This is a genomic window from Pseudomonas sp. 478 (genome assembly GCF_003254125.1).
Classification (GTDB): Bacteria; Pseudomonadota; Gammaproteobacteria; order Pseudomonadales; family Pseudomonadaceae; genus Aquipseudomonas.
Window position 1 is genome coordinate 57672 of sequence record NZ_QKZG01000013.1, and the last position, 54520, is coordinate 112191.

56 protein-coding genes, 4 tRNA genes and 1 pseudogene (2 of these 61 only partly in view) are annotated in these 54520 nt (G+C 59.6%); 42 read left to right on the plus strand and 19 right to left on the minus strand.

What is annotated here, in order from left to right:
• The 3 genes in view from DFS28_RS23890 to DFS28_RS23900 are tightly spaced (at most 1 nt apart) and all read right to left on the minus strand, a layout consistent with a single transcriptional unit that may run on beyond the window.
• Positions 1-456, minus strand: partial view of an ATP-binding protein gene (locus tag DFS28_RS23890; RefSeq protein ID WP_111451718.1) — the start only. The gene continues 1446 nt to the left of window position 1, outside the view; only the first 456 of its 1902 coding nucleotides appear in the window; its start codon is at positions 454-456; its stop codon lies beyond the left edge, outside the window.
• A complete protein-coding gene (locus DFS28_RS23895; RefSeq protein WP_111451719.1) occupies positions 453-1385 on the minus strand; it encodes an ABC transporter substrate-binding protein in 933 nt (310 codons plus the stop codon). Before DFS28_RS23895 ends, DFS28_RS23890 begins: the two co-directional genes overlap by 4 nt.
• 1 nt (position 1386) lies before the next feature.
• Complete coding sequence (locus DFS28_RS23900; RefSeq protein WP_111451720.1) at positions 1387-3510, minus strand: TonB-dependent siderophore receptor; 2124 nt, start codon at positions 3508-3510, stop codon at positions 1387-1389.
• A gap of 196 nt (positions 3511-3706) precedes the next feature.
• On the opposite strand from DFS28_RS23900, the gene DFS28_RS23905 reads away from it, so the two are divergent.
• From DFS28_RS23905 to DFS28_RS23955, 10 genes are all read left to right on the plus strand, one after another.
• Entirely contained in the window at positions 3707-4732 is a 1026-nt protein-coding gene (locus tag DFS28_RS23905) for an NAD(P)H-dependent glycerol-3-phosphate dehydrogenase (protein WP_111451721.1), read from the plus strand.
• 19 nt (positions 4733-4751) lie between these two features.
• A complete protein-coding gene (locus tag DFS28_RS23910) occupies positions 4752-5099 on the plus strand; it encodes a DUF4389 domain-containing protein (RefSeq protein ID WP_008148033.1) in 348 nt (115 codons plus the stop codon).
• A complete protein-coding gene (sixA, locus tag DFS28_RS23915) occupies positions 5096-5548 on the plus strand; it encodes a phosphohistidine phosphatase SixA (protein WP_111451722.1) in 453 nt (150 codons plus the stop codon). Before DFS28_RS23910 ends, sixA begins: the two co-directional genes overlap by 4 nt.
• Before the next feature lie 245 nt (positions 5549-5793).
• Positions 5794-7461, plus strand: a complete 1668-nt coding sequence (locus DFS28_RS23925; protein ID WP_111451723.1) for an AMP-binding protein — start codon at positions 5794-5796, stop codon at positions 7459-7461.
• 32 nt (positions 7462-7493) lie between these two features.
• Complete coding sequence (locus DFS28_RS23930; protein ID WP_056743253.1) at positions 7494-7937, plus strand: hotdog fold thioesterase; 444 nt, start codon at positions 7494-7496, stop codon at positions 7935-7937.
• 334 nt (positions 7938-8271) lie between these two features.
• Positions 8272-9078 carry an alpha/beta fold hydrolase gene (locus DFS28_RS23935; RefSeq protein WP_111451724.1) on the plus strand — a complete coding sequence of 269 codons (807 nt, stop codon included), beginning with the start codon at positions 8272-8274 and terminating at the stop codon, positions 9076-9078.
• On the plus strand, positions 9075-9929 hold the full coding sequence (locus DFS28_RS23940) for an alpha/beta hydrolase (RefSeq protein WP_111451725.1): 855 nt from the start codon (positions 9075-9077) through the stop codon (positions 9927-9929). The genes DFS28_RS23935 and DFS28_RS23940 overlap by 4 nt, the downstream gene beginning before the upstream one ends.
• 50 nt (positions 9930-9979) lie before the next feature.
• Positions 9980-10639, plus strand: a complete 660-nt coding sequence (locus tag DFS28_RS23945) for a glutathione S-transferase family protein (RefSeq protein WP_111451726.1) — start codon at positions 9980-9982, stop codon at positions 10637-10639.
• An 8-nt stretch (positions 10640-10647) separates the two neighbouring features.
• Positions 10648-11454, plus strand: coding sequence for a DUF4892 domain-containing protein (locus DFS28_RS23950; protein ID WP_111451727.1), 807 nt, complete (start codon positions 10648-10650; stop codon positions 11452-11454).
• 68 nt (positions 11455-11522) lie between these two features.
• Complete coding sequence (locus tag DFS28_RS23955; RefSeq protein ID WP_111451728.1) at positions 11523-12578, plus strand: AI-2E family transporter; 1056 nt, start codon at positions 11523-11525, stop codon at positions 12576-12578.
• A 152-nt stretch (positions 12579-12730) separates the two neighbouring features.
• On the opposite strand, the gene xopAW is transcribed toward DFS28_RS23955, so the two are convergent.
• The 3 genes from xopAW to DFS28_RS23970 all read right to left on the minus strand — a co-directional run bounded on the left by xopAW (position 12731) and on the right by DFS28_RS23970 (position 15286).
• A complete protein-coding gene (gene xopAW / locus DFS28_RS23960) occupies positions 12731-13357 on the minus strand; it encodes a XopAW family type III secretion system calcium-binding effector (protein WP_111451729.1) in 627 nt (208 codons plus the stop codon).
• A 118-nt stretch (positions 13358-13475) separates the two neighbouring features.
• Complete coding sequence (locus tag DFS28_RS23965) at positions 13476-14528, minus strand: HAMP domain-containing sensor histidine kinase (protein WP_111451730.1); 1053 nt, start codon at positions 14526-14528, stop codon at positions 13476-13478.
• On the minus strand, positions 14528-15286 hold the full coding sequence (locus DFS28_RS23970; protein WP_033053235.1) for a response regulator: 759 nt from the start codon (positions 15284-15286) through the stop codon (positions 14528-14530). The genes DFS28_RS23965 and DFS28_RS23970 overlap by 1 nt, the downstream gene beginning before the upstream one ends.
• Before the next feature lie 292 nt (positions 15287-15578).
• Between DFS28_RS23970 and pyrF the strand changes: the two genes are divergently transcribed.
• Positions 15579-16277, plus strand: coding sequence for an orotidine-5'-phosphate decarboxylase (pyrF, locus tag DFS28_RS23975; protein WP_161990885.1), 699 nt, complete (start codon positions 15579-15581; stop codon positions 16275-16277).
• A 99-nt stretch (positions 16278-16376) separates the two neighbouring features.
• Here pyrF and DFS28_RS23980 read toward each other — a convergent pair whose 3' ends face one another.
• Both DFS28_RS23980 and DFS28_RS30550 read right to left on the minus strand, forming a co-directional pair.
• Positions 16377-17384: an NADP-dependent oxidoreductase gene (locus tag DFS28_RS23980; RefSeq protein WP_111451732.1), complete on the minus strand. Its 1008-nt coding sequence runs from the start codon at positions 17382-17384 to the stop codon at positions 16377-16379.
• The gene (locus DFS28_RS30550) at positions 17381-17518 is read right to left on the minus strand and encodes a hypothetical protein (protein WP_158539696.1); all 138 of its coding nucleotides are present in this window, start codon (positions 17516-17518) and stop codon (positions 17381-17383) included. The genes DFS28_RS23980 and DFS28_RS30550 overlap by 4 nt, the downstream gene beginning before the upstream one ends.
• 101 nt (positions 17519-17619) lie before the next feature.
• Between DFS28_RS30550 and DFS28_RS23985 the strand changes: the two genes are divergently transcribed.
• From DFS28_RS23985 to DFS28_RS31270, 4 genes and pseudogenes are all read left to right on the plus strand, one after another.
• A complete protein-coding gene (locus DFS28_RS23985; RefSeq protein ID WP_111451733.1) occupies positions 17620-18381 on the plus strand; it encodes an SDR family oxidoreductase in 762 nt (253 codons plus the stop codon).
• Between the two features lie 184 nt (positions 18382-18565).
• On the plus strand, positions 18566-19957 hold the full coding sequence (locus DFS28_RS23990; RefSeq protein WP_111451734.1) for a PLP-dependent aminotransferase family protein: 1392 nt from the start codon (positions 18566-18568) through the stop codon (positions 19955-19957).
• 987 nt (positions 19958-20944) lie between these two features.
• Positions 20945-21169 (plus strand): annotated as a pseudogene (locus tag DFS28_RS31265) (HAMP domain-containing protein); the annotation flags it as partial.
• Positions 21167-22030 carry a methyl-accepting chemotaxis protein gene (locus DFS28_RS31270; RefSeq protein WP_371922182.1) on the plus strand — a complete coding sequence of 288 codons (864 nt, stop codon included), beginning with the start codon at positions 21167-21169 and terminating at the stop codon, positions 22028-22030. The pseudogene DFS28_RS31265 and the gene DFS28_RS31270, both read left to right, overlap by 3 nt.
• Positions 22031-22239: 209 nt before the next feature.
• Here DFS28_RS31270 and DFS28_RS24000 read toward each other — a convergent pair whose 3' ends face one another.
• Positions 22240-22998, minus strand: coding sequence for a hypothetical protein (locus DFS28_RS24000; protein WP_178082228.1), 759 nt, complete (start codon positions 22996-22998; stop codon positions 22240-22242).
• Positions 22999-23391: 393 nt separating this feature from the next.
• On the opposite strand from DFS28_RS24000, the gene DFS28_RS24005 reads away from it, so the two are divergent.
• The 4 genes from DFS28_RS24005 (at position 23392) to DFS28_RS24020 (ending at position 23806) form a co-directional block, all read left to right on the plus strand.
• Positions 23392-23467: transfer RNA gene (locus tag DFS28_RS24005), tRNA-Glu, on the plus strand.
• A 3-nt stretch (positions 23468-23470) separates the two neighbouring features.
• Positions 23471-23546, plus strand: a tRNA-Gly gene (locus tag DFS28_RS24010).
• Positions 23547-23651: 105 nt separating this feature from the next.
• Positions 23652-23727: transfer RNA gene (locus DFS28_RS24015), tRNA-Glu, on the plus strand.
• 3 nt (positions 23728-23730) lie between these two features.
• Positions 23731-23806, plus strand: a tRNA-Gly gene (locus tag DFS28_RS24020).
• A gap of 58 nt (positions 23807-23864) precedes the next feature.
• Here DFS28_RS24020 and DFS28_RS24025 read toward each other — a convergent pair.
• Positions 23865-24734, minus strand: a complete 870-nt coding sequence (locus DFS28_RS24025; RefSeq protein ID WP_111451737.1) for a response regulator transcription factor — start codon at positions 24732-24734, stop codon at positions 23865-23867.
• 410 nt (positions 24735-25144) lie between these two features.
• Here DFS28_RS24025 and DFS28_RS24030 point away from each other — a divergent pair, with 410 nt between their 5' ends.
• The 12 genes from DFS28_RS24030 to DFS28_RS24085 all read left to right on the plus strand — a co-directional run bounded on the left by DFS28_RS24030 (position 25145) and on the right by DFS28_RS24085 (position 35424).
• Complete coding sequence (locus DFS28_RS24030; protein WP_111451738.1) at positions 25145-25339, plus strand: Flp family type IVb pilin; 195 nt, start codon at positions 25145-25147, stop codon at positions 25337-25339.
• A 141-nt stretch (positions 25340-25480) separates the two neighbouring features.
• Positions 25481-25678, plus strand: coding sequence for a Flp family type IVb pilin (locus tag DFS28_RS24035; protein WP_111451739.1), 198 nt, complete (start codon positions 25481-25483; stop codon positions 25676-25678).
• Between the two features lie 27 nt (positions 25679-25705).
• Positions 25706-26236, plus strand: coding sequence for a prepilin peptidase (locus tag DFS28_RS24040; RefSeq protein ID WP_111451740.1), 531 nt, complete (start codon positions 25706-25708; stop codon positions 26234-26236).
• Between the two features lie 2 nt (positions 26237-26238).
• Positions 26239-27567 (plus strand): AAA family ATPase, encoded by a 1329-nt coding sequence (locus DFS28_RS24045; protein WP_111451741.1) that lies wholly within the window; start codon positions 26239-26241, stop codon positions 27565-27567.
• A gap of 15 nt (positions 27568-27582) precedes the next feature.
• Positions 27583-28398 (plus strand): Flp pilus assembly protein CpaB, encoded by an 816-nt coding sequence (gene cpaB / locus DFS28_RS24050; RefSeq protein WP_111451742.1) that lies wholly within the window; start codon positions 27583-27585, stop codon positions 28396-28398.
• A gap of 77 nt (positions 28399-28475) precedes the next feature.
• Positions 28476-29816, plus strand: a complete 1341-nt coding sequence (locus DFS28_RS24055) for a TadE/TadG family type IV pilus assembly protein (RefSeq protein ID WP_111451743.1) — start codon at positions 28476-28478, stop codon at positions 29814-29816.
• Positions 29817-29824: 8 nt separating this feature from the next.
• Complete coding sequence (locus tag DFS28_RS24060; RefSeq protein ID WP_111451744.1) at positions 29825-30304, plus strand: TadE/TadG family type IV pilus assembly protein; 480 nt, start codon at positions 29825-29827, stop codon at positions 30302-30304.
• Complete coding sequence (locus DFS28_RS24065) at positions 30304-30798, plus strand: TadE/TadG family type IV pilus assembly protein (protein ID WP_111451745.1); 495 nt, start codon at positions 30304-30306, stop codon at positions 30796-30798. Before DFS28_RS24060 ends, DFS28_RS24065 begins: the two co-directional genes overlap by 1 nt.
• Entirely contained in the window at positions 30792-32012 is a 1221-nt protein-coding gene (locus DFS28_RS24070) for an AAA family ATPase (RefSeq protein WP_111451746.1), read from the plus strand. The genes DFS28_RS24065 and DFS28_RS24070 overlap by 7 nt, the downstream gene beginning before the upstream one ends.
• Positions 32013-32015: 3 nt before the next feature.
• Positions 32016-33449, plus strand: a complete 1434-nt coding sequence (locus DFS28_RS24075; RefSeq protein WP_111451747.1) for a CpaF family protein — start codon at positions 32016-32018, stop codon at positions 33447-33449.
• Complete coding sequence (locus DFS28_RS24080) at positions 33446-34432, plus strand: type II secretion system F family protein (RefSeq protein WP_111451748.1); 987 nt, start codon at positions 33446-33448, stop codon at positions 34430-34432. The genes DFS28_RS24075 and DFS28_RS24080 overlap by 4 nt, the downstream gene beginning before the upstream one ends.
• A 29-nt stretch (positions 34433-34461) precedes the next feature.
• Positions 34462-35424: a type II secretion system F family protein gene (locus DFS28_RS24085; RefSeq protein WP_111451749.1), complete on the plus strand. Its 963-nt coding sequence runs from the start codon at positions 34462-34464 to the stop codon at positions 35422-35424.
• Between the two features lie 301 nt (positions 35425-35725).
• Here the strand turns inward: DFS28_RS24085 and DFS28_RS24090 are convergent, their stop codons facing one another.
• The 6 genes from DFS28_RS24090 to DFS28_RS24120 all read right to left on the minus strand — a co-directional run bounded on the left by DFS28_RS24090 (position 35726) and on the right by DFS28_RS24120 (position 40840).
• The gene (locus tag DFS28_RS24090; protein ID WP_111451750.1) at positions 35726-35995 is read right to left on the minus strand and encodes a DUF3613 domain-containing protein; all 270 of its coding nucleotides are present in this window, start codon (positions 35993-35995) and stop codon (positions 35726-35728) included.
• 18 nt (positions 35996-36013) lie between these two features.
• Entirely contained in the window at positions 36014-36724 is a 711-nt protein-coding gene (locus DFS28_RS24095; RefSeq protein ID WP_111451751.1) for a tetratricopeptide repeat protein, read from the minus strand.
• 113 nt (positions 36725-36837) lie between these two features.
• The gene (locus tag DFS28_RS24100; RefSeq protein WP_111451752.1) at positions 36838-38070 is read right to left on the minus strand and encodes a type II and III secretion system protein family protein; all 1233 of its coding nucleotides are present in this window, start codon (positions 38068-38070) and stop codon (positions 36838-36840) included.
• 637 nt (positions 38071-38707) lie between these two features.
• Positions 38708-39349 carry a LysE family translocator gene (locus DFS28_RS24110; RefSeq protein ID WP_111451754.1) on the minus strand — a complete coding sequence of 214 codons (642 nt, stop codon included), beginning with the start codon at positions 39347-39349 and terminating at the stop codon, positions 38708-38710.
• Between the two features lies 1 nt (position 39350).
• Positions 39351-40121 (minus strand): 2OG-Fe(II) oxygenase, encoded by a 771-nt coding sequence (locus DFS28_RS24115; RefSeq protein ID WP_111451755.1) that lies wholly within the window; start codon positions 40119-40121, stop codon positions 39351-39353.
• 92 nt (positions 40122-40213) lie between these two features.
• Positions 40214-40840, minus strand: a complete 627-nt coding sequence (locus DFS28_RS24120; protein ID WP_111451756.1) for an alanyl-tRNA editing protein — start codon at positions 40838-40840, stop codon at positions 40214-40216.
• Positions 40841-40930: 90 nt separating this feature from the next.
• Here DFS28_RS24120 and DFS28_RS24125 point away from each other — a divergent pair, with 90 nt between their 5' ends.
• Positions 40931-41929, plus strand: coding sequence for a LysR family transcriptional regulator (locus DFS28_RS24125; RefSeq protein WP_111451757.1), 999 nt, complete (start codon positions 40931-40933; stop codon positions 41927-41929).
• A gap of 223 nt (positions 41930-42152) precedes the next feature.
• On the opposite strand, the gene DFS28_RS24130 is transcribed toward DFS28_RS24125, so the two are convergent.
• Both DFS28_RS24130 and DFS28_RS24135 read right to left on the minus strand, forming a co-directional pair.
• Positions 42153-42560, minus strand: a complete 408-nt coding sequence (locus DFS28_RS24130; protein ID WP_008152400.1) for a PA2817 family protein — start codon at positions 42558-42560, stop codon at positions 42153-42155.
• 74 nt (positions 42561-42634) lie between these two features.
• The gene (locus DFS28_RS24135; protein ID WP_111451758.1) at positions 42635-45082 is read right to left on the minus strand and encodes an acyl-CoA dehydrogenase; all 2448 of its coding nucleotides are present in this window, start codon (positions 45080-45082) and stop codon (positions 42635-42637) included.
• 249 nt (positions 45083-45331) lie between these two features.
• Here DFS28_RS24135 and DFS28_RS24140 point away from each other — a divergent pair, with 249 nt between their 5' ends.
• From DFS28_RS24140 to DFS28_RS24155, 4 genes are all read left to right on the plus strand, one after another.
• The gene (locus DFS28_RS24140) at positions 45332-45991 is read left to right on the plus strand and encodes a transglutaminase family protein (protein ID WP_111451759.1); all 660 of its coding nucleotides are present in this window, start codon (positions 45332-45334) and stop codon (positions 45989-45991) included.
• Positions 45992-46034: 43 nt separating this feature from the next.
• A complete protein-coding gene (locus DFS28_RS24145; RefSeq protein ID WP_111451760.1) occupies positions 46035-46658 on the plus strand; it encodes a glutathione S-transferase family protein in 624 nt (207 codons plus the stop codon).
• A 133-nt stretch (positions 46659-46791) separates the two neighbouring features.
• A complete protein-coding gene (locus tag DFS28_RS24150) occupies positions 46792-47724 on the plus strand; it encodes an ABC transporter ATP-binding protein (protein ID WP_111451761.1) in 933 nt (310 codons plus the stop codon).
• Positions 47721-48500: an ABC transporter permease gene (locus tag DFS28_RS24155; protein ID WP_008152390.1), complete on the plus strand. Its 780-nt coding sequence runs from the start codon at positions 47721-47723 to the stop codon at positions 48498-48500. The genes DFS28_RS24150 and DFS28_RS24155 overlap by 4 nt, the downstream gene beginning before the upstream one ends.
• 152 nt (positions 48501-48652) lie before the next feature.
• Here DFS28_RS24155 and DFS28_RS24160 read toward each other — a convergent pair whose 3' ends face one another.
• Positions 48653-49171, minus strand: a complete 519-nt coding sequence (locus tag DFS28_RS24160; RefSeq protein ID WP_111451762.1) for a DUF2062 domain-containing protein — start codon at positions 49169-49171, stop codon at positions 48653-48655.
• 135 nt (positions 49172-49306) lie between these two features.
• On the opposite strand from DFS28_RS24160, the gene DFS28_RS24165 reads away from it, so the two are divergent.
• From DFS28_RS24165 to kdsB, 6 genes are all read left to right on the plus strand, one after another.
• Positions 49307-51529 carry a DNA internalization-related competence protein ComEC/Rec2 gene (locus DFS28_RS24165; protein WP_111451763.1) on the plus strand — a complete coding sequence of 741 codons (2223 nt, stop codon included), beginning with the start codon at positions 49307-49309 and terminating at the stop codon, positions 51527-51529.
• A 98-nt stretch (positions 51530-51627) separates the two neighbouring features.
• On the plus strand, positions 51628-52263 hold the full coding sequence (locus tag DFS28_RS24170; protein WP_165934036.1) for a MotA/TolQ/ExbB proton channel family protein: 636 nt from the start codon (positions 51628-51630) through the stop codon (positions 52261-52263).
• Positions 52260-52691, plus strand: a complete 432-nt coding sequence (locus DFS28_RS24175; protein ID WP_111451765.1) for a biopolymer transporter ExbD — start codon at positions 52260-52262, stop codon at positions 52689-52691. The genes DFS28_RS24170 and DFS28_RS24175 overlap by 4 nt, the downstream gene beginning before the upstream one ends.
• Positions 52691-53701 carry a tetraacyldisaccharide 4'-kinase gene (lpxK, locus tag DFS28_RS24180; RefSeq protein WP_111451766.1) on the plus strand — a complete coding sequence of 337 codons (1011 nt, stop codon included), beginning with the start codon at positions 52691-52693 and terminating at the stop codon, positions 53699-53701. Before DFS28_RS24175 ends, lpxK begins: the two co-directional genes overlap by 1 nt.
• Positions 53702-53724: 23 nt before the next feature.
• Positions 53725-53910 carry a Trm112 family protein gene (locus DFS28_RS24185; protein WP_007945752.1) on the plus strand — a complete coding sequence of 62 codons (186 nt, stop codon included), beginning with the start codon at positions 53725-53727 and terminating at the stop codon, positions 53908-53910.
• On the plus strand, positions 53907-54520 hold the 5' portion of the coding sequence (gene kdsB / locus DFS28_RS24190) for a 3-deoxy-manno-octulosonate cytidylyltransferase (protein WP_008152377.1). The gene runs 151 nt beyond the window's last position; 614 of the gene's 765 nt are visible here — the first part of the coding sequence; it begins with the start codon at positions 53907-53909; its stop codon lies off the right edge, out of view. The genes DFS28_RS24185 and kdsB overlap by 4 nt, the downstream gene beginning before the upstream one ends.

Consider the following 54520-nt stretch of genomic DNA (forward strand, 5'->3'; position numbering starts at 1 on the left):
GACGATCACCCGACCCAGATAATCCTCGCTGGGCGTCGTGTTGGCGACGCGGCTACCCTGCAGGAAATCATTGTGCAGCTGAATGCGTTGCAGCCGCACCGGGGCCTGGAACACTTCGACCTGGTGCGAGCGGTTGTGGGTTTCCGACGGTTGCTCGACGTACACCAGAATCCGGTTGGCGCTGTCCTGGACTTCCAGAAAGCGCACATTGGGCGTGGCCAGGGTAGCCTTGAGCAAACTGTCGAGCACCTCGTTGTTGCCCGAGATCACCCCGTATTCGGTGGCAGGAGCCAGTTGGTTGGCGATCAGTTGCCCGGTGTGATTGAGCTCCTGACGCAGGTCCTGGATCCGCACGAAGGTGAAGAAACTGATCAACAGCAACGTCAGCAACAGGGCAGGGCCGAGGCTGATGATTTGTGTGCGGGTGTTGATGTCCCAACGGCGACGGAAGGTCATGGGTGGCGTTCTCCTGCGGCCAGCTGTGTTGCGACAAACGCATCAGGCATCTGTTCAATACCTAATGAACGAGCCACCTGCGGGTTACTCAAGACTTTGAAATGTTGCGGGTAATGCGCGCGTGGCCATGTCGTTGGTGGTCGGTCGAGCAGCTCATTGAGAATCTCCAGCCAATCACTCTGATCGCTGTAGGTGCTGGCCAGGCTGCCAGCCTTGACGAATCCGGGATTGGGACCGATCAGCGCCATTTGCCGCGCGTAGCTGCTAAGCAGCAGGTTCTTCGCGGTTTTCGGGTTGTACAAATCGGGGTCGTCGAGGCCCAGCAACACGTCGCTGTTTTTCAGCAGAGTCTGCAATGGTCGGCTGTCATTGGTGTTGTCCCAACGCTGGGTAACCACCTCAAGGCCCAGGGAGTGGGCGGCCTGATGCAATTCTTCCAACAGGAATTCGCTGTGGCTGTCGAAGAGCACACCCACGCGTTTGGCATGGGGCAGGAGGAGCCGGGTCAGGCGTAATTGCCGGTCCAGAGGCTGATCGCTCCAAAGCAGGCTGAGGTGTGAGGGCAGGGTGGTCCCCAGACGCTGGCGGGCTTGCAGGCGGCTGATGCGCAGGACCAACGTCGCCGGGCCTTGGGAGTCTTGCAGGCGCCAGTCGAGGCTTGGCAGGTCGAGCAGAATCAGACGGGTACCGGCGGGCAGTTTGCCTGGCTCCGGCAGACTGGCCAGTGTCTGGAAACGCACGCTGTCGTCAGGGCGCATCTCGTGCAGGGCCTGGACGAAGGATTGCGCGCCGGGGCTGTCCTCGGCGCCGGTCAGCAAAATGTCCGCGGCGCTGGCCGCCAGGCTGCTCAGCAGTCCGGCAAACACCAGGCACAGCCCGGCCAGCAGGCGGCCAAGGATTGGCGTCTTGCGTGACGGGCTATACCGCATCTTAGAACGCCAGCTCTGCGCTGAAGTAAAGCACCCGGCGCTCGTCGTAGTTGTTGTCGACGAAGGTTGTGGGCTGGCTGTCGAGGCGTTGCTGGAGTACGCCGGCCAGTTCCAGGCTGGCCTTGCCCAGGCCGATGCGTTTGGCGATGCGCGTGTCGACCCGTTCGAAGCGGTAGCCGTTCAGGGCATCGTCACCATAGTAGAAGAGCGCACTGTTCCAGCCGTGGCCCCAGTTGTGCAGCCACCCGGCGGAACCGCTGTTTCGGGCGGTCTGTTGGGCATCCTGCGGGTTGCTCGCCTCGGCATCGACGTAGGCATACGTCAGGCGCAGGCGATCGGCGCTGCTGATTCTCCAGTCGAGCTGGGTTTCTGCCCCGGAGAAGCGCGCGCTGTTTGAGTTGCTGGCGATGTACTGATTGTTGCGCAGCGGTTCGCTGATCATTCCGGTGATTTCGTCGTAGAACAGTTTCACATCGACCGCCAGCCCCACTTCGGCAAAGTAGCCGTTATAGCCCAGCTCCCGGGAGCGCATGTATTCCTGTTCAAGGTTGCCGGGGCCACGGGTCTTGACGAAATAACGGGCACTGGACTGGCCATAGGCGCTGGGTCGCAGGTTCTTTACCTGATAGCTCCAGTTGACGTTGTTCTCGAACATGTCCGGCGAGCGGATGGCTTCCGAATACACCGCTCGCAGGCCATGGCGCGGGTTGATCAGGTAGTTGACCGCCACCCGCGGGGTGAGCGAACTGCCGATCAATTGCGTGTCTTCGAACATCGCACCGCCCTGCAGCAACCAATGCTCGGTGGCGCGCCACTCGAGCTGGCCGAACGCCCGCCAGGTGGTGTCGTCGAGGGTGCCATTGAAGTAGGTCTCGGAATCTGCCCGGTCGTAACGATAGTTCATGCCGCTGACCAGCCGCAGACTGTCGGACAGGCTGAGGGTGTCCTGTAATTCAAGGTCGTAGCGCGATTCCCGGGTGCTCTGGTCAATATCGCCACAGAGGGTTTGCCGGGCGCCGTTTCGCCATTGGTCGAGCACTTGATTGGCCAGTGCGCGCTGGGTCGGGTCACCTGCGGGCGCGCCGGGGCCGGTGTAGCGCTCCATGTTGCGTGCCAGGCGTTCGGTGTAATTTGGGTTGAGCTGCCAGAGTTCGGTCAACTGCGGGCTGAACGAAACTTCGGCATCGCAGGCACGCCAGGTCTGCTGACGATCCCAGTGCTGCGCCGAGCCCTGGATGTAAAGGCTGTGATCGGGATTGATGTCGAGGTTCCAGCGCAGCGAGCCGGCGTAGTCCTTGGCGACGACGTCGGAATTGTTCCCGGCAGCGGTAATCCCCGAGAAGACCGGGCGGTAGGTATACGGCCGCTGGTTGCTCCCGTCCTTGGCATTCAATTGCCAGTCGATACTCTGGTTTTCAGTGAGCGTCTGGCTGACGGCGAGATTGAAGCGGTTCAAGCGGCGGCTGTCGCGGTAGTCGGCGCCATTGCGGTCCGAGTCGAAGCCGTCGTCTTGCTGGCCGGACAGTGACAGGCGCAGGTCGCCGCCGTCCCAGCCCACGCCCTGGCTGGCGTAAAAGTCGTCGATGCCGCGCTGCCCACGGGTGACTTTCATCCGCGTGCCGTGGCTGTCGGCCGGGTTGCGCGTGATGATGTTGACCACCGCCATCAGCGCATTGGCGCCATAGCTGACGGTATTCGGGCCACGGAAAACTTCGATGCGTTCGATGTCTTCCAGGGCCACCGGAATGTCACTCCAGTCCACGGTGGCCAGGCCTGCGCGGTACACCGAGCGGCCGTCGATCAACACTTGCATGCGTCGCGCTTCGGTCGCATTGGTGCCGTGATAGTTCACCGCCGCCTGGTTGCCGTTGATGTTGCCGACCATCATTCCCGGCACCAGTCGCAGCAACTCACTGATGTCCCGGGCGCCACTGGCGGTGATCAGTTCGCTGTCGATCACTGTCATGCTCCCCGGTACTGCGGCCGGCGACTGCTTGAGTCGCGTAGCGGTCAATACTTGCGGCAGCGGCTCGCTGTCGAGGAACAAGTCGTCGGCAAGCAATGGCGAGCTGAACATCAGCGCCAGTACCAGCGGCGAGCGAGGTGATGGGGAGCCAAACGACACAACACATCCTTGATAGCGAACAATTGGCGCGCATGTTAACCGAGCGCAATGACTTTTCCAGTCACGTTGCGGGCATTTTCCTCGGTTTTCTTGGTCTTCTTCCTACAAGTGTCGGTAATTGATGCGGGGGCTGGCCGCCACTGGGCCGCTCCGTATAATGCCGACATCGCCACTGGTATGGATTAACGGATTGCATATGACTGAACAGCGCCCAATTGCGGTCCTGGGAGGCGGAAGTTTTGGTACCGCCGTGGCTAATCTGCTGGCCGAGAACGGGCATCAGGTCCGGCTGTGGATGCGTGACCCCGAGCAGGCCGAGGCCATTCGGGTCAATCGCGAGAACCCGCGTTACCTTAAAGGCATCAAGATTCTGCCGGCCGTGGAAGCGGTCACCGACCTGCTGGCCACTCTGCAAGCCTGCGACTTGTGCTTCGTCGCACTGCCGTCCAGCGCGCTGCGCTCGGTATTGATGCCGCACGCCGAACATTTGAGCGGTAAATTGTTGGTGAGCCTGACCAAAGGCATCGAAGCCCACACTTTCAAACTGATGAGCGAAATCCTTGAAGAGATCGCCCCGCAAGCGCGCATCGGCGTGCTGTCCGGGCCGAACCTGGCCCGTGAAATCGCCGAGCATGCGCTGACCGCCACGGTGGTCGCCAGCGAAGACGAAGAACTCTGCCAGCGGGTCCAGGAAGCGCTGCACGGCAAGACCTTTCGCGTATACGCCAGCGCCGACCGTTATGGCGTGGAGCTGGGCGGGGCGTTGAAAAACGTCTACGCAATCATTGCCGGCATGGCCGTGGCGATGGGCATGGGCGAAAACACCAAGAGCATGCTGATCACCCGGGCGCTGGCGGAAATGACCCGCTTTGCGGTGAATCAGGGCGCCAACCCGATGACCTTCCTCGGTTTGGCGGGCGTCGGCGATTTGATCGTCACCTGCTCGTCGCCGAAAAGCCGTAACTACCAGGTCGGGTTCGCCCTCGGTCAGGGTTTGAGCCTGGAAGATGCAGTGACGCGCCTGGGCGAAGTCGCTGAAGGGGTCAACACCCTCAAGGTGCTCAAGACCAAGGCTCAGGAGGTGGGCGTGTACATGCCGCTGGTCGCCGGGCTGCATGCCATCCTGTTCGAAGGGCGCACGCTTGAGCAGGTGATCGGTCTATTGATGCGTGCCGAGCCGAAAACCGACGTCGATTTTATTTCCACCAGTGGTTTCAACTAAGCATCAGGGAGAGCGAGACATGAACGATCCGAAAACAGAGGACAAGTACGAATCCATCCTGCTGCGAGTGTTGTGGATGATCGTCTATGTGCTGGTCTGGCAAGTGGCGCAGTTCATCCTTGGCGCCGTGGTGCTGGTGCAGTTGATCTATCGTTTGATATATGGCGCCCCGAGCGCCAGCCTGATGAACTTCGGCGACAGCCTGAGCCAGTTCCTGGCGCAGATCGGTCGATTCGGCAGTTTCCACAGTGACCAGAAACCGTGGCCGTTCGCCGACTGGCCGACGCCGCGTACACCGGAAGGTGAAGCGCCGCACACTGTGGCGCCGGCACCACACCCGGCCCGAGATGAGGAACCCAAGCTATGAAACTCTGGATACTGCGTCATGGGGAAGCCGAGCCACACGGCAAACGTCCTGATTCGGAACGGGCACTGACCGCCCATGGTCGTGAAGAAGTGCTGCGCACTGCCGCCGAGTTGGCCGGCAAGCCGCTGACTGCGATCTACGCCAGTCCTTACCTGCGAGCGCAGGAGACCGCAGAAATTGTGCGTACAGCGCTGAATTTCGCGCCGGAGATTCGCACCGTCGACTGGCTGACCCCCGACAACCGCCCGCAAGCGGTGGCGGAGCAGTTGGTGTCTGTGGATCACGCGTTGCTGGTCAGTCATAACCCGCTGGTGGGCAACCTGTTGGGTTACTTGCAGCACGGCCATGTGCAAGACCCGGAAGCGGTGAAAACCGCCGGCCTTGCAGAACTTGAAGGTGATTTGCCGCTGGCCGGCGGGATGAAACTCAACGGCATCAAGCACCCGTAATCCCGTTTTTACAGGGGAATGGTTTGCCCGAAACTTGAGAGCGCCACCGATCAAATGTGGGAGCGGGCTTGCTCGCGAAAGCGATGTGTCAGGCAACATTGATATCGACTGACACACCCTCTTCGCGAGCAAGCCCGCTCCCACGGGTTCTACTTTGTGCCGGATTTTTATGTTTGAAATAGTCAACCGAGCAACTGCTTGGTTGGCTACGCTTGCTCCAGACCAAAAATAAAGGAGCGAGTCGCATGCCTGCTGCTTTTCGTTTGCCGCTGGACGTCTTCTACGAGCGCGAGGCCCGTCATCCCCGCCAGCGCTTTCTGGTCCAGCCCACGGGCGGCGGACAGGTCGAGACCCTGAGCTGGGCCGACGTCGGTCATCAGGCGCGCTGCGCTGCGCATTGGCTGCGCGCACGCGAACTGCCCCAAGGCAGTCACATCGCCCTGATCTCGAAAAACTGCGCCCACTGGATCATCGCCGACCTGGCGATCTGGATGGCGGGCCACGTGTCGGTGCCGCTCTACCCGAACCTCACCGCCGAGACCGTGGCCCAGGTCCTTGAACACTCCGAAGCGGCCCTGGTGTTCATCGGCAAACTCGATGACTGGCCCGGCATGTCTCGCGGGGTCAGCCCCGATCTGCCGACGATCAGCCTGCCGTTGCATCCGCCTGGTACTTTCGACTACAGCTGGGCCGACCTGCAAAAGAGCTCACCGATCCAGGACGATCCCAAGCCGTCCGCCGACCAGTTGGCGACCATCATTTACACCTCCGGCACCACCGGCATGCCCAAAGGCGTGATGCACAGTTTCGCCAATCTGGGGTTTGCCACCACTCGCGGCACGCAGTTGTTTGGCTTGAATGAGTCGGATCGGTTGTTGTCCTACCTGCCGCTGTGCCATGTCGCCGAGCGGATGTTCGTCGAGCTGGCGTCGATCTACACCGGGCAAACGGTGTTTTTTGCCGAAAGCCTCGACACCTTCCTGACCGATTTGCGCCGTGCACGACCGACCGCGCTGTTCGGTGTGCCGAGGATCTGGACCAAATTCCAGATGGGCGTGTACAGCAAAATCCCGGCAAAGCGCCTCGACTTCCTGCTCTGTCTGCCGATCATCGGCAAGCGGGTCGGCCACAAAGTCCTGGCCGGGCTCGGTCTGGATGCCTTGCGCATCGCCTTGTCCGGCGCCGCGCCAGTGCCGCAGACCTTGCTGCTGTGGTACCGCAAACTGGGGCTGGATGTGCTGGAGGTCTATGGCATGACCGAAAGTTGCGGCTATTCGCACGTTTGCCTGCCGGGCCAGAACAAACCCGGCTGGATCGGCAAGCCCTGCCCGGAGGTCGAGGTGCAGATCGCCGAGTCGGGCGAAGTCATGGTGCGTAGCGGCGCGACCATGCTCGGGTATTTCAAGGAGCCTGAGAAAACCGCCGAAACCATCACTGAGGACGGTTTCCTGCGCACCGGTGACAAGGGCGAGGAGGACGCCGAAGGCAACCTGCGCCTGACCGGGCGACTGAAGGAAATCTTCAAGACCAGCAAAGGCAAATACGTAGCCCCGGCACCGATCGAGAATCGTCTGGCGGAGCATTCGCGCATCGAGCAGGTGTGCGTGGTGGGCGATGGCCTGAGTGCGCCGCTGGGGTTGTGCGTACTCTCGGCGGTCGGTCAGCAGGACGCCAGCGGAACGGCGCGGCCGGGCCTGCATTCAAGCCTGGAAAAACTGTTGGAGGAGGTCAATGGCGTCCTCGACAAACACGAACGCTTGCATCGATTGGTGGTGGTCAAGGACAGCTGGGCGGTGGAAAACGGCTTTCTGACGCCGACCCTGAAGATCAAGCGCAACGTGATCGAGGCCGCCTACGGTGCCCGCTTCGAAGAATGGAGCGAGCGCAGTGAAGCGGTGCTGTGGCAGGATTGAGTCACGAGTAAAACCAACAAAGGATGTCAGCAATGAGCTTGTGGCGTACCCATCCCAACATTGAACAGTTGAACGCAATCCAGAAAAACACCATCGGCGAAGTGCTGGATATTCGCTTCGAAGCCTTCGACGACGAGTCCCTGACCGCGAGCATGGTCATCGACCATCGCACTCACCAGCCTTACGGCTTGCTGCACGGCGGCGCCTCGGTGGTGCTGGCCGAAACGGTCGGCTCGATGGCCAGTTACCTGTGCATCGACGCCAGCAAGTTTTACTGCGTGGGCCTGGAAATCAACGCCAACCATTTGCGCGGCTTGCGCAGCGGGCGGGTCACGGCGGTGGCCAAGCCGATTCACATTGGCCGCACGACGCATGTCTGGGATATCCGTTTGACCAGCGATGAGGGCAAGGCCAGTTGTGTGTCGCGGTTGACCATGGCGGTGGTGCCATTGGGTGAGAATCCGCCGGCGCGTTGAGAGTGTGTTTCTTCAATTAGATCCGCCCCTCACCCTAACCCTCTCCCCACGGGGGCGAGGGGACTGACCGAGTTGTTCTTGGAGCTACTTCGACCTGAAATATTAAGTCGTACTCAAAGTTTGAAAAGCTTGAAGATCTGCTCCCTTTCCCCCTCTCCCCGTGGGGAGAGGGCTGGGGTGAGGGGTGGATCTTGAGGCATGCACCAGACTCAGAACATCCACAATTTCGCATTCCCCATGACCGGACTGTCATCATTCCTGGCACTTACGGTCATTGCTGTAGGACGTCGTCTTACGGACAATCAACCCTTGTTTTCGTTGATGGATCACCGGTATGTCGCAACAGATATTTTTCGCCCACGCCAACGGTTTTCCCTCAGGCACCTACGGCAAGTTGTTCGCGGCGCTGGCGCCCGAGTATCAGGTGACGCATCTGCAGCAGCACGCCCATGACCCGCGTTTTCCGGCGGACGACAACTGGTACAACCTGGTCGATGAGCTGATTCATCACCTCAAGCAGCAACCGGAACCGGTGTGGGGTGTCGGCCATTCCTTCGGTGGCGTGCTGCACCTGCACGCGGCGTTGCGGTGCCCCGAGCTCTATCGCGGCGTGGTGATGCTTGATTCGCCGGTGCTGACCCGCGCTGATCAATGGGTGATCCGCGCCGCCAAACGCTTCGGTTTCATCGATCGCCTGACCCCGGCCGGCCGTACGTTGGGACGCCGGGAAGAGTTCACCGATCTGGACGCGGCCCGACTCTATTTCGCGGGCAAAACCCTGTTTCGCAGTTTCGACCCGGAATGCTTCGACGCTTACCTGCAACACGGCTTGCACAAGGTGGGCGACAGGTTGCGCCTGCGCTTCGACCCGGCCACGGAAATCAGTATCTACCGTGGCGTGCCGCACACCAGTCCCGGCCGCACACGGCAACTGAAAGTGCCGCTGGCGGTGGTGCGCGGGCACAAGAGCCGGGTGGTGATGCGTCATCACGCAAGCCTCGTGGGACGCTTGCCGCTGGGCGAGTCCCTGACCATGCCGGGTGGCCATATGTTTCCCCTCGAACGTCCCCAGGACACGGCCACGCTGCTGAAGAACCTGCTCAGCCGGTGGGACGGTCGCCACCAACAGGATTGCGCATGAGCAACGTCGTTGAAGAAGTTCGCCTGAGCCTGCCGCACATCGAGTTGGCAGCGCACTTGTTCGGCCCCGAAGATGGCCTGCCGGTGATCGCCTTGCATGGCTGGCTGGACAACGCCAACAGCTTCGCCCGGCTGGCGCCGAAGCTCAAAGGCTTGCGCATCATCGCGCTGGACATGGCCGGTCACGGTCATTCCGGGCATCGGCCGACCGGTGCCGGTTACGCGCTGTGGGACTACGCCCATGACGTGCTGCAAGTGGCCGAGCAATTGGGTTGGAAGCGCTTTGGGCTGCTGGGGCATTCCATGGGCGCGATCGTTTCGCTGGTGCTGGCCGGTTCGTTGCCGGAACGCGTGACCCATCTGGCATTGATCGACGGGGTCATTCCTCCTACAGACAAGGGCGAAAACGCTGCCGAACGGATGGGCATGGCCCTGCAAGCGCAGCTGGATTTGCGGGAGAAGCGCAAACCGGTCTACAACACCCTCGACCGGGCCATCGAGGCGCGCATGAAAGGCTTGGTCGCTGTCAGTCGCGAAGCCGCAGAACTGCTGGCCCAGCGTGGATTGATGCCAGTGCCGGGCGGTTATACCTGGCGCACCGATAACCGCCTGACCTTACCGTCGCCGCTGCGTCTGACCTCAGAACAGGCAATGGCCTTCGTCCAGCGAGTCAGTTGTCCTGCAAAACTGGTGGTGGCTGCCGACGGCATGCTCGCCAAACATCCCGAGTTGCTGGAGCGTCTACCCTTTAGCCGTGAACAGCTGCCTGGCGGTCATCATTTGCACCTGAATGACGAACCCGGTGCCGACCTTGTCGCAGACTGTTTCAATCGGTTCTTCGCCGTTCCTTGACTTGCGCCGGGCAACTGTCGAGGCTGGGCGGGTTGAAATGGGAGACAACCATGATAGATCTCTACACCGCTGCGACCCCGAATGGCCACAAGGTCTCTATCGTGCTCGAGGAACTCGGCCTGCCCTACACGGTGCACGCCTTGAGTTTCGACAAAAAGGAACAGAAGTCCGAGGGCTTCCTCAAGATTAATCCCAATGGCCGGATTCCGGCGATTGTCGACCGCGCCAACGGCGATTTCGCTGTGTTTGAATCCGGCGCGATCCTGATTTACCTGGCTGAATTGAGCGGCAAACTGCTGCCAAAAGACCCCAAGGGGCGCTCGGTGGTCCTGCAATGGCTGATGTTCCAGATGGGTGGGATCGGCCCGATGCAAGGCCAGGCCAACGTGTTTTTCCGTTATTTCCCGGAGAAACTCCAGGGCGCCATCGATCGCTATCAACATGAAACCCGCCGCCTCTATGAAGTGCTCGACACGCGCCTGCAAGCCGTGGAGTTTCTGGCCGGTGAATACAGCATTGCCGACATCGCCACTTATCCGTGGGTCCGTGGCCATGAGTGGTCGGGTGTCGCGGTCGACGGTTTGCCGGCCCTGCAGCGCTGGATGGCAACCATGGAGGCGCGTCCGGCGGTACAGCGCGGTTTGCTGGTGCCTGAGCGCATCGATGACGCCAGTATCGTCAAGGGTGCCCAGGCCATGCTGATCCGATGAGTCTATCCATGCGTTCATTCAGTCTGCTGGCGCTGTGTTGTTTCAGTCCGCTGTTATTTGCCGCCGATGTCCCGGGCAGCCATGACCTTCCGATCGTGCCGCGTATGGCCGATGCGCAGATCGTTGACTATCGTCCGGTCGCCGAACTTGAGCGGATCTATCCATTGGGTTCGATCCGCAAAATCAGCGGCCAGTTGCGCTTCGACGGCCAGGTCGCTGCCCGAGGGCAAACCACGTCGGTAACCTACGAGTTGCCACCGGAGCATTCCTCCACCGAGGCCTTCACCGCCGCTCGTGAAGCGTTGCAGAAGCAGGAGGCCCAGTTGCTGTTCTGGTGCCAGGCCCGTGATTGCGGCGAAAGCAGCCTGTGGGCCAATGATGTCTTCGGCAATGCCAAGCTGTATGGCGCAGATGATCAGCAAGCGTTTTTGCTGTTGCGTCTGGCGGCCCCACAGGACAACACGCTGGTGGCGCTTTACAGCATCACGCGCGGCAATCGCAAAGCTTATCTGCACGTCGAACAGTTTGACGCCGCCGCGCCGCTGGGTGATTTGCTGCCGACTTCTGCAACCTTGCTTCGAGAGCTCAAAAGCACCGGTGAACTCGATTTTCCCAAACTGACCGGCGATCCTGACGAGTCCTGGCTACGCCTGATCTCTCGTGGGCTGAATCTGGATACCACGTTGCGGGTCAGTGTTTCCGGGCCGAAGGCCGAAGCCTGGCGTCAGGCACTGATCGGGCAGGGTGTGCGTACCGCCAGGATGGAAGCCGGCAGCATCGACGGCGCTGGCTTGCACATCGAACTGTTGCGGTAAGCTTTATCAGGCGAACGCACACGCTGCGTTCGCCTACTCTTTTGCGGACTGACTTTTTCGAGATTTAGATGATCAATAACGATCGGCTGTTGGTGCAGATCCTGCTCCTGGTGCTGTTTGGCGCGAGCTTCTGGGTGATGGCGCCGTTCTGGTCGGCGCTGTTCTGGGGCGCCGTGCTGGCGTTTGCCAGTTGGCCGCTGATGCGTTTGCTGACACGTTTGCTCAATGGTCGCGAATCTCTGGCGGCCGCAATGCTGACGCTGGGCTGGATGTTGCTGGTGGCGTTGCCGTTGGTCTGGCTGGGGTTCAACCTCGCGGACCATGTGCGCGATGCCACGGCGTTCATCAAGGATGTGCAGGTCGACGGGCTGCCGGAAGCGCCGGCCTGGCTGGGCAGTATTCCCTTGTTGGGCGAGCGGCTGGTGGGGGTCTGGAACAGCATCGATCAGCAGGGCGCGGCAATGATGCTGGCGGTCAAACCTTATCTGGGGCAGGTCGGCAATTGGTTGCTGGCGCGCAGTGCGCAGATTGGCGGCGGGATACTTGAGCTGACGTTGAGTATCGTCTTCGTGTTCTTCTTCTACCGTGACGGGCCGCGTCTGGCGGCGTTTGTTCACGGGTTGCTGGAACGTCTGATTGGTGAGCGTGCCGGGTATTACATTGAGTTGGTGGCGGGCACGGTGCAGCGGGTGGTGAACGGCGTAATCGGGACGGCAGCGGCCCAGGCGGTTCTGGCGTTGATCGGGTTTTTGATTGCCGGGGTACCCGGGGCGCTGGTGCTGGGGATCGTCACGTTTTTGTTGAGCCTGATTCCGATGGGACCGCCGCTGGTGTGGATTCCGGCCACGGCCTGGCTGGCCTGGAAGGGCGAGTACGGGATGGCGGTGTTTCTCGGGATTTGGGGGATGTTCATCATCAGTGGCGTCGACAACGTGCTCAAACCGTACCTGATCAGCCGGGGCGGGAATTTGCCGTTGGTGATTGTCCTGCTCGGGGTGTTTGGCGGGCTGATTGCCTTCGGGTTTATCGGCTTGTTCATCGGCCCGACGTTGTTGGCGGTGGCCTACAGCCTGCTGAACGACTGGAGCAAGAGTCAGGCCCGGGTTGAGGATCGCCGGCCCTGAGATTGATCGTTCCCACGCTCTGCGTGGGAATGCCGCATGGGACGCTCCGCGTTCCGCTTCGGGATGTGACGCAGAGCGTCACGGGATGCATTCCCACGCAGCGTGGGAACGATCAACCTGTAGGAGCAAGGCTTGCCCGCGAAGCTTTTGACTTAAGTGGCCTCGTTCAGGTACTTGCCTACGGTCGCCACGTTGTCGAGCGAGTACTGCTTGCTGAGGTTGGCGATCATTTTGTTCAGGACTTCGGTCACGTTCGACTGATCGGTGGAACTGTCGGTGTTTCGCTCGCGGCCGGCTTGCAACGCCGCGTTCAAGTCGTCGCTGCTGACGCCGCCACTGCTGTCGCTATCCAGCACTTTGAGCAACGCGGCGCTGGTGTCGGTGCTGGTCGATGAGCTGCTGCTGGTCTGCAGCGCGCTGGTCAGCTCGGTGACGCTGACACTGCCGTCGCTGTCCGCATCGAGCTGACTGAACAGTTCTTCGCTGGACATTTGTTGAGGTGGTGGCGGCGGAGGGGCCATCGCGGCCATTTCTTCACTGCTCAGGCTGCCGCTTTCGTCGCTGTCCAGGTCAGCGAAGTTCTTGCTCAGGCTGACCAGCAGACCGTCGTCGGTTTTCTGCGACAGGGCGCTCTTGAGTTCATCCTGATCCACCGCACCGTCGCTGTTGCTGTCGAGTTTGGCGAGCATATCTTTCTGAAATTGCTGACTGCGTGCGGAGCTGGTTGCGGTGCTGCTGGTGCTGGTATAGCTCGTATAACTGCTGACGCTACCGATCATTGCGCTCACTCCTTGGAATGGATAACCGGTGGGTGCACCGGCTTATGCAGCCTCAAGGGGCAAGTTGTCGTGGGTATGTGAAGTTTGTACCGAGCGGTACACAGAGCACACGGATCTGCTAAATGGAACGAGGTAGTCGGATAACGGCGGTCAATCCGCCGCCGGGTGTTTCTTCCAGTCTCAACTGTCCACCCAGGCGTTCGGTCGCCTCGCGGGCGATGGTCATGCCCAGTCCGACGCCACCGGAGTTGCGGTTGCGCGATCCTTCCAGGCGAAAGAATGGCTCGAACACGGCTTCACGTTTATCCGCCGCAATCCCCGGCCCATGGTCGATGACCCGGATCACCAGGGTTTCGCGCGTGTCGTCGAGCGTAATCAGTGCCTGCCCGGCATAACGCAGGGCATTGTCCAGCAGGTTGTTGATGCACGAGCGCAAGGCCATCGGCTGCACTTGCAACGGTGCGCAGTGGCCGCTGGTCAGAACATCGGCGCCCTGGTCCTGGGCGTTTTCACTCAGGGATTCGACCAGCGCCTGCACGTCCATCCATTGCAGGGCCTCACTGGTGCGCTGCTCGTGCAGGTAGGTGAGCGTGGCGTCGAGCATGCCAATCATGTCGTCCAGATCCTGACGCATCTGGCCTTGCAATTTGTTGTCGTCGATCTGCTCCAGCCGCAGCTTGAGCCGCGACAGCGGCGTGCGCAGGTCGTGGGAAACGGCACCAAGCATCCGCGAGCGTTGCTGCACTTGTTCACGAATGCGTTGCTGCATCTTGTTGAAGGTGTGTGCCGCTTGCCGTGCTTCCCGTGGGCCGGACTCATCCAGAGGCGGGCTGTCGAGGTTTTCGCTCAGTCGCTCGGCAGCATCGCTCAGGCGCTGGATCGGCCGGCTCAGCAGTTTGGCACCGTACCAGGCGGCGATGATCAGCGAGACCAGCTGAAAGGTCAGCGGCACCACGGGGCCGCCGAACCACGGCCGCGGTGGCCGACTTGCGAAGCGCGGGTCCATCGGCGGACGCTGTCCGTCGACGTTTTCGGAAAACCCCGGCGGCGGAGGGGGCGGCGGTGGGCCGTAATAGTGAAACCAGAAAAACGCCAACAAATGCGCCAGGATGATCGCCACCAGCAGCATGCCAAACAGGCGGCCGAAGAGCGTATCGAAGCGCGCACGCATCAGCCGATGTCTCTGGCGTCGAACAGATAACCCTCACCGCGAACGGTTTTGATCAGTTGCGGGGCTTTGGGGTCGTCACCGAGTTTTTGGCGCAGGCGCGAGACCAGCAAGTCGATGCTGCGATCAAAGGCTTCGATGGAGCGACCACGAGCGGCATCCAGCAGTTGTTCGCGGCTGAGTACCCGGCGCGGACGTTCGATGAACACCCAGAGCAAACGGAACTCGGCGTTGGACAGCGGCACCACCAGGCCATCAGCGGCGATCAATTGGCGCAGCACGCTGTTCAGGCGCCAGTTGTCGAAGCGGATGTTGGCCCGTTGTTCGGTGCGATCGTCGCGTACCCGGCGCAGGATCGTCTGGATGCGCGCCACCAATTCCCGCGGCTCGAACGGCTTGGCCATGTAGTCGTCGGCGCCCAATTCCAGGCCGATGATCCGGTCGGTCGGTTCGCAGCGGGCAGTGAGCATCAGGATCGGGATGTCCGATTCGGCGCGCAGCCAGCGGCACAGTGACAAACCGTCTTCGCCGGGCAGCATCAGGTCGAGCACCACCACGTCGAAATGCTCCGCTTGCAGCGCCAGGCGCATCGCGGCGCCATCGGTGACGCCGCTGGCGTGAATGTTGAACCGGGCCAGATAGTCGATCATCAGTTCGCGGATCGGGACGTCATCGTCGACGATCAGGGCGCGAATGCTCCAGCGTTTGTCGTCGCCGGGCGCTTTTTGATCGTCGTTCACAGGGGCGTGGAGGTTGTGCATGCGTGCGTTCATCTGCCAGGTAGGCTGCCAACCACAAAGATGGGCTGCGAGGTTGTGGTTTCAGCATAGGCGTCCGGCCCGGAGGCAGGAAGTGCTGTAGGACGTGTTGCGGCTGCCGAAGGTAACGTTGAAGGGTGTTGCAGGCGTGTCATGTGTGTATCTGACTCGACACAATGGGTGCAAGGGCTAGTCTTGCTTGAGCCGTCTCGACGAATTACCGATCATCGGGTCCCGCAGAGGCGCTGGTTCCGCTACAATGCGCGCCGATTTCGACCTGCCTGAGAGCCCACTCATGTCCGCCTGCCAGACTCCTATCATCGTCGCCCTGGATTTCCCCACCCGTGACGCCGCACTGAAGCTGGCCGATCAGTTGGACCCGAAGCTGTGCCGGGTCAAAGTCGGTAAAGAACTGTTCACCAGCTGCGCTTCGGAAATCGTTGGCACCCTGCGTGACAAGGGTTTCGAAGTGTTCCTGGACCTCAAGTTCCATGACATTCCGAACACCACCGCCATGGCCGTCAAGGCGGCTGCGGAGATGGGGGTGTGGATGGTCAATGTGCACTGCTCCGGTGGTTTGCGCATGATGGCCGCGTGCCGCGAAGTGCTTGACCAGCGCACCGGTCCGAAGCCACTGCTGATCGGCGTGACCGTGCTGACCAGCATGGAACGTGAAGACCTGGCGGGTATCGGTCTGGATATCGAGCCGCAGGAGCAAGTGTTGCGCCTGGCCGCGTTGGCGGAAAAAGCCGGGATGGACGGTCTGGTGTGCTCGGCCCTGGAAGCCCACGCGCTGAAATCGGCGCACCCGTCGCTGCAACTGGTCACTCCGGGGATTCGTCCAGCGGGCAGCGCCCAGGACGATCAGCGCCGCATTCTGACCCCGCGTCAGGCGCTGGATGCCGGTTCCGATTATCTGGTGATCGGCCGTCCGATCAGCCAGGCCGCGGATCCGGCCAAGGCGTTGGCAGCTGTGGTGGCAGAGCTGGCTTAAGCGGCGACTGCAAAATCAATCGCGGGCAAGCCTTGCTCCTACAGATTTCACCGTCTGTAGGAGCATGGCTTGCCCGCGATGCTTTTCAGCTAGTTATGATCAATCAACCTTCAACACCAATTTCCCGAAATTCTCGCCGCTGAACAACTTCATCAGCGTCTCCGGGAACGTCTCCAGTCCTTCAACGATATCTTCCTTGCTCTTGAGTTGCCCCTTGGCCATCCAGCCGGCCATTTCCTGTCCGGCGGCGGCGAACTGTGCGGCATAGTCCATCACCACAAAACCTTCCATCCGCGCGCGGTTGACCAGCAGCGACAGGTAGTTGGCCGGGCCTTTGACCGCTTCCTTGTTGTTGTACTGACTGATGGCGCCACAGATCACCACCCGCGCCTTCATGGCCAGGCGACTCAACACCGCGTCGAGGATATCGCCGCCGACGTTATCGAAATACACATCGACACCTTTCGGACATTCGCGCTTGAGGCCGGCCTGGACATCTTCGTTTTTGTAATCGATGGCACCGTCAAAACCCAGTTCGTCGATCAGGAACTGGCACTTGTCTGCGCCCCCGGCAATGCCGACGACCCGGCAACCTTTGATCTTGGCAATCTGCCCGGCAATGCTGCCCACCGCACCGGCCGCGCCCGACAGCACCACGGTGTCGCCAGCCTTTGGTGCGCCGACATCGAGCAGGGCGAAATAGGCGGTCATCCCGGTCATGCCCAGCGCCGACAGATAGCGCGGCAGCGGCGCCAGTTTTGGATCGACCTTGTAGAAACCTCGTGGCTCGCCGAGGAAGTAATCCTGCACACCCAAGGCACCATTGACGTAGTCCCCGACCGCGAAGCCCGGATTACTTGATGCAACGACTTTGCCTACGCCCAATGCGCGCATCACTTCGCCGATACCGACCGGCGGGATGTAGGACTTGCCCTCGTTCATCCAGCCACGCATGGCCGGGTCCAGGGACAGGTATTCGTTTTTGACCAGGATCTGACCCGTAGCCGGTTCGCCGACCGGTACTTCTTGATAGGTGAAGGTCTCGCGGGTCGCCGCGCCCACCGGACGCTTGGCGAGCAGGAACTGGCGATTGGTCTGGGTAGTCATGACAGGCACTCAAGATGAATGAAGACTTGTTGATAGACCTTCATGAACGATGCCGCAAGTTTGGCTGATGCGGCGAATGCATATCGATCCAGTGCAGTGATAGTCGAACCGGCGGTTTTATCACTGTCACTCATGGGCGCCCAACCGGCCTTCTGATAGTGCTGCCGCGCCGCAAGCCCTTGTGGCTAGATTGAGAACACACGATCCCCCGCATCTTCTCTTCGAGGACATAACTATGAGCATGACGTTTTCTGGCCAGGTCGCCGTTGTAACGGGCGCAGCCAATGGCATTGGCCGCGCGACCGCCCAGGCGTTCGCCGCTGAAGGCTTGAAAGTGGTCGTGGCCGACCTGGACGCGGCGGGTGGTGAGGACACGGTGGCACTGATTCGTACCGCTGGCGGTGAAGCCACCTTCGTGCGCTGCAACGTCACGCTGGAAAGCGATGTAAAAAATCTGATGGACGAGGTGGTCAATACCTACGGCCGTCTCGACTATGCCTTCAACAACGCCGGCATCGAGATCGAGAAAGGCAAACTGGCCGAAGGTACAGTCGATGAGTTCGACGCGATCATGGGCGTCAACGTCAAAGGTGTCTGGTTGTGCATGAAGTACCAGTTGCCATTACTGCTGGCTCAGGGCGGCGGTGCAATCGTCAACACCGCATCGGTAGCCGGCCTCGGGGCTGCGCCGAAGATGAGTATTTATGCGGCGTCGAAACATGCGGTGATCGGCCTGACCAAATCGGCGGCCATCGAATACGCCAAGAAAAAGATTCGGGTGAACGCGGTGTGTCCGGCAGTGATCGACACCGACATGTTCCGCCGTGCCTATGAAACCGACCCGAAGAAAGGCGAGTTCGCCAATGCCATGCACCCGGTCGGACGCATCGGCAAGGTCGAGGAAATCGCCAGTGCGGTGCTGTACCTGTGCAGCGATGGCGCAGCGTTCACCACGGGGCATTCGCTGGCGGTGGACGGTGGTGTTACGGCGTTTTGAAACCAGGCAGTTAAACGTAGGAAAAAACCGCATTCGTGCGGGTTTTTTTTTCGGTTCCTTAAAGGCCCCGGACAATGTGTTTCAAATGGTTAGAACTGAGGGTTTTGGTGGCGTTGTCGCACATCAGATCGACCGCTCCTGTGATTAACTGTTTCCCGCAAAACGGACAGGAGTTTGCTTGCTCATGGAGTTGAGAATCGATCGACAGGCATTGGTGCCGGTCGTACAGCAAATCGTCGACGCGCTAGCCTGCTGGCTTCGTCGTGGCGAGGTGCCGCCGGGAACGCGTTTGCCTTCCGTGCGGCAAATCGCCCGGATCAATTTGCTCAGTCAGGCCAGCGTCGCTGAGGCCTGTGAGCGCCTAGTGGCTCAAGGGGTGCTGGCGTCGCGTCAGGGCGCCGGTTTCATTGTCGCCATGCCAGCACTGGCTGCTCAGGGGCAACAGGATTGCCACTGGTTCGAGGGGGCAGAAGTGAAGCAGGGCGGCATCTCGGGCGAACTCAAACTGGGGTGTGGCGGACTACCCGAGAGCTGGCGCGAAACTGACGACCTGAGCTACGCGATCCGTCAGGTCAGTCGCACCGACATGACCGGCCTGTTCAACTACAGCACGCCGCTGGGCCTGCCAGCCTTGCGCCAGCAGATCCACAAACGCCTGAAACATCTGGATATCGTGGTGGAGGAAAGCCGGATCTTGACAACGGCCGGGGCCAGTCAGGGGCTGGACCTGATCGTGAGGACCTTGTTCAAGCCGGGTGATTGCGTGGTAGTGGAGAATCCCGGTTATTCCTTGCTGTTCGATTTGCTCAGGTTGCACGGGGTCAGCATGTTCGAGGTGCCTCGAACCCCGTGCGGGCCGGACATTGAAGCGCTTGAGGCACTGCTGGTTAAGTACAGGCCTTGCGGGATCTTTATCAATAGCTTCTATCACAATCCCACTGGCAGCAGCCTGGCGCCGGCGGTGGCGCAGCGGGTTGTGCAACTGGCCAAAACCTATGGCCTTCTGGTAATCGAAGACGATGTCTATGCGGATTTTCACAGCGGCCCCGGTACGCGCCTCGCTGCGTTGGGTACCGATGACAACGTGATCTATGTCGGTAGCTACTCCAAAACCCTCAGCAGTTCGTTGCGGGTCGGTTTTGTAGTGGCCGGCGCTGAGGTTATTTCGCGGCTGGCCGAGGTCAAGATGATCAGCAGCATGGGCGCTTCGAGGTTTTGCGAGTCGGTGCTGGCAAGCCTTTTAGCCAGCGGTGCCTACCGCAAACTGGTCCAGCGCCAGCGCCAGCGTTTGAGCAATGACAGGGAGGCGGCGTTGCAAGTGCTTGAAGACGCCGAGTGGGAGGTGTTCGGCAAGCCCGTCGGTGGATTGTTCATCTGGGCGCGATCGCGGATGTCCGACTACGCTCTGGTGCGCAAACAAGCCCAGCGTTTCGGTGTCCTGTTGTCTTCTGCGACGGCATTCAGTCCCACCGCGGAGGCCAGTGACTGGCAGCGTATCAATGTGGCCTATGCCTGTGATCCGCGAGCCCGGGCGTTTTTTCAGGCCACCGCTCCGGATCGACCTCAAGCGTTCTGAAAACGACGCAAGCGTAGCTTTTTGCCATTATTCCGACGCCAGAGACTTGTGTTGATACAGGCCCGTTGCGAATCTGCGTCAACAGACTATGTCAGGGGACTAAGTGCAATGATTTCGGCCGTGCAAGGACGTTTTGCCAACCTCGGTATGGCGAAAAAACTGGGTGTCGGGTTTGTACTGGTGCTGCTGTTGACCGCCTTGGTGGCGGCCATCGGCGTATGGTCCCTGCAAACCATCAGCCAGCGCTTCGACGGACTCAAGCAGATGTCGTCGCTCAACAGCGGTTTGCTCAAGGTGAGACTGCTCGAGCAGGAATACGCCTTGCACGGCAACCCGAAAACCGCTGATGCGCTGCGCGAGGGCGTTGACGGCCTGATCGCCCTGGCAACCCAACTGAAAGCGGCGTCTGCGGCCAACGTGCCGGTGATGAATGACGTCGAGCAGTCCCTGGGGGCTTATCGCAAGGCCTTCGACGAGTTCGTTTCGCTCAGCCAAGCCAAGGACCTGGCACTGGAGATGGCCAGTTGGTCGGTGTCCAGCGTGGCCAACAACCTCGACGTGTTGCAGGCCGGGCTGGCCGATGACGGCGCCTATGCCTTGAAGGAGTCCGAAGGCAAGGACGGTGGGCAGTTCATCGAACAAGCCAATCAGGTCAGCCAGGTGTCGCGGTTGATGTTGCAAGCCATGAACGAAGCGCGTGTGCGTCTTGACCAGAGCCGCAAGGGCGACGACAGCGCAGGGCAGGGCAAGATCGAGCAGGCCGACCAGGCACTGACCCAGGCCGAGCAGCTGAAAACCACGGTCAAGGATGAGGGTTACCAGACGGTCCTCAATGAAGTGGTCGGGCACATTGGCGGATTCAGTGAAAAACTCGCCGAGTACACCGGCCTGCTGGCGCAGGAAAAAACCGTCTATGAGCAACTCCATCAGCGCGCTTCTCAGGTGGTGGAGCGGGTGGATCAGGCTTATGTCGCCGAAGACCAATCGATGCAGGCGGAGCTGAAAAAGAATTCGCTGCTGATCATTGGTTCCTCGGCGCTGGCGCTGCTGGTCGGGCTGATTGCGGCCTGGGTGATTACCCGGTTGATCGTGGCACCGCTGCGCAGTGTGATCCGTGTTGCTCAACAGATTGCTTCTGGCGATTTGAGTGCGACGATTGAAGTGACCCGTCGTGATGAGATTGGGCAGTTGATGCAGGCCATGCAGCAGATGGGGGCAGGGCTTAGCAGTATTGTCAGCGGTTTGCAGGCGGGTATCGAACAGTTGGCCAGTTCCGCGCAGTCGCTGTCAGCGGTGACCGAGCAGACCAATCTTGAAGTCAGCAGCCAGAAGGAAGAAACCGAACAGGTTGCTACCGCGATGAATCAGATGACCGCCACCGTGCACGACGTTGCGCGTAATGCGGAGGAGGCCGCTCAGGCAGCGCAGACGGCAGACGACAAGGTTGAAAGTGGTCAGCAGGTGGTGCGCCAGAGTATGGCGCGGATCGAACAGTTGGCGGATTCAGCCACCTCGGCCAGTTCAAGCATCGAAAGCTTGAGTGCCGAGATCCAGAACATCGGTACAGTGCTGAGCGTCATCAAGAGTGTGGCCGAGCAGACCAATCTATTGGCCCTCAACGCCGCGATCGAGGCGGCTCGAGCCGGCGAGCAGGGCAGGGGCTTTGCGGTGGTAGCCGATGAAGTGCGAGCCCTGGCCAAGCGCACTCAGCAATCGACCGAGGAGATTGAACGACTGGTGAGCGCCTTGCGTTCTGCGGCTCAGTCTTCTGTTCAGCAGATTCAGAACAGTGGCGAGCTGGTGAAGCTGGCGGTGAGTGATGCGTTGCAGACTGAGAGTGCGTTGGGGAGTATTGCAGCGGCAGTGTCTTTGATTCAGCAGATGAACCAGCAGATCGCAGCAGCTGCCGAGGAGCAGAGTTCAGTGGCTGAGGAGATTAATCGCAGTGTCACGAGTATTCGAGCCAGTGCGGATCAGTCTTCGTTGGCGATGCAGGGGAATGCGGCTTCCAGTATTGAGTTGGCGCAGTTGGGGGTTGAGTTGAAGGGGATGGTGGGGCACTTTCGGCTCTGAGGAGTACACCGATCAACTGTGGGAGCCGGGCTTGCTCGCGATGGCGGCCTGACAGCCGACCAATTACTCGCAGGTGTACACCATTCCCCTGTGGGAGCGAGCCTGCTCGCGATGACGGCCTGACAGCCGGCCTGTCTTTCCTGGATGTACACGCCAACCACAACGCAAAAAAAAGCCACCTGTTCAGGTGGCTTTTCGTTTTTTTGTGATCAGTCGTAGATCACTTTTTTCTTCCAGTCCGCATCGGCCTCGACGTCTTTCAGGCCTTCGGTCAGCTGGTTCACTTCGCCTTCTACCGGGGCGATGTTGTCCATGACTTGTGCGTTGGCGCGAGCCAGGAGTTTTTCCAGGTATTCCAGCTGTTCGGCGTAGACCTGGGGTTCCTGTTGTTTGCGCAGGTATTGCACGCCGCGTTCGAACGCCAGGCGGGCCTGGCCGGGCTGGTTCTGTTGCAGGGCGTGCTGGCCGAGGTTGTTGAAGAATTCGATGTGCAGCAGGACCAGGATGTGGCGAACTTCGCGGATCCAGCGTTTGGCTTCGTTGGTTGGCAGGAAGCCGTCCTGTGCGGCGCGGGTGATTTGGCCGTGCAGGGCTTCGAGCAGGAAGCGTACGTCCTTGGCTTTGGCTTCGGTCTGGATCGGTGCCGGCGGGTTGTTGACCGGGATCGATTCGCCCTGGCCGACCAAGGCGCTCAGTTCGCCAATCCGTGCCTTGAGGTTGGCGCTGGTTTTTTCCAGATGAAGCAGGCGTTGGCAGACGTTCAATTCCAGACGGGTCAACAGCAGCTTGAGTGCCGGTGTCATCAACTGGCCGGGGAAGGTCTCGGTGATTTCGCCGCAACGACGCAGACGATCATTGAGCTCAACTTTGGCGCGGGCCTTTTCCAGCTTATTGTTTTCCACCACATGGTTCATGTAGCCAATGGCGATCAATAGTGCGATCCCGGCTACGACTAGCAGGGTGATCATGAGTGGTGTCACCGGTAAGACCTCTTTATGGGGTTCGCGTGCGAGTGTAGTGGCTTGGCATTGGGACGCATAGCGCCGCTCAGCGAGTTGAATCGGCTACTGCACTGCCTGTATCGGCCGCGTTCCTGCTTATATAAGTAATAGCGTGCGAGGTGCACATTGCCATCATCTTGGGCGTGGGTGGACTATAACGTCTTGGCGGGTGTCAGAATATAGGCGTCAAACCCCGGTCGACGGAAAAGCCCGATTAGTGTCTCAAAGCAGGGCGAAGTCATTGATTTAAATAAATTTATATCTGGGGGTTGACGACCCCTCAATCCATCCATAGAATGCGCGCCACTTACAGCGTAAAGCACACAGCGAAACGCGGTAGGAAGTGAATGTTGTACGTGTGTCCCCTTCGTCTAGTGGCCTAGGACACCGCCCTTTCACGGCGGTAACAGGGGTTCGAGTCCCCTAGGGGACGCCATATGCGGGAATAGCTCAGTTGGTAGAGCACGACCTTGCCAAGGTCGGGGTCGCGAGTTCGAGTCTCGTTTCCCGCTCCAATTTTAAACAGCGTTGCTTTCGGGCAGGGCTGAGTGAAACCAGAACCAGCATCTTCGGATGCGGATTTGGGCACTGAAATACACACCATGTGTTTCAGTTAGCGTGTCCCCTTCGTCTAGTGGCCTAGGACACCGCCCTTTCACGGCGGTAACAGGGGTTCGAGTCCCCTAGGGGACGCCATTTGCGGGAATAGCTCAGTTGGTAGAGCACGACCTTGCCAAGGTCGGGGTCGCGAGTTCGAGTCTCGTTTCCCGCTCCATATTTAACAAAAACGCCGCTCAATGAGCGGCGTTTTTGTGTGCGCGTATAAAACCGCATCAACCGCTGAGGCTTTGAACCAGGCTTTCGAGCGCTTCAGTGGTTTTTTCATCGTGCACCATTTGCGCAGCGGCAGTCGCTCTGAGTTGGCGTGCCAAGCGGTATTCGCTGGGCGTGCAGTTTGCGAACTGCTTGAAGGCACGAGCGAAGTAGGAAGGATCCTTGAAGCCGGCCTCATAGCCGATGCTGGTAATAGGCATCTGGCTGTTGTCGAGTAGTTCTTTGGCGAAGTTCATGCGCTTGTTCAAGATGTAATCCGTGAAGCCAAGTCCATTGGCTTCCTTGAACAGGCGGCTGAAGCGAAATGTCGTCATGCCGCAGCGCTGCGCCAAATCCCTCTGATCAATGCTGTCCCGAAAGTGCTGCTCGATGTACAGCATGATGTTGCTCAGCGCCTGATGCTTTTGGTGCCCGGAGGTCAGCCGGATGCTGTCTGGCAGGGTCGGGGAGTGATCGATCAGCAGTGTCTTGCGGTGGTCGATAACATTCCGGCGCAGCTCGCAGAGCTGAACTACAGCAGTCAGGTAGCGACTCCTCTCGGTGACCGAGAGGGGGAGCACTATGTATTCCCAGACGCTGGAACGCATGGCCCAGACGGCCAGTTCTTCTGAGTGCTGCACGGTGAACATGGTGATTGGGATGGCCGGTGCGCTGCGTTTGATCTCCAGCAACAGCCTCAGGCCTGGTGTGTCGGGGCGATCGAAATGGATGCAGATCATGTCTGCGTGTTCCCCGATGGGCAGCACGGAGTTTTTCGCCAGTTTGCAGTCGCAGGTACCCTCGAACTGCGCGATGAGTTCTTTCGCGGATCGATCATGAGTCAGATCGAACCATAGGAGCGTTGGCCTTCTGGTCAAGTTGGACGTCATGTCTCTACTCTGGGATTCTTAGTGACTCTTTACGCTATGCAGTATCGACAATGTGCCATCACCTTGCAGATTTAATCTCGATATGAAAGAGGGGTTTTAGCTCTATTCGTTCTATGGGTTGCCTGGAACGCGGCCCAGGCGACTATTTGCTTGTGTGTTTTCGATGAGCCCGGGTCTAACCGCTTATCGCTTGTGAGTTAATGACAATCGCATTTGCCCTGTCATGCCTTGTTTACCCCCTCCCGTTACTTCTGCAAAGGCCAATGACCCCTATTTGGCCGCCCCGCAAAAAAGTCCTAGCGATGTGCAAAATCCTCCTAACGGCTATGCCTTCACCCTGACTAAGGTTGCATCAGGCAGCGCAAAACGTACTGCCTCAGAAAAAACAACTTTCGAGTGAGGTGGGCAAAATGATCATGCAAACAATCAAGGCTTCGGTAGTGAAGTTCGCCAAAGACGAAGATGGTCTGACCATTGTGGAATACGCGGTGGCGGGTGGGCTGATTACGGTGGCTGTCGCCACAGCGTTCGTGACGCTTGGTGGCCAGGTAAATACCAAAATCACGGCGCTGTGCACCGCGGTTAAAGGTGGCGTCGCCTGCTAATTCCCGCCGGGGGACGCGTCGATGTCCATGGAATAACCGGCTGCCTCTATTTCTGATAGGGCGCCGGGCAACTTTCTTAATGGATTTCGCGGTGTCCCTGCCAACTTACGTTATGAGCGGCATGCCGCTGGAGTGATCAAAATGACTTTGCAAACAATCAAGGCATCGGCACTGAAGTTCGTCCGGGACGAGGATGGTCTGACCATTGTGGAATACGCGGTGGCGGGTGGGTTGATTACGGTGGCTGTCGCCGCAGCGTTCGTAACGCTTGGGGGCCAGGTAAATACCAAGATCACGGCGCTGTGCACCGCGGTCAATGGTGGGGCCGCTTGCCCATAACAATAAGTCGCACTCGGGAGACGCACCATGTCCATGGAATTGCTGGTATCGACTGTTCTACTGCTAGGACTGCTGGGCGTCGCGGTGGTGAGCGATCTGCTTCGCCACCGTATTCCCAACATGCTGGTCCTGTTGGGCCTTGCCCTGGGAATGGCTGGTCAAGTCTATTCAGGCGGTGTCAGCGGATTGGGTGACAGCCTGTTGGGTATGTTGATCTGTTTTGGGATGTTTCTGCCGATGTACGCCGTGGGTGGCATGGCCGCCGGTGACGTTAAGTTAATGGCCATGGTCGGCAGTTTTTTACCGATTCATTACGCATTGTGGGCTGCCATGTTTAGCCTGATTGCCGGCGGCGTATGCGGTTTCCTGATCGTGCTGTTCCGCGGTCAATTACTTCAAACCCTGGGGCGTTATTGGCTGATTGTGAGGGCGCAGGCTTATCTGGCGCCGACTTCCGATGAAGTAGCCGGCAAGCCTTTCCCTTATTCGATTGCAATCCTGATCGGCACTTTAAACAGCGTCTACTGGCAACTGGTTGCCGGTGGATTGGGAGCTTAGTCATGCACGTCATCGTCGATAGTGATGCCTACCCCTGCGATCGGGACGCGGTGCAACGACTGGCTCCTCAGCCATGCACAATCCGTGAGACGGGTCTGACCGACAGTTTTCTCGGTGAGTTGGTGTGCAAGCATTTGTTTGATGCCGGCGTGCTGGACATGTCGCGGCTGGTGGAGCGCCTGGCGCTGACCGGCGCGGTACTTGAAGAGGTCCTGGCGTTTCTGCGCAAGGATGGTCGTGTCGAAGTGCTTGGCCAGGTGAGTCAAACGGGTGGGCAGATGCTGCGTTATGGCCTGACCGAACGTGGACGCAGTGCCGCCCGTGATGCCCTGTCGCGCAGCGGCTATATCGGTGCGGCACCTTTCCCGGTGAGTACCTACCGTTCCCTGCTCAAGATACAGACCATTCACCATGGTCGCATCAACGCCAACGATATGCGCAATGCCCTCGCAGGCGTAGTGCTCACGGAGGGGATGCTCGATCAGTTGGGTGTGGCGATGAACTCCGGGCGCGCAATCATGATTTATGGCCCTGCGGGTACCGGCAAGACCTATGTCAGCAGTCGGCTGATCCGTCTGTTTGACGAGGCCATCTGGGTGCCTCATGCCATTGTCATCAACGAGGCGGTGATCGAGATCTATGACCCGCAGGTGCATCAGCGGCTCGATGACAACGCTCAGCAGAACAATCTGATGCTCAACGAAGGGATCGACCGTCGACTGCTGTGCTGCAAACGCCCGATTGTCATTACGGGCGGTGAATTGAGCATGGAGCAGCTGGACGTTCGCTATGACCCTTTCACCCGTCAGTACCAGGCTGCCCTGCAGCTCAAGGCCAGCAATGGCCTGTTCATCATCGACGACATGGGACGCCAGCGCATGGCACCCGCCGAGCTGTTGAATCGCTGGATCGTCCCGATGGAAGAGAAACGCGATTTCCTCAACCTGGGCGGCGGTCGGCATTGCGAATTGCCGTTCGATCTGATTCTGGTGTTTTCCACCAACCTCAATCCTCTGGAACTGGCCGATGAGGCCTTCCTTCGCCGGATTGGCTACAAGCTGCAGTTCGGTTACCTGAAGCCCGAGGAGTACGAAAAGATCTGGCGCCAGGAAAGCGAGCGTCTGGGCATGCCTTATGACCAGCTGCTGGTGCGTTATGTGCTGCAAAGGCTCTATGCAAGTGAAGGCATGCCCCTGGTGCCTTGCCATCCCCGTGATCTCCTGAACATGGCGCTCGATCGTCAGCGTTATATGGGCGGTTCCGGACCACTGTCACCGCAAGATTTGGAATGGGCCTGGCACAACTACTTCGTCCAGCTCAACTTTCTTTGATACGGAGATACTGACATGAGCTCTCGTACTCTTTCCCTGATAGGCGTTTCCCTGGTCATGGGCCTTGGCGCTGCATGGATGGCCGACTCCTGGCTGAGCGCACGTCTCAACGCCAGCCCGGATGACCACCTTCGAAGCGTGGTGGTCGCCACGGTAGAGATTCCATTCGGGCAGATGGTCGAGGCACAGCAGGTCACGACCGTACGCATGCCCATGGACACGATCCCGGACGATGCTTTCGATTCCAGCGAAAAAGCAGTGGGCAAGATCGCTACGTTCGACATTTTGCGGGGCGACATTGTGCGTGGTGCGCGTCTGAGTGAGCACCTGGGTGGCAGCACCCTGGCCTCTTTGATTGCCCCCGACAAGCGCGCCATATCGGTACGTGTGGACGATGTGGTCGGTGTCGGCGGATTCCTGTTGCCGGGTAACCGGGTCGATGTTCTGGCGACCAAAACCACCAGCGCCGGCAGTAACAGTGCCGTGTCCAGGACCATCCTCGAGAACTTGCGGGTGTTGGCGGTGGATCAGACGGCGGGTACCGACAAGACCCAACCAGTGGTGGTGCGCGCAGTGACGCTGGAGATGTCGGCCTCTGAAGCGGAAGCCCTGGTCACGGCGCAGACGGAAGGCAAGTTGCAACTGGCGCTGCGTAACCCACTGAACCTCGAGAAGAAAATCGCGGCCGTTGCGCCTGTTGCGCCTGTTGTGCCGGCCATGACTGTGGCCGCCGTCGCGGTGCCAAAACGCGTGGTACAGCGCAGCAGTGGTGAGGGTGGTGGGTCTATTACCGTTATCCGCGGGACCCAAGCCAGTGTCGTCAAACGTTGACAGGGCGGTAGGGTGCCCGGGCACCAAAGTATTGGCGGAGCCGATCCGGATCAGTATCGGTAAACGAGGGCTTGAAGATGAATAATCGTATTCAGCGGCCGTTCACTGCGACGCCATGGCGCCAGGAAGGATCGGTGAGTGTATTGATGGTGTTTGCGTTGGCGGTGATTGGCATGATGGCGGCGCTGGCTTTGGACGGCGGGCATATGATGCTGAACAAAACGCGCCTGCAGAATGCGGTGGACGCCGCCGCCCTGAGTGGCGCCAAAACCCTGAGTCAGGTGGAAGGTGGTACCAACATTGACACCGTGACGAAGGCTGCCGCGCTCAATACGCTGATGCAAAATGCCAATGCCGCGGGCAACAATGAATTGGCAACGGCTATTGGCGGCAACGCAGGCACATTTGCAGTGGTGGAACTGGCAACGAGCGTCTATGGACCTTTCTCCTTTCCTGGGCCTTCGGGTGCCAAGTACGTTCGGGTATCGGTACCGAACTATAGCCTGACGGGGTTTTTCTGGAACTTCGCTCAGGTGTTCGGCTCTGGCGGCCTGGGGGCCAAAGCGGTGGCGGCGATTGCCACCGCTGGACCCAGCCCTACCAGTCCTTGTGATCTCTCACCTTTGATGGTCTGTGGCGACCCGACTAAATACAACCCGGGCACTGGCATGTTCTGGGGCTTCCAGTTTGGTGATTTGCAGGTATTGAAGACGGCCGCCGGCAATTCGTCGTCCATTGGTCCAGGCAACTTTCAGTTGCTCGACTTTGGCTCGGGCGGCAGTGCCGTCAGGGAGGACCTGGCCGGAGGTGGCAAGGAATGCCGCAGTGTGGGAGACAATGTCCAGACCGCCCCTGGCAACACGGTCGGCCCTACCTCTCAAGGCCTGAATACGCGCTTTGGCATCTACAACGGCCCGGTCAGTGCCTCGGACTATCCGCCGGACCTTGTGACCACGTCCAGCAACCCCGCAATCACTTACGACGACTCAGTCTCCCCGCCACAAGCGAAGTACAAGGGGCAAACCGTCACCTCGAGCAACGGCAATCTCACCGCGGGCAGCAACGCGATATTTGACTACAACGACTGGCGTGCGAGCACTGCCGCGTGTGTGGCAGGGGGCAGTGGCTGTCAGAGCAATGGGGTGTTCGAGCGCCGGATGCTGAAAGTCGTGGTGGGCAACTGCACCGGGAAGCAGGGCGGTTCAACCTCGATCCCCGTCCTGGGTTTCGGTTGCTATTACGTGGTGCAGCCAATGAGCGGCGGCGGTACGGAGTCGCAGATCTTCGGCCAGTTTGCGAAGGAGTGCGAAGGCGACAACGTGGCAGGCCCCTCGCCGTCAACCGATTCCGGGCCGCAGATCATTCAGCTCTACAAAACCTATCTCACCGGCAGCGGCACTCCGAGCACTGACTCATAGGAGGCGTCATGAGACTTCACGGATTTAAACATCCGCAGCGCCAACAAGGCCTGGCCATGGTGGAGTTCACCCTCGTCCTGCCCGTGTTGCTGTTGCTGTTGCTGGCCTTCGGTGAGTTCGGCCGCATGCTCTATCAATACAACGTGCTGCTGCAGGCCAGCCGCGATGCTGACCGTTTCGTCGCGAGCCAGGCCTGGAACTCGACGCTTGGTCAGGTCGCTCTGAGCAATACGCTACTGACCCAGACGAAAAACGTTGCGGTCTATGGCGTGCCTGCCAACACCGGGACCGCTGTGGTGTCAGGGCTGACGACTGGCAACGTGGTCGTCGCCGCAGTGGGTACCGAGCATGTGCGGGTCACCATCACTTACACGTTCTGCCCGGTGATTGGTGGTGGCAATTGTGGCGGCTCGATTCCGGGTTTCTTTGGTAATCAGATTTCGCTGAGCATTCCGCTGGTTGCCACTACCGTGATGAGGGCACTGTGATGAATAGAAAACACATGCGCGGCACCTATACGGTGGAGTTCGCCTTCATTGGTCTGCTGATGTTCACGCTGTTGTTCGGCGTGTTGGAAATGGGTCGCCTGTACTTCACGGTCAATGCACTGGATGAAGCCGTACGGCGTGGTACGCGCCTGGCTTCGGTGTGCAATATCAGCGATCCGGTGGTTCTGCGGCGGGCGATATTCAATGCCGCGACCGATGCAGGTGCGAGCCAGCTGATCGGTGATCTGGCCACCACCAACCTGACGCTGACCTATCTGGACGTCAATGGTGCTCTGGTGGCCAACCCTGCTGACCTGGTCAGCGTCAATGGTTTTCGTGCCATCCGCTATGTCCAGTTGAGTCTGCAAAACTTCGTTTTCAATCTGTTTATTCCCGGGCTCCGTGTGCCCATTACTTTGCCTGCATTCAGGGCAACGTTGCCACGCGAAAGCCTCGGGCGTCATTCCGGTTCCGGGGAGATCACGCCATGCTGAATACCAAGGAAACACCCGTCTCCAGTTCGACCGGCAAAGCCGGGCTCAGGTTGCTGATCAGCAGCCGTGACGCCAGCTCTTTGCGCGACCTGCAGAGCGTCTGCCAACGCATGCCTAGCCTGGAGGTGAGTACTCGCCTGGTGAGCAACGGGCATGTCGACCCGCTCTACGGTCTGGACCGGATGCCCGATCTGTTGCTGTTGCGCGTTAGCGACCTGTGGCGTGAAGAGCTGTCGGAACTGTTGCGGCGCCCGGCCCATGAGCGTCCGCCGATGTTGGTGTGCGGACTGCTGAGCGAACAGGAAGCCATGCGCCTGGCGATGCAGGCCGGTGCCCGGGACGTGCTGCCGGAGCCCATCGCCGAGACCGAACTGGTCGCCGCCTTGAATCGTCTGGTCACGGAAGTTCGGACCGGCAGTGGGGCAGAAGGAAAATTGATCGCCGTGATGAGCGCCAAGGGCGGCTCTGGCGGAACCCTGCTGGCCTGCAACCTGGCTCAGCAACTGAGCATCAAGGGTGGCAGCACCCTGTTGCTGGATATGGACCTGCAATTTGGCAGCGTGACGCATTATCTGGATGTGGCGCAGACGCATAGCCACCTGGAGGTGTTGCACCAGATCGACGGCATGGACAGCGTCGCGTTACGCGGTTTTTGCAGTCACTTCAGCCCGACCTTGCATGTGCTGGGCGGTCGGGCCGGTGAGCTGTGTTTGCCGCAGGATACCCAACCCGAGCAACTGGACACCCTGTTGCAGTTGGCCCGCGCCAGCTATGGCTGGGTGGTGATCGACCTGCCGCGGCAAATCGATCACCTCACCGGCTCTGTGCTGGAGCAGGTGGATCGGGTGTACGTGGTGGTGCAACAGAGCGTCAGCCATCTGCGTGATGCCAGCTCCCTGGTGCGGATTCTTCGCGAAGACCTGGGCGTGCGTGGGGATCAATTGCAAATAGTGGTGAACCGCTATGACAAGGCGGCAGCGGTCAGCCTCAAGGATATCGGCGAGGCGCTGCGTTGCACCAATCTGTCGACGTTACCCAACGACTTCAATCTGGTCAGCCAGAGTCAGAACACTGGCGTGCCGTTGGGGCTGCATGCGCCGAGGGCAGCGATCACTGCTGCACTGCGCAATATGACCGAGGACCTGGTCGGTCAACAGGTGGCCGGCAACAAAGGCTTGCTCAAACGTGCCTTTAACCGTTTTTTCGGGGGATGACCCATGATCAGCGACTTTCGTAACCGCTTGCGCAAACAGTCCGGTAAACCCGCCGCTGCCCAACCGGGTGACGACCTGTTGGATCCGGTAGAGGAAATAATGGCGTGGGAGCGTGCAGCGCCGGACGTTCTTTACGAAACCAGAAGTCAGGTCACCCCGGTGGAGGCCGAGTGGCGGGAAAAGATCTACCAGCAGTTGCTCAAGGTCATGGACCTGTCCTTGCTGGACTCCCTTGAGCAGGCCGAGGCTACTCGGCAGATTCGCGATATTTGCCTGCGCCTGCTCGATGAGCATACGGCACCGGTGAGTACCGTCAGCCGTCAGTTAATCATCAAGCAGATCACCGACGAGGTACTCGGCCTGGGTCCTCTGGAACCGTTGCTGGCCGATCACACTGTGTCCGACATTTTGGTCAACCGGCATGACTCAGTGTATGTCGAGCGCTTCGGCAAACTGCAACGGACCGATGTGCGTTTTCGCGATGATCAGCATTTGCTGAACATCATTGACCGCATCGTCTCCAGCCTGGGTCGTCGTATCGACGAGTCTTCGCCGTTGGTGGATGCGCGGCTCAAGGACGGTTCGCGGGTCAACGCGATTATTCCGCCGCTGGCCATCGACGGCCCGAGCATGTCGATCCGGCGTTTTTCCGTGGACCTGCTCAATACCGACAGCCTGATCCAGGTGGGGGCGTTGACCCCGGCCATTGCCCTGCTGCTCAAGGCGATTGTCCGTGGGCGTTTGAACGTGCTGATTTCCGGCGGTACCGGCAGCGGCAAGACCACCATGCTCAATGTGCTGTCCAGTTTCATCCCGCACAACGAGCGGATCGTTACCATCGAAGACTCTGCCGAACTGCAGTTGCAACAGCCCCACGTGGTACGCCTGGAAACCCGGCCTTCGAATATCGAGGGGCGTGGCGAGGTGGGCCAGCGGGAGTTGGTGCGCAACAGCTTGCGGATGCGTCCGGACCGCATTGTGATCGGCGAAGTGCGCGGTGCCGAGGCGCTGGACATGCTGACAGCGATGAACACCGGTCACGACGGCTCGTTGACCACGATCCACGCCAACACCGCACGCGATGCGCTGGGGCGGATCGAGAACATGGTGTCGATGACCGGGGCGACCTTCCCGATCAAGGCCATGCGCCAACAGATCGCTTCGGCCATCGGAGTGGTCATCCAGCTGGAACGTCAGGAGGACGGCAAGCGTCGCCTGGTCAGTGTGCAGGAGATCAACGGCATGGAGGGCGAGATCATCACCATGACCGAAATCTTCTCCTTCGTGCGCCAAGGCATAGGCGAAAACGGCGAAGTACTGGGTGATTTTCGGCCCAGCGGCATGATCCCCGCCTTCCGCGATGTGCTGGCCAAGCGCGGCATCGAGTTGCCGCTGACGATGTTCAGGCCTGAGTGGATGGAGGCACGGCAGTCATGAGCCATATTCCTGGTGAATTCATTCTGATGTTCCTCGGCATGGTGTTTATCGCTGTGTTCCTCCTGTCCCAGGGGGTGGTGGTACCGGTGTTCGGCGAGGCCGGCAAGATGCGCAAGCGCATCCGCGGCCGTTTGCATGTTCTGGAGAAAGCCAACAATCTGCCCAACATGCAGACGGTGTTGCGGCAGAAATACCTGACGCGCTTATCGCCACTGGAGGCCATGCTCGAGCAGTTGCCCTTTATGGCGAGCCTGACCCAGTTGATCGAGCAGTCCGGTCATGAATATCGTGCTTATCGGGTGCTGTTGCTCGGGCTGTTCCTGGGCGCCTGTGCAGGCATCTCGGTCTTGATGATCTCGTCAGTCTGGTGGATGGCGCTGCTGGCGGGGTTCGGAGTGTTCTGGGTACCACTGCTGAAAATATCTCGTGACCGTGGCAAACGCTTCGCTGCGTTTGAGGAAGGCCTGCCGGATGCACTGGATGCCATGTGCCGTGCCCTGCGCGCTGGACACCCGTTCAACGAAACCCTGCGCCTGGTCGGCGAGGAGCATAAGGGGCCGGTCGCTCAGGAGTTCGGTCTGACCTTCGCCGATATCAACTATGGCAACGATGTACGTCGGGCCATGCTCGGCCTGCTTGAGAGGATGCCGAGCATGACGGTGATGATGCTGGTGACCTCGATCCTCATCCATCGCGAGACCGGCGGTAATCTGACGGAAGTGCTGGAACGTCTGAGTCGGCTGATTCGCGGGCGCTTCCGCTTTCAGCGCAAGGTCAAGACCCTGTCGGCGGAAGGGCGGATGTCGGCCTGGATACTGGTGGCGATTCCCTTCGTGCTGGCGATCGCGATCATAGTCACCAGCCCCAGTTACCTGCCTGTGCTGGTCAATGATCCCATGGGCCACAAGCTGATCATCGGGGCGTTCAGCGCCATGTTGCTCGGGATTCTCTGGATACGCAAAATCATCCGGATTCAGGTTTAAGTGGTATTCGCTACCGGGAGGTAGAGATCATGGACTTTTTGCTCGGGTTGTTCAGTCGGGTCACGGGGAACGAGGAGCTGGCGCGTCTGTTGTTCATCGGCTCGATCGGTTTGAGTACGGTGCTTGCGGTCGTCGCCGTGATCTTGCTGATGATGGGGCTTCAGGATCCGGTGCAGCGTCGTCTGGCGCTGATCAAGCGTGGTCATTTAGGCAACACCGCAGGACAGGAGGCTCCGGGTAATCTGCAACTGTTGCTGGAGCGGGTCGGCCAGCGCTTTGGCTCGGCCGAATCGGCTCAGACGTCCGTCACCCAGACCCTGTTGATACATGCGGGGTACCGTTCCTCGTCGGCGGTGCAGATGTACTGGGCTGTGCGCTTGATGTTGCCGCTGTTATTGATCGGCATTACGTTGCTGCTGTTGCCGATTATTCCCAAGGTTTCGCTGATCATGGGGCTGCTGTTGGTGGTCATGGTGGCCGGTATCGGATGGTTGGTGCCAGGGCTCTATGTCGCCAAGCGTAAGCAGTTGCGACAAGGTCGGTTGCGTGCCGCGTTTCCGGATGCGCTGGATCTGATGGTGGTGTGCGTGGAGTCGGGCCTGGCCCTGCCTGCGACCATCGAACGGGTGGCTGAGGAGATGTCGGTCAGCCAGGCCGAACTGGCTGAAGAACTGGCCCTGGTCAATGCGCAAATCCGCGCGGGCATTTCCAGTACCGAGGCGCTCAAACAGCTGGCCCTGCGCACTGGTCTGGATGATGTACAAGGGCTGGTCAGCCTTTTGGCGCAGAGTATCCGCTTTGGTACCAGCGTGGCCGATACCCTGCGCATCTATGCCGACGAGTTCCGTGACCGGCGTACGCAGGCCGCCGAAGAGATGGGGGCGAAAATTGGCACCAAGCTGATATTCCCCCTGATTTTCTGCCTGTGGCCGAGCTTCTTTCTGGTCGCTATCGGCCCTGCCATGATCGGGGTGTTGAGAGCATTCGGGTGAGGTAAACGGTCGGAGGCTGTCGAGCGCGATGGCCTTTCCCCCCCCCCCGAGCCTGATCTGCACTTTCCTGTCATGGATCTACACATTTCCCGCAGGCTGCGATCTTTTGATTTTTCTGGCAGGCAATTCGTTGCCTTGGGCCTCTGAATCAAATGATCGCAGCCTGCGACCGCTCCGGGGTAATCCGGCCAGGGTTGAATAATGTGTAGAGACCACTGCTTTCCTGCACACGACATTAAGCCCGGCTTTGCAGCCAGGCTACTCTGAACTACGCCAGAGGCTGATCACCCATAGACAGGCCTCAGTTGCCGGTGGTCATTTTTCCCGCTGCATCCTGGTCAAAAAACTCCGGAATCGGGTAGTTGAAACTGTTCAGCCAGCGCTGCATGGCCAGGTCACGTTCAGTGGCCGAAGCGGTTTGCAGTTTAGGGGAGGCAACCACACCGCGAATCTGCAGCTGCATCCACTGTTCGGTACCTTGTTGATACGGCGAAGAGGGGCCCGGCTCAATGGCCCAGGCAGTGGTGGACAGGCACGCCATGCACACGATCAACAGCCTTTTGGTCTTCATCTCGACTCCTCGTACGTTCTACTTGATCGCACTGGAAGAGGCATCGGCTACCTCAGTCCGGCGATTCCCCTCGGAAGCCACCACCTTGTTGGTGGAGGCCTTGAGTTTTTCCGCGCGGATTTGAGCCTCTGCGAATTGCTTGGGGCTCAAGTCGGCGCGGGTCACGAGCTCGGAAGCCGCCTTCCAGTTATCCTGGTAGATCAGCAACGTCACCATATTCAGTGCCGCCAGTGAATCGGTCTGCTTGAGTTCCATGGCAGTCATGAACTCGAAGCGTGCTTCAGGGATGCGTCGCTGATTGAGGTAGACGACCCCCAGGTCATTGCGCATCTTGTCGTCGGTGGGGGCCATCTTCACCGCACGCTCAAGGTGAGTAGTAGCGGAGGCGTAATCATTTTTGGCCGCGGCCAACTGGCCCAGCCCATGTTCCCCATCAGCGGCCAGACAGGTGCCGAGCAGACTTTGATACAACGGCTCCGCGTCTTTTCTCCCCATCAGGCGCAGTACCCGAGCCTTGCGCAGGCGAACCTGGACCAGGTTGTCGGGCAAGCCTTCCAGATTCGCCAGGCTGGCATACAAACGGCCCTCGTTGGCCATGTTGTCGGCCAGGTTCAGGGCCAGCTCTTGCTCCGAAGCGGGCTTGGCACAGATGGCCGGTTGCGAAGACAGGCCGTTGGTGGCACAACCTGCGAGCATTATTGTCGCCGTTATTGCAATGACTGCTTTCATCGAGTGTCCTCTGGCTACAACACGTTGAACGCCTGGCCTCTGGCAATAAAGCTGGCCTGGCAAGCGCTCAAGGTCACCGTTACGAGTGAGGGCGAGGCAAGTTTGATTCAGGTTCATTGCGAGAGCCCGGAGCGACTGTCGAAATCGCCATTTTCGAGGAAGAACATGCGGTAGAAGTTCGGGTCGTAATTGCGCAGCTGCTCGCCTGGCAACGACGGTAGTTGTGCATTGGCAGCCAGTGGCTGGACTAGATGCGGGGTAACAATCATCAGCAGTTCGCGCTCTTCACGGTTGATGGTGTTGTCGCGGAAAAACGCGCCCAGAATCGGGATATCGCCCAGCCCCGGAAACTTGTTCACCTGGGAACTGTTGCGGGTGCTGATCAGGCCGCTGATGACGAAGCTTTCGCCGTCGGCCAGGGAGATGCTGGTGTCGGTACGGCGTATGGTCAGCGCCGGAACGATGGTGCCTGCGATGCTCACGGCGTTGGTGAAGTCCAGTTCACTGACTTCCGGCGCCACCTTCAGCGCGATACGGTTTTTCCCGACGATGGTCGGCGTCAGGGTCAGGCGGATACCGAACTCCTTGTACTCGATGGACACGTTATCGCTGCCTGAGCTGGGCACCGGAATCGGCACTTCACCGCCGGCCAGGAAGCTCGCACTTTGCCCGCTGAGCGCTACCAGGCTTGGCCGCGCCAAGGTGTAGGCGAAACCGCTGCCTTCGAGCGCGTTGATCGCCACCAGGGTATTGCCGGTAGCAAACGAGAGGTTGAACATGTCGTTGTTCACCGGCACCGACGGCGTGACAATGCCGCCGATGGTGGGCAAGGTTCTCGGCGAGCCGAACAGGAAGTTGCCGCGGGTGCCGAAAATCGAGGCAGAGGCTTCCTTGAGCTTGGTCCGGCTGACTTCAACGAAGCGGATATCGGTCTGCACCTGGCTTGGCAGCAGCGGGTCGTCGGAAGGCACCGACGGCACGCTGGTCAGCGCCGCGGTGGCCTTACCCTTGACGAACACCATGCTTTGGCGCGGCGTTTTCGAACAGGCGGTCCAGACCATCAGGCTGGTGGTCCCCGGTGCAACGCCCGTGAGTATGAAGGCGTTGTTGCTACTGTTTGCACTGGATTGCACGTCGGCAATTTTCGGGTCACCCACCGCCAGTTGTGTTATCGGAACGGGGCTGCGCAATTCACTTTGCAGCCCCTGGCCGACCTCATACGTTGTCGGCCAACTGTCCAGTTGCGAACAATTGTTCGGCGCGGCCTGAGCCGCATTCACGCTGAGGCCTGTCCAGAACAGGCCATGGATGATTCGCTTGAAAGCGGGCACGGGACGAAGGCTCATTTAATACATCCTCACTGGATAGGCCATCTTTAGGCTGACTGATTTGTCACGGATCACTTCACGGGGACCGGACTATCCCCCCCAATGCGTCAGACCACTTGTCCATGGTCTTGGTGTTATTCCTTACGTGCTACACACGAGCGAGCGCAATTCGCTGATCTGGCTGGATAGCGAGCGACCTTTGCTAAAACGGTTTTTAGTGATCCGGTTACCTGGACTGCTCGCCAGAGCGAAACTTGCGGCTATGGACGGTACTGTCCGCCGACTTGGCTCCCCCGGAAAGTAATCGGCAATGAAGGTACAGAGCCGGAAAACGCCTGACAGGATCATAGAGAGGTAACTCCTTTTGCCTATTCACCATCTGATCACTGAAGCTAACGTGAAAACTCGAGCCGTTATGACTTCTTATTGCTTCAACGTTAGTTCAATCAAACCAAAGTGCCATGATTTTTAAAAAAAACCACGGGTGCAAAGACTGGAGAAAGGCGGGCGGGAGAGCGGTGCAGGCAAGGTCATAGCGCAGTGCGGTTGCCTGATATTGACGGGTTATGCTGAGGGGCCAGTCCGTAGAACCGTACGTACGGTGGTGTGAGAGGACGGCGGCTGTAAAGCCGCCTCCTGCTCGATTCGCGGGTATTTACATCGACAAAATCAACCGACCGGCAAACAGGATCAGGATCAGTCCCATGCTCCGTTCGAACCAGTGCCCCAGGCGCATGAACAGCAACCGCACCTTGTTGCTTGAAAAGAACAGCGCAACGATGACAAACCACAGCGCGTTCACGAAACACATCCAGAGACCGTATAGCGCCTGAATCTTGAGTGGTGTCGTGGTGCTGATGATGGTGGTGAAGATTGCCAGGAAAAACAGTGTCGCCTTGGGATTGGTGGCATTGGTCAGAAACCCGGTGGTAAACGCTTTTAGCAGTGTTTGCTCGACCATCGGTTCGTCTGCATTTTTTTCACCCTCCGGCATGGATTTGGGTTGGCTGCGCAGCAGGCTTACGCCGAGGTACAGAATGTAGGCGCCGCCCACGACCTTGGCCACGGTCAACAGCCAAGGGGTGGTGTGCATCAATGCACCGACGCCGAACAGGGTGTAAAGCACATGCACAGAAATGCCCGCACCGATACCCAGCGCGGTACAGATCCCCACCCATCGACCGAAACGCACGCTCTGGCGGATGGTGACCGCAAAATCCGGTCCGGGGGCGACGACGGCCAGAAAGTGGATAGTTGCCAGCGCCAGGAACTCGCCCAGGTAATTCGAAAGCTGCATCTCAACTCCAGAAGGTAAGGGGTGATGCATTGCCGCGATAGCCGACAAAGAATGAAAGGCTTAAGCGCGGATCGGCCACGCCCGGTGTCACCGAGTGCATGCGGCGTGAATTGAACATGATGAAATCTCCCGGATCCGGACGAATCTCCAGGGTCGGCGGGCCGAGCAGGGACGGATCGATGCCGTAACTGTCGCCGCGCATGTCGTCGAACTGCTCCGGGGAAATATCGTCGTCCCACATCTGCAGCGCGCCGCCCTCGATCGGCATGTTGAGGTAAACATTACAGGCGAACTGCGACTCCAGACTTCGCGCCTGGAAACTGTCCGGGGCATCCTTGGCGAAAATGTCGTGATGGGCCAGAAAGCACACACCGGGTTTCACTACCCGTGAAAGCCCGACGTACATCTTGCGACCGTACAGATTTTCCAGGTGCGCACCCGCCGGCCAGGACTCGTCGAGCATGCAGCGCAGGGTGTCGACCGGGGACGAGTAGGGCGCACAGCGACTGCGCAACTCCGCGATGTTGCGGGTGGCACGCTCGAAATAATCTTCGATCAGGAGCGGCTGGTTTTCCGCTTCATAAAACGCCATGCCGATGCGACCGATACTCGGCGCGTTGATGTATCCCTCGAAGCCAGGGGCGAGGATCTTGTCGCCAATCTGAATCGCCAGCGGTCGGGGCAGAAAGCCTTTGACGCGCACGGCGAGGACTTCTTCATTGGCCAGTTTTTTTATGCACGTCTCATCGAGACGCTCGACGTCAAGCATCATGTCTTAGGTCCATCTATCAGATAGTCAACAGAGCCCGCGACCGCAGGCTCCCCCGGCGTCAGGCGATGACAGGAACGGCATCGCCCAAATGCTCAATCCACGCTGTAGTGGACTGACAGCGTTCCCTTCTTCAGTGAAAGGGAGGCGATCGTGACCGTGCCCAAATCCTTCAGGCTGCGTACATGGGTGCCGCCACAGCCGTAGGCGGGCAGTTCACCGAAACCGATTTCCCGGGCGCCTTCACGCATCGACGTCAGGCGCGGCAGATCATGGGCGATCCACTGCTCGATGCCGTGCTGAATCATCTCGGCATCAACCTCTTTTGCCGACTCTGCCGGTTTGAATTGCACGCGTCCTTCGCCTGGCCAGTGATGAGCCTTGATCGGCATCCAGCCCATGGCCTGGACGAAGTGGCCGATCAGGTGGCCGGCGGAATGCATGCGTGAATTGAACTGGCGGCGTTGTTCGTCGACCCGAATCTGAGTCATGCCCGGTTTTACCGGATGGTCGACGAAATGAATGATCCGGTCCGGATCCTGAACAACCCGCAGTACTCGGCTTTCGCCGATCCAGCCAGTGTCAAAGGGCTGTCCACCGCCCTGGGGGTGAAACAACGTGGCGCGTAGCACCACGGCAAATTCGTTCTCGTGGGGCGTGCAATCCAGGACTTCCACATTAGCCTTGAGGTCATCACTATGGAAAAAGAGGCGAAGCGTCATATTCCATGCCCTTATTAACAATTCTATTTTTATTATATGAAGCGTGGAATTGCGTGATAATCCGTTCAAACATCAAAGGACTGTTGCGCTGTGAGCATAAATCTTCCACTACCGCTGCTCGGTGAAATGGCGATCTTCGTCAAAGTTGTCGAGACCGGCAGCTTCTCCGAGGCTGCTCGACAATTGGGTTCTTCTCCCTCAGCGGTCAGTCGCAGCATTTCGCGCCTGGAGAAGGCGCTCGCCACCCGTTTGCTGCAGCGAACCACGCGCAAGCTGCGCTTGAGTGATGGTGGGGAAGAGGTGTTCAAGCGTTGCCAGGATATGGTCAGCGCCGCCAAGTCGGTGATGGAGATCAGCGGTCAGTTCACCCATGAAGCCGAAGGACGGGTGCGTGTCAGTGTGCCGAAGGCGGTGGGGCGTTTCGTGATTCATCCGCATATGCCGGAATTTTTGCGTCGCTATCCCAAAGTGGATGTAGAGCTGTTGCTTGAGGACCGCCAGGTGGATTTGATCGACGACAACGTTGATCTGGCGATTCGTATTACAGATCGGCCACCTGCAGGGCTGGTCGGTCGGCAATTGCTCACCATCGATCACATGCTCTGTGCAACGCCGCAATACCTGACCGAACACGGCACACCGACCCATCCCCACGACTTGCTCAACCACAGCTGCATCTATCTGGGCGAAACGCCGAGCGATGCACGCTGGAAATTCAAGAAAGGCACCAAGGCTGTCACCGTTGGCGTGCGTGGACGTTATGCGGCCAATCACACCGGTGTGCGGTTGGGCGCAGTGTTGCAGCACATCGGGATTGGCAGCCTGCCGTACTTCACCGCGCGTTATGCGCTGGAACAGGGGCTGATCGTGCAGGTGCTGCCGGACTGGACCTTTCTGGCGTCCTACCACGGCGGTGCCTGGTTGCTGCATTCGCCAACCCGGTATTTGCCACCGAAGTTACGGGTGCTGATCGACTATCTGGTGGAGTGCCTGGAGAAGGAGCCGACCCTGAGCAAGCCGGGCAAGTTGAGTGGATCGGTCAAGGGCGCGGCGGAGTATGAGTTGCCAGAGAGTGATGGGTTGCTCTGACAGACGCCTTCGCGGGCAAGTCGAACCGTCGCACCGCCGCTCCCACAGTTGATTGAGGTATGCCGCATTATTTGTGATCGGCACGGCCCCCCTGTGGGAGCGGCGGTGCGACGGTTCGATTTGCCCGCGAAGGGGCCCGACCAGCCACTGCATCACTTGAAGCAAGGCACAAAAAAGGCCCGCATGAATCACCATGCGGGCCTTTTGCATTTCTGACCGAGGATCAGTGCTTGCTGTCGTCTTTCGACATCGCCAGCAGCTGTTTTTCCTGGTTCCAGTCGAACGGTTCGTCGTTTTGTTCAGCTTCGAAACGACGTTCTTCCAGTGCCTGATACAAGTCGATTTCATCGTCGGGCATGTAATGCAGGCAGTCACCGGCGAAATACCACAGCAGGTCGCGCGGGACCAGGTGGGCGATTTGCGGGTAGCGGGTGATCACCTGGCACAGAATGTCCTGGCCCAGGTATTGGCTTTCGATCGGGTCGACCGGCAGCAACGCACGCAGTTCGTCGAAGCGCTCCAGGAACAAGGCATGGCTTTCTTCGGGAACCTGTTCGGCCTCACCTACGGCGACCAGGATGCTGCGCAGGTGGTCGAGCAAGACAAGATGATCGGCAACGACATTGGACAAGAGATAAGTCCTCAAGAGCAAAACGGGCGCGGGAGTATAAAGCGCCCGCGCCCCTTTTTACATGACTTGCTGGATCAGCGGACCTTTCCTTTGCCCAGCGCCAGTTCCTTTTTGTCGAAATCATCGACATCAATTACCCTGCGCCGCGCCGCTTCGGCGTCACGCAGGGTCTGCGCTTCCCTGGGCTGCAACACACCGGCTTCAAGCGCTGCATCGATGACGTGTTCCCCGGCGACCGGTTTGACCTGGCCGCTTTTTAGCGCGCCATGAAGCTTTTTGCGCAACGGTTGCGCGGCGCTCAGCAGGTTGCACGCATGTTGCAGAGCGCCGACCGGGTCATCAGTGGATTGCGGCCGGTAGCAACCGCCGAGCAACTCTTCCAGGGTCGGATCGCCCTTGGCGCGGCCGATCACCCCCGCCACTTCGGCGCCGAGTTTGTCCGATGGCCCTTTGTGACGACGACCGAACGGGAACACGATCACCCGCAACAGGCAACCCAACACTCTGTTCGGGAAGTTGGTCAGCAGCTCATCCAGTGCTCGTTCCGACTGCCCCAGGCTTTCTTCCATGGCCCAGGTAAACAGCGGTGCCATGTGCCCCGGTGAATCGAGGTCGTGGTAACGCTTGAGCGCGGCGGAGGCGAGGTACATGTTGCTGAGCACATCCCCCAGACGTGCCGAAAGACGTTCGCGTCGTTTTAATTCGCCGCCCAGCAGCATCATGCTCAGGTCGGCGAGCAGGGCGAACGCAGCCGCCTGGCGATTGAGGGCGCGGAAGTAACCCTGGCTGAGCTTGTCGCCTGGCGCGTGTTCGAAGTGACCGAAACCAAGGTTCAGCACCAGCGTGCTGGCGGCGTTACTCACGGCGAAACCGATGTGTTTGAGCAGCAGGCCATCAAATTCAGTGAGTGCCTGATCCTTGTCTTCACGACCGGCGAGGGCCATTTCCTTAAGTACGAAGGGATGGCAGCGAATCGCACCCTGGCCGAAGATCATCAAGTTACGCGAGAGAATGTTCGCGCCTTCCACTGTGATGAAAATCGGCGCGCCGTTCCAGCTGCGACCGAGGTAGTTGTTCGGCCCCATGATGATTGCCTTGCCGCCATGAACATCCATGGCGTGGCTGATGCACTCGCGGCCGCGTTCGGTGAGGTGATACTTGAGAATCGCCGACAGCACCGATGGCTTCTCGCCCAAATCCACCGCATTGGCCGTGAGCATCCGCGCGGCATCCATCATCCAGGCGTTGCCGCCGATACGGGCCATCGCTTCCTGAATACCTTCGAAGGCCGACAAAGGAACGTTGAATTGTTCACGGACCTGAGCGTACTGGCCAGTCACCAGGCTGGTGAACTTGGCGGCGCCGGTGCCGACCGCTGGCAACGAAATCGAACGCCCGACCGACAGGCAGTTCATCAGCATCATCCAGCCTTTGCCGAGCATTTCCTGGCCGCCGATGAGGAACTCCAACGGTACGAACACATCTTTGCCGGAGTTCGGGCCGTTCATGAATGACGCGCCCAACGGCAAGTGGCGGCGGCCGATTTCGACACCGGCGGTATCGGTCGGGATCAACGCCAGACTGATCCCCAGGTCTTCCTCCTCACCCAGCAAGTGATCCGGGTCGTAGGCCTTGAACGCGAGGCCGAGCAGGGTGGCGACAGGACCCAGAGTGATGTAACGCTTTTCCCAGTTCAGGCGCAGGCCCAGGGTTTCCTTGCCTTCCCATTCACCTTTGCAGATCACCCCGGTGTCGGGCATGGAGCCCGCATCAGAGCCGGCCAGTGGCCCGGTCAGTGCGAAGCACGGGATGTCATCGCCGCGCGCCAGTCGTGGCAGGTAGTGGTTGCGTTGCTCGTCGGTGCCGTAATGCAACAGCAGTTCGGCCGGGCCGAGGGAGTTTGGGACCATCACGGTAGAGGCAAGGTCGCCGCTGCGGGTCGCCAGTTTCATCGCCACCTGTGAGTGGGCATAGGCGGAGAAACCCTTGCCGCCGAACTCCTTGGGAATGATCAGGGCGAAGAAGCCGTTTTCCTTGATGTAGGCCCAGGCTTCGGGAGGCAGGTCCATGGTTTGACCGATCTGCCAGTCGCTGACCATGGCGCAGAGTTCTTCGGTCGGGCCGTCGATGAAGGCCTGTTCCTCTTCGCTCAGCTGCGCTTTTGGATAGGCCAGCAGTTTGTTCCAGTCCGGGCGACCGCTGAACAGTTCACCGTCCCACCACACCGTGCCGGCATCGATTGCATCGCGTTCGGTTTGCGACATCGGTGGCAGGGTTTTCTGGAACCAGCTGAACAGCGGCGCGCTGAAAAATTTGCGGCGCAGGTCGGGCAACAACAAGGGCGCAGCCACAGCCGCGATCAACACCCAGAGAACCAGCAGTAACCAGCCTGGCGCGCGGCTGAAAGCGCCCATCGCCACCACGTAAACGGCAACGATGCACAGGGCGGGCAACGGGGCGACACGACGGTGGGCTAAATAAGCAATCCCGACAACCAGAACCAGTATCCACAACAGCAGCATATTTAATCCTCCGTGAAACCAGGGCAAAACCAACTTTCAGAGCTTAGACGGCATCCGCAAAACAGGGTGGTCAGAGCGATGTGATTGAATTCGTGGGAAACCTTCGATGAGTTTTGTAGGCCCAGTGGGCAACAGGCCGCGGAAATCGTTCGTTGGGCGGTCGGCAAAGCGCCCATGTTTGGCCGAAACGTCGTTATCTCTGTGCTGGGCGTGTCGCTAGACTCGTGGCTTCCCCAGGAGATTGTTCTCATGCACGCGTATCTGAGTCCCGGCCGCTTCATCGATAGTGACCACCCGTCGGTGGTGGAGTTCGCCGAAAAACATCGCGGCAACAGTCGTGATCCTCTAGAGCAGGCGATCAATCTCTATTACGCCGTGCGCGAAGCCGTGCGTTACAACCCTTACACCTTCAGTCTCGACCCGAATACCTTGCGCGGCAGTTATGCGCTGGCAGCGGGGGAGAGTTATTGCGTACCCAAAGCCACGTTGCTGGCAGGTGCCGCCCGGCATTGCGGGATTCCCGCGCGGATCGGTCTGGCGGATGTGCGCAATCATTTGTCGACGCCGCGGTTGTTCGAGTTGCTCAAGAGCGACGTGTTCGCCATGCACGGTTATACGGAACTTCACCTGAACGGCCGCTGGGTCAAAGCCACGCCAGCGTTCAACCAAGGCTTGTGCGACCTGTTCAATGTCGCACCCCTGGAATTCGACGGCATCAACGACAGCGTTTTTCATCCGTTCAATCGCGACGGCGAGCAATTGATGGAGTACCTGATCGACCACGGTCAGTTCATCGACGTGCCTGAAGCGTTTTTTTTCGAGCACCTGGAAAAGTGCTATCCGCATCTGTTCAGCGACCAATCGCCCGTGCTGCTGGGTGACATGCAGAGCGATTTGAGTCGCGCCTGATCCGGCGTATGCTGCCTGCGCATTCATCCATAAAGAGGCGGTCATGCTGAAGATCTGGGGTCGGAAAAACTCGTCGAATGTCAGAAAACCTTTGTGGGCCGCCGAGGAGCTTGGCCTGGCCTATGAAGCCATCGATGCCGGCGGCGCCTTTGGTGTCGTCGATACGCCGCAGTACCGCGCGATGAACCCCAATGGCCGCGTGCCGGTGATTGAAGACGAAGGTTTCGTGTTGTGGGAATCCAACGCCATCGTGCGTTACCTGATGGCTCGCCACGCCAGCGGCACGGCCTGGTATCCAGAGGATCTGCAGTCCCGGGCTTCTGCCGACAAGTGGATGGACTGGACCACTTCAAGTTTTGCCGGGCCGTTCCGCACGGTGTTCTGGGGCGTATTGCGTACCCCGGAAGACCAGCAGGACTGGCCCGCAATCAACGCCGCGATCAAGGAGTGCGATGGCCTGCTGTCCATGGCCAACCAGGCGCTGGCGACCCAACCCTACCTGTCCGGTGATGAGATCGGCATGGGCGACATTCCTTTGGGCAGCTTCATTTATGCCTGGTTCGAGATGCCGATCGAGCGCGCACCGCAGCCTCATCTGCAAGCCTGGTATGCACGCCTGAAACAGCGTCCGGCGTATCAGAAAGCGGTTATGACCGCGTTGACTTAATACTCACTATCGACACGCTTGACTGTACTTGTGTGGCGGCGGCAAGCACCATTGCGCTCATGCGCCGCGGTTGTATTCGTCGCCGCCCGCCCTTATTTCTCCCTTTCTTCCCTTCTTGGTGCGTAAATCCGATATGAGTTCCGCTCTGTCCATCCGGCAGCTAACCAAAACCTACGGCAACGGTTTCCAGGCCTTGAGTGGTATCGATCTGGACGTCGCCGAAGGTGACTTTTTCGCCTTGCTCGGCCCCAATGGCGCCGGCAAATCCACGACCATCGGCATTCTCTCGACCCTGGTGAACAAGACCAGCGGGACGGTGAATGTTTTCGGTCACGATCTGGACAAGAATCCTGCGCAGCTCAAGCGCTGCATCGGCGTGGTGCCCCAGGAATTCAACTTCAACCAGTTCGAGAAAACCTTCGACATCGTTGTGACCCAGGCCGGTTATTACGGCATCCCGCCGAAAATCGCCAAGGAACGTGCCGAGCAGTACCTGACCCAGCTGGGCCTTTGGGACAAGCGCGATGTCCCGTCACGTTCACTGTCCGGCGGCATGAAGCGTCGACTGATGATCGCCCGTGCGCTGGTTCACGAACCACGCCTGCTGATCCTCGACGAACCGACGGCGGGTGTGGACATCGAACTGCGTCGCTCGATGTGGACGTTCCTCACTGAGCTGAACAAGAAAGGCATCACCATCATCCTCACCACCCACTATCTGGAAGAGGCTGAGCAGTTGTGCCGCAACATCGGCATCATCGATCACGGCACCATCGTCGAGAACACCAGCATGAAACAGTTGCTCGGCCAACTGCATGTGGAAACGTTCCTGCTCGACCTCAAAAACACAGTGCAAACCGCGCCGCAGTTGCTTGGTTACCCGACCAAGCTGCTCGACAGCCACACCCTTGAGGTTCAGGTCGACAAGGCCATGGGCATCACCGCGCTGTTCACCCAATTGGCGCAGCAGAACATCGAAGTGTTGAGCCTGCGTAACAAAACCAATCGCCTTGAGGAGTTGTTCGTGTCCCTGGTGGAGAAAAATCTGTCGAAGGTGGCGGTATGAGTTCCGAGCTGCAACCCAACCTCGTTGCCCTCAACACCATCGTTTACCGAGAGGTCAAACGCTTTACCCGGATCTGGCCGCAGACGCTGCTGCCGCCGGCCATCACCATGGTTTTGTACTTCGTGATCTTCGGCAATCTGATTGGTCGGCAGATCGGTGACATGGGTGGTTTCACCTACATGGAGTACATCGTGCCGGGGCTGATCATGATGTCGGTGATCACCAACTCCTACGGCAACGTGGTCTCGAGTTTCTTCGGCAGCAAGTTCCAGCGTTCCATCGAAGAGTTGATGGTGTCGCCGGTGTCGCCGCATACGATTCTGATCGGCTACACCCTGGGCGGCGTGCTGCGCGGCTTGATGGTCGGGCTCATCGTGACCCTGCTGTCGCTGTTCTTCACCCAATTGCAGGTGCATCACCTGGGCGTGACCATTCTGGTGGTGGTGCTGACGGCGACGATCTTCTCGTTGCTGGGCTTCATCAACGCTGTGTTTGCGCGCAACTTCGATGACATCTCGATCATCCCGACGTTTGTGCTGACACCGCTGACTTACCTGGGCGGGGTGTTCTACTCGATCTCCTTGCTGCCGCCGTTCTGGCAGACCGTGTCCCTGGCCAACCCGGTGCTGCACATGGTCAACGCCTTCCGTTACGGCATTCTTGGCGTTTCGGACATCAGGATCAGCGTGGCGATCACCTTCATGCTGGTGGCGACCGTGGTGTTGTACATCGGTTGTGCACGGCTGCTGGTCAGTGGTCGCGGGATGCGTACCTAAGGAAGACCGAGTCGCCTGCTTCGCGAGCAAGCCCGCTCCCACATTGGATCTGTGAACGACACAAACCCACTGTGGGAGCGGGCTTGCTCGCGAAGGCGCCAGTCCAGACACTGCAAAACAAACGGCCTCCCACTGTGGAGGCCGTTTTGCGTTTACTGCATCCGTTTTTTCTGGCGCCGCCGCCACTGCCGCCCGACCCACCAGCGCCAATACATCATGGTCAGGCAATAGGCGAGCGCGCCGAGCACCAGTCCCGTCACTACCGAGCCGAGTAAAAACGGCTGCCAAAGCGTCGAGAGTTCGCCGCTGATCCATTCCCAGGTCAGCTCGTCCGGCAAATGGCGGGTGGGAACATCCATCAGCCAGGCACCGGTCTGGTAAGTGCAGAAGAACACCGCCGGCATGGTGATCGGATTGGTCAGCCAGACCAGGCTGACTGCAATCGGCATGTTGCCGCGCACCATGATGGCGAGAATGGCCGCAACCAGCATCTGCAGCGGAATTGGCAGGAACGCCGCGAACAGACCCACCGCCATGGCCCGTGCGACGGAATGGCGGTTGAGGTGCCAGAGGTTCGGGTCATGCAGCAGGGTGCCGAGAAAGCGTAAGGACTTGTGTTCCCTGATGCTGATCGGGTCTGGCATGTAACGTTTGAATAAGCGCCGGGGCATAAGGCTTCTCGGTCGGTTAAGGCGGCAAGTATGTCTGGATTCTATGAGCTGCCCATTCAGACTTTGTGACAATTAATAACGATGCCTGTGCGATTAGCCGGCTATGCCTAGGAGGGGACTCTCAAGGACGGGCGTATGCGCACAGGGATGATGGCGCTGGCGTTGGGTCTGTTGATCCTGCGTTTTTTACCGGTATTACCGCCGGTCTGGTTATGGATGTTGCTGCCGGTCATCGGTTTGATGTTGCTGCCGTTTCGCAGCTATCCACTGGCATTTTTGCTGTTCGGCTTCAGTTGGGCGGGCGCGAATGCGCAGTGGGCGCTGGATGATCGGCTGCCGATGAGCCTCGATGGCGAAACCCGTTGGGTCGAAGGTCGGGTGACGGGATTGCCCCAGAACAATGAGGCCGTCGTGCGTTTCGAGTTGGCGGACGCCCGGTCGCGACACGGCAAGGTGCCGCAATTGATGCGCCTGGCCTGGTATGACGGGCCGCCGGTCAACAGCGGCGAACAGTGGCGACTGGCGGTCAAGTTGAAGCGTCCTGCTGGGCTGCTCAACCCCCATGCCTTCGATTACGACGCCTGGCTGTTGGCGCAACGCATCGGCGCGACCGGGACGGTCAAGGCTGGCGAGCGGCTCAAGGAAGCCCAATGGGCCTGGCGCGACGGCATCCGTCAGCGCTTGCAGTCCGTGGATGCCCAAGGGCGAACGGGAGCGCTGACGGCGTTGGTGCTGGGGGATGGCGCCGGACTGAGTCGCGAAGACTGGCAGGTGCTGCAAGACACCGGCACCGTCCATCTGTTGGTGATTTCCGGACAACACATCGGGTTGTTGGCGGGGCTGGTGTATCTGTTGATCGCCGGGCTGGCCCGTTATGGCCTGTGGCCCAAACGCTTGCCTTGGCTGCCGTGGGCCTGTGGACTCGCGTTCGCGGCGGCTCTAGGTTATGGGCTGCTGGCCGGTTTCGAGGTGCCGGTGCGGCGGGCCTGCGTGATGATCGGCCTGGTGCTGTTGTGGCGCCTGCGATTTCGTCACCTCGGCGCCTGGTGGCCGCTGTTGCTGGCGCTCGACGGTGTTTTACTGCTGGATCCGCTGGCGAGTCTGCAACCGGGTTTCTGGCTGTCGTTCGCGGCGGTGGCGGTGTTGATCTTCACTTTCGGTGGTCGGCTGGGCCCCTGGCGCTGGTGGCAAACCTGGACCCGCGCCCAATGGCTGATCGCGATTGGCCTGTGCCCGTTGCTGCTGGTGCTCGGGTTGCCGATCAGTCTCAGCGGGCCGGTGGCCAATTTGCTCGCGGTGCCGTGGATCAGCGTGGTCGTGCTGCCCCCGGCATTGCTGGGCACGCTGTTTTTACCCCTTCCTTACGTGGGCGAAGGGTTGTTGTGGTTGGCAGGAGGTTTGATCGACCTTTTGTTCAAGGGCCTGACGCTGATGGCCGGGTACTTGCCCGCGTGGGTGCCGGTGGCCATCCCGTTGTGGGTATGGGTACTCGGCACACTCGGTGCCTTTCTACTATTAATGCCTCGAGGTGTGCCGTTTCGCGCGTTGGGTTGGCCGATGCTGCTGTTGCTGGTTTTTCCGCCCCGGGAGCGCTTGCCTGAAGGCATCGCCGAAGTCTGGCAGCTGGATGTCGGCCAGGGTTTGGCCATCCTGGTGCGCACGCGACATCACGCACTGTTGTATGACACCGGGCCACGTTTCGGCGATTTCGACCTGGGCGAGCGGGTGGTGCTGCCGGCATTACGCAAACTGGGAGTGGAGGGGCTCGATTTGATGTTGATCAGCCATGCCGACGCCGATCATGCGGGCGGCGCCCGGGCCGTTGCCAATGGTCTGCCGGTGAAACGGGTGGTCAGTGGCGATCCCCAGGCGCTGCGGGCCGAGTTGCAGGCCGAAGGCTGCGAGAGCGGCAAGCAATGGGTCTGGGATGATGTGAGGTTCCAGCTGTGGCAATGGTCTTCGGCCAGCGACAGCAATCAAAAATCCTGCGTCCTGCAGATAGAAGCCAACGGTGAGCGTCTGTTACTGACCGGCGATATAGACGCCGCAGCCGAGCGGGCGCTGCTTGACAGTCCACTGGCCGTCACCACTGATTGGTTGCAGGCGCCGCACCACGGCAGTCGCAGTTCGTCATCGATGGCGTTGCTTGCCGCGTTGCAGCCCAAGGCGGTGTTGATCTCTCGTGGCCAGGGAAATTCATTCGGTCATCCCCATCCCACGATCATGGCGCGCTATCGAAAGCGCGGCATTTCGATCCATGACAGCGCCGAGCAGGGTGCCATCCGTCTGCAACTGGGACGCTTCAAGCCGCCATGGACGATGCGTCAAGAACGGCGTTTCTGGCGCTCTGCACAGTAACCTGGAGTGATTAAACACCGACTGGATGCGACATCACGGTCTTCGGTGCGCTCACCCCCTATGTTAGAGTGGCGCACTTTTTCGAGGGGGCTGTCACTGTGTGGGAATTGGTCAAATCCGGCGGCTGGATGATGCTGCCGATCATTTTGAGTTCCATCGCGGCCATGGCAATCGTCGCCGAGCGTCTCTGGACCCTGCGAGCCAGCCGTGTGACCCCGGAGCATTTGCTCGGGCAAGTCTGGGTGTGGATCAAGGACAAGCAACTCAATAAAGAAAAACTCAAGGAATTGCGCGCCAACTCGCCGTTGGGCGAAATCCTCGCGGCTGGCCTGGCCAACTCCAGGCATGGCCGCGAGATCATGAAAGAGTGCATCGAAGAGGCTGCGGCACGGGTCATTCACGAGCTCGAACGCTACATCAACGCGTTGGGCACCATCGCCGCCATGGCCCCGTTGCTGGGTCTGTTGGGTACGGTGCTGGGCATGATCGACATTTTCAGCGCGTTCATGGGCACGGGCATGGGTACCAATGCTGCGGTGCTGGCTGGCGGTATTTCCAAAGCGCTGATCACCACGGCCGCAGGCCTGATGGTCGGTATCCCGGCGGTCTTCTTCCACCGATTCCTGCAACGCCGGATCGATGAACTGGTGGTAGGCATGGAGCAGGAAGCGATCAAACTGGTCGAGGTCGTACAGGGTGACCGTGATGTCGACCTTAATGGGGGCAAAGCGTGAAATTCCGCCGTAAACCGCGGGAAACGGTAGACATCAACCTCGCGTCGCTGATTGACGTGGTGTTTATCCTGCTGCTGTTTTTCGTGGTCACCACCACGTTTACCCGTGAAACCCAGTTGCGCGTGGATCTGCCGGAAGCGGTCAGCGGTTCGCCGGCCGAAGACCAGCAGGTCAAACACCTGGACGTTGCCATCAGTGCCGAAGGTGCCTTCTCGGTGAATGATCAGGTATTGCCCAAGAACGACCTGGCGACCCTGATGGACGCACTGCAGAAAGAATCCAGTGGCGACACCAACCTGCCGCTGTCCATCAGCGCCGACGGCAAGACTCAGCATCAGTCCGTCATTACCGCCATGGACGCCGCCGGTAAACTCGGTTTCAGTCACCTGCGCATGACCACTGTCGAGGCGGCGCCGCCCGCGCCCTGATGGCCATGTCCGATCGCTTGCTCGCCGCGTGGTACCAAGGTCATCCGGCCCTGAAGCTGTTGCAGCCGCTGGAGTGGTTGTATCGGCGCGTGGTGATTAACAAGCGCAAGCGTTTTCTGGCGGGTGAGGGCGAGATCTATCAACCGCCGGTGCCGCTGATCGTCGTGGGTAATATCACCGTCGGCGGCACCGGCAAGACGCCGCTGATTCTGTGGATGATCCAGCACTGCCAGCGCAGCGGTTTGCGGGTCGGCGTGGTCAGTCGGGGTTATGGCGCCAGGCCACCCCACTTGCCGTGGCGAGTCGAGGCGGATCAAAGCGCCGATATTGCGGGAGACGAACCGCTGTTGATCGTCCAGCGCACCGGCGTTCCGTTGATGATCGACCCGGACCGCAGCAGCGCCGTCAAAGCCCTGCTGGCGAGTGAGCCACTGGACCTGATCCTGTCCGACGACGGCATGCAGCATTACCGTCTGGCCCGCGACCTTGAACTGGTGCTGATCGATGCCGCCCGCGGCCTGGGCAACCAGCGTTGCCTGCCAGCCGGGCCGTTGCGTGAACCGGTCGAGCGTCTGCAAAGTGTCGACGCGGTGCTCTACAACGGTGCCGATGCCGATCGCGACGACGGTTTTGCCTTCCAGCTTCAACCCACCGAATTGATCAATCTGCACAGCGGCGAGCGGCGTCCCCTCGACCACTTTCCCGCTGGCCAGGCCCTGCACGCCGTGGCCGGGATTGGCAATCCGCAGCGTTTCTTCACAACCCTCGAAACGTTACACTGGCAACCAATCCCGCATGCGTTTGCCGACCACGCCGAATACAGCGTGCAGGCCTTGAATTTCACACCGTCATTGCCGTTGGTGATGACCGAAAAGGACGCGGTGAAGTGCCGTGCCTTCGCCGCCGCCGATTGGTGGTACCTGGCGGTCGATGCTGCGCCATCACCGGCTTTCGTGGCCTGGTTCGATACGCAGCTGATGCGCCTGTTGCCGGCTCGTCTTTTGCCTTAAATCCATTTATCCAGGGAATGCTCATGGACACCAAATTGCTCGATATCCTCGCTTGCCCGGTCTGCAAAGGCCCGCTCAAGCTCAGCGCCGACAAAACCGAGCTGATCAGCAAAGGCGCAGGCCTGGCTTACCCGATTCGTGACGGCATCCCGGTGATGCTCGAAACCGAAGCCCGCACCCTGACCACCGACGAGCGTCTGGATAAATGACCACAGCCTTTACCGTTGTCATTCCATCGCGTTACGCCTCCACCCGCTTGCCGGGCAAGCCGCTGCTGCTGATCGCCGGCAAGCCGATGATCCAGCACGTCTGGGAACAGGCGAGCAAAAGCAGTGCTCAGCGCGTGGTGGTTGCCACTGACGATGCGCGCATCGTCGAGGCCTGCAAAGGGTTTGGCGCTGAAGTGGTGCTGACCCGCGAAGATCACAATTCCGGCACCGACCGTTTGGCTGAAGTCGCCGCGAAACTGGGCCTGGCGCCCGACGCCATTGTGGTCAATGTCCAGGGTGACGAACCGTTGATCCCGCCGAGCGTGATCGATCAGGTGGCCGCCAACCTGGCCGCCCACACCGAAGCGCGCATGGCCACGCTTGCCGAGCCGATCGAAGACGTGGAAACCCTGTTCAATCCCAACGTGGTCAAGGTTGTCAGCGACCTTAATGGCCTGGCGCTGACCTTCAGTCGTGCCACCTTGCCGTGGGCCCGGGACGCGTTCGCCAAAAGCCGCGAGCAATTGCCGGAAGGCGTGCCGTATCGCCGCCACATTGGCATCTATGCCTACCGCGCCGGTTTCCTGCATGACTTCGTCAGCTGGGGCCC

Excerpts from the sequence above, each read along its gene's own strand:
- DFS28_RS23895 (WP_111451719.1), bottom strand. The coding sequence starts at position 1,385 with ATGCGGTATAGCCCGTCACGCAAGACGCCAATCCTTGGCCGCCTGCTG.
- DFS28_RS23905 (WP_111451721.1), top strand. The coding sequence starts at position 3,707 with ATGACTGAACAGCGCCCAATTGCGGTCCTGGGAGGCGGAAGTTTTGGT.
- DFS28_RS23910 (WP_008148033.1), top strand. The coding sequence starts at position 4,752 with ATGAACGATCCGAAAACAGAGGACAAGTACGAATCCATCCTGCTGCGA.
- sixA (WP_111451722.1), top strand. The coding sequence starts at position 5,096 with ATGAAACTCTGGATACTGCGTCATGGGGAAGCCGAGCCACACGGCAAA.
- DFS28_RS23925 (WP_111451723.1), top strand. The coding sequence starts at position 5,794 with ATGCCTGCTGCTTTTCGTTTGCCGCTGGACGTCTTCTACGAGCGCGAG.
- DFS28_RS23930 (WP_056743253.1), top strand. The coding sequence starts at position 7,494 with ATGAGCTTGTGGCGTACCCATCCCAACATTGAACAGTTGAACGCAATC.
- DFS28_RS23935 (WP_111451724.1), top strand. The coding sequence starts at position 8,272 with ATGTCGCAACAGATATTTTTCGCCCACGCCAACGGTTTTCCCTCAGGC.
- DFS28_RS23940 (WP_111451725.1), top strand. The coding sequence starts at position 9,075 with ATGAGCAACGTCGTTGAAGAAGTTCGCCTGAGCCTGCCGCACATCGAG.
- DFS28_RS23945 (WP_111451726.1), top strand. The coding sequence starts at position 9,980 with ATGATAGATCTCTACACCGCTGCGACCCCGAATGGCCACAAGGTCTCT.
- DFS28_RS23950 (WP_111451727.1), top strand. The coding sequence starts at position 10,648 with ATGCGTTCATTCAGTCTGCTGGCGCTGTGTTGTTTCAGTCCGCTGTTA.
- DFS28_RS23955 (WP_111451728.1), top strand. The coding sequence starts at position 11,523 with ATGATCAATAACGATCGGCTGTTGGTGCAGATCCTGCTCCTGGTGCTG.
- xopAW (WP_111451729.1), bottom strand. The coding sequence starts at position 13,357 with ATGATCGGTAGCGTCAGCAGTTATACGAGCTATACCAGCACCAGCAGC.
- DFS28_RS23965 (WP_111451730.1), bottom strand. The coding sequence starts at position 14,528 with ATGCGTGCGCGCTTCGATACGCTCTTCGGCCGCCTGTTTGGCATGCTG.
- DFS28_RS23970 (WP_033053235.1), bottom strand. The coding sequence starts at position 15,286 with ATGCACAACCTCCACGCCCCTGTGAACGACGATCAAAAAGCGCCCGGC.
- pyrF (WP_161990885.1), top strand. The coding sequence starts at position 15,579 with ATGTCCGCCTGCCAGACTCCTATCATCGTCGCCCTGGATTTCCCCACC.
- DFS28_RS23980 (WP_111451732.1), bottom strand. The coding sequence starts at position 17,384 with ATGACTACCCAGACCAATCGCCAGTTCCTGCTCGCCAAGCGTCCGGTG.
- DFS28_RS30550 (WP_158539696.1), bottom strand. The coding sequence starts at position 17,518 with ATGAGTGACAGTGATAAAACCGCCGGTTCGACTATCACTGCACTGGAT.
- DFS28_RS23985 (WP_111451733.1), top strand. The coding sequence starts at position 17,620 with ATGAGCATGACGTTTTCTGGCCAGGTCGCCGTTGTAACGGGCGCAGCC.
- DFS28_RS23990 (WP_111451734.1), top strand. The coding sequence starts at position 18,566 with ATGGAGTTGAGAATCGATCGACAGGCATTGGTGCCGGTCGTACAGCAA.
- DFS28_RS31270 (WP_371922182.1), top strand. The coding sequence starts at position 21,167 with ATGGGGGCAGGGCTTAGCAGTATTGTCAGCGGTTTGCAGGCGGGTATC.
- DFS28_RS24000 (WP_178082228.1), bottom strand. The coding sequence starts at position 22,998 with ATGATCACCCTGCTAGTCGTAGCCGGGATCGCACTATTGATCGCCATT.
- DFS28_RS24025 (WP_111451737.1), bottom strand. The coding sequence starts at position 24,734 with ATGACGTCCAACTTGACCAGAAGGCCAACGCTCCTATGGTTCGATCTG.
- DFS28_RS24030 (WP_111451738.1), top strand. The coding sequence starts at position 25,145 with ATGATCATGCAAACAATCAAGGCTTCGGTAGTGAAGTTCGCCAAAGAC.
- DFS28_RS24035 (WP_111451739.1), top strand. The coding sequence starts at position 25,481 with ATGACTTTGCAAACAATCAAGGCATCGGCACTGAAGTTCGTCCGGGAC.
- DFS28_RS24040 (WP_111451740.1), top strand. The coding sequence starts at position 25,706 with ATGTCCATGGAATTGCTGGTATCGACTGTTCTACTGCTAGGACTGCTG.
- DFS28_RS24045 (WP_111451741.1), top strand. The coding sequence starts at position 26,239 with ATGCACGTCATCGTCGATAGTGATGCCTACCCCTGCGATCGGGACGCG.
- cpaB (WP_111451742.1), top strand. The coding sequence starts at position 27,583 with ATGAGCTCTCGTACTCTTTCCCTGATAGGCGTTTCCCTGGTCATGGGC.
- DFS28_RS24055 (WP_111451743.1), top strand. The coding sequence starts at position 28,476 with ATGAATAATCGTATTCAGCGGCCGTTCACTGCGACGCCATGGCGCCAG.
- DFS28_RS24060 (WP_111451744.1), top strand. The coding sequence starts at position 29,825 with ATGAGACTTCACGGATTTAAACATCCGCAGCGCCAACAAGGCCTGGCC.
- DFS28_RS24065 (WP_111451745.1), top strand. The coding sequence starts at position 30,304 with ATGAATAGAAAACACATGCGCGGCACCTATACGGTGGAGTTCGCCTTC.
- DFS28_RS24070 (WP_111451746.1), top strand. The coding sequence starts at position 30,792 with ATGCTGAATACCAAGGAAACACCCGTCTCCAGTTCGACCGGCAAAGCC.
- DFS28_RS24075 (WP_111451747.1), top strand. The coding sequence starts at position 32,016 with ATGATCAGCGACTTTCGTAACCGCTTGCGCAAACAGTCCGGTAAACCC.
- DFS28_RS24080 (WP_111451748.1), top strand. The coding sequence starts at position 33,446 with ATGAGCCATATTCCTGGTGAATTCATTCTGATGTTCCTCGGCATGGTG.
- DFS28_RS24085 (WP_111451749.1), top strand. The coding sequence starts at position 34,462 with ATGGACTTTTTGCTCGGGTTGTTCAGTCGGGTCACGGGGAACGAGGAG.
- DFS28_RS24090 (WP_111451750.1), bottom strand. The coding sequence starts at position 35,995 with ATGAAGACCAAAAGGCTGTTGATCGTGTGCATGGCGTGCCTGTCCACC.
- DFS28_RS24095 (WP_111451751.1), bottom strand. The coding sequence starts at position 36,724 with ATGAAAGCAGTCATTGCAATAACGGCGACAATAATGCTCGCAGGTTGT.
- DFS28_RS24100 (WP_111451752.1), bottom strand. The coding sequence starts at position 38,070 with ATGAGCCTTCGTCCCGTGCCCGCTTTCAAGCGAATCATCCATGGCCTG.
- DFS28_RS24110 (WP_111451754.1), bottom strand. The coding sequence starts at position 39,349 with ATGCAGCTTTCGAATTACCTGGGCGAGTTCCTGGCGCTGGCAACTATC.
- DFS28_RS24115 (WP_111451755.1), bottom strand. The coding sequence starts at position 40,121 with ATGATGCTTGACGTCGAGCGTCTCGATGAGACGTGCATAAAAAAACTG.
- DFS28_RS24120 (WP_111451756.1), bottom strand. The coding sequence starts at position 40,840 with ATGACGCTTCGCCTCTTTTTCCATAGTGATGACCTCAAGGCTAATGTG.
- DFS28_RS24135 (WP_111451758.1), bottom strand. The coding sequence starts at position 45,082 with ATGCTGCTGTTGTGGATACTGGTTCTGGTTGTCGGGATTGCTTATTTA.
- DFS28_RS24140 (WP_111451759.1), top strand. The coding sequence starts at position 45,332 with ATGCACGCGTATCTGAGTCCCGGCCGCTTCATCGATAGTGACCACCCG.
- DFS28_RS24145 (WP_111451760.1), top strand. The coding sequence starts at position 46,035 with ATGCTGAAGATCTGGGGTCGGAAAAACTCGTCGAATGTCAGAAAACCT.
- DFS28_RS24150 (WP_111451761.1), top strand. The coding sequence starts at position 46,792 with ATGAGTTCCGCTCTGTCCATCCGGCAGCTAACCAAAACCTACGGCAAC.
- DFS28_RS24155 (WP_008152390.1), top strand. The coding sequence starts at position 47,721 with ATGAGTTCCGAGCTGCAACCCAACCTCGTTGCCCTCAACACCATCGTT.
- DFS28_RS24160 (WP_111451762.1), bottom strand. The coding sequence starts at position 49,171 with ATGCCCCGGCGCTTATTCAAACGTTACATGCCAGACCCGATCAGCATC.
- DFS28_RS24165 (WP_111451763.1), top strand. The coding sequence starts at position 49,307 with ATGCGCACAGGGATGATGGCGCTGGCGTTGGGTCTGTTGATCCTGCGT.
- lpxK (WP_111451766.1), top strand. The coding sequence starts at position 52,691 with ATGGCCATGTCCGATCGCTTGCTCGCCGCGTGGTACCAAGGTCATCCG.
- DFS28_RS24185 (WP_007945752.1), top strand. The coding sequence starts at position 53,725 with ATGGACACCAAATTGCTCGATATCCTCGCTTGCCCGGTCTGCAAAGGC.